A 47,351-nucleotide genomic window follows, 5' to 3' on the forward strand; every position below is an offset into this window, starting at 1 on the left:
ACAAGAACCCCCCCCCCCCCCCCCCTCCCACTCCTCGCACCGGGGCCCGCCCCCCCCCCCCCCCCCCCCCTCTCTCCCCCCCCCCCCCCCCCCCCCCCCCCCCCCCCCCCCCCCCCCCCCCCCCCCCCCCCCCCCCCCCCCCCCCCCCCCCTCTGCTGCGTACGAGCCTTACGCGGCGAGCTTCGCCAAGGTCGCGTCGATGCGGGTGAGGGTCTTCTCCTTGCCCAGGATCTCCAGGGACTCGAAGAGGGGCAGGCCGATCGTGCGGCCGGTGACGGCGACGCGGACCGGGGCCTGGGCCTTGCCGAGCTTGAGGCCGTGGGCCTCGCCGGCGGCCAGGACGGCGCTCTTGAGGGACTCCGGGTCGCTCCAGTCGGCCGCTTCGAGCTTCTCGCGGGCGGTGGTGAGCAGCGCCGCGGGCTCGCCCTTCATGGCCTTGTCCCACGAGGGCTGGTCGAAGACCGGCTCGGGCAGGAACAGGAAGTCCACGTTGGCCGTGATGTCCGAGAGGACGGTCAGGCGGGTCTGGGCGTGCGGGGCGATCCGCTCCCAGGCGGCGCGGTCGAAGTCCTCGGCGGCCCAGGGGGCGTGCGGGGCCCGCAGCCAGGGCTCGCAGGCCTCGGCGAAGGTCTTCACGTCCAGCATGCGGATGTGGTCGGCGTTGATCGACTCGGCCTTCTTGAGGTCGAAGCGCGCCGGGTTGGCGTTGACGTCGGCGATGTCGAACTTCGCCACCATCTCGGGGATGGTGAAGAGGTCCTGGTCGGCCGAGAAGGACCAGCCGAGGAGCGACAGGTAGTTCAGCAGGCCCTCGGGGAGGAAGCCGCGCTCCCGGTAGAGGTTGAGGGAGGCCTGCGGGTCGCGCTTGGAGAGCTTCTTGTTGCCCTCGCCCATCACGTACGGCAGGTGGCCGAAGGAGGGGATCTCCTTGGCGACGCCGAGCTCGATCAGCGCCTTGTAGAGCGCGATCTGGCGGGGGGTGGAGGAGAGCAGGTCCTCGCCGCGCAGGACGTGGGTGATCTCCATGAGGGCGTCGTCGACCGGGTTGACCAGGGTGTAGAGCGGGGCGCCGTTGGCCCGGAGGATGCCGTAGTCCGGCACGTTCTCCGGGGTGAAGGTGAGCTCGCCGCGGACCAGGTCGGTGAAGGTGATCGGCTCGTCGGGCATCCGGAAGCGGACGATCGACGCGCGGCCCTCGGCCTCGTACGCCGACTTCTGCTCCAGGGTGAGGTCGCGGCAGTGGCCGTCGTAGCCGGAGGGGCGGCCGGCGGCGCGGGCGGCCTCGCGGCGCTCGTCGAGCTCCTCGGTGGTGCAGTAGCAGGGGTACGCGTACCCGCCGGCGAGCAGCTTGTCGGCGACGTCCTTGTAGATGTCCATCCGCTGCGACTGGCGGTACGGGGCGTGGGGGCCGCCGATCTCCGGGCCCTCGTCCCAGTCGAGGCCGAGCCACTTGAGGGAGTCGAGCAGCTGGTTGTACGACTCCTCGGAGTCGCGTGCCGCGTCGGTGTCCTCGATGCGGAAGACCATGGTGGCCTCGTTGTGCCGGGCGAAGGCCCAGTTGAAGAGAGCCGTGCGGACCAGGCCCACGTGGGGGTTGCCGGTCGGGGAGGGACAGAAACGGACGCGGATGTTCGCGTTAGCCACGCTTGATCACCTTGTTGGTGAGAGTGCCGATGCCTTCGATGGTGACGGCGACCTCGTCGCCGACGTTGAGGGGGCCGACCCCGGCGGGGGTGCCGGTGAGGATGACGTCGCCCGGGAGCAGCGTCATGGCCTCGGTGATGTGGACGACCAGGTCCTCGATGGAGCGGATCATGTCGCTCGTCCGACCCAGCTGGCGCTGTTCGCCGTTGACCGTGGCCTGGATGGTCAGGTCGCTCGGGTCGAGGTCGGTCTCCACCCAGGGGCCCAGCGGGCAGGAGGTGTCGAAGCCCTTCGCGCGGGCCCACTGCTTCTCGCGCTGCTGCGCGTCGCGCGCGGTGACGTCGTTGGCGCACGTGTAGCCGAAGATGACGTCCTTCACGCGCTCGCGGGGCACCTCGCGGCACATGCGGCCGATGACCACGGCCAGTTCGGCCTCGTGGCGCAGCTCGTTGGAGAAGGAGGGGTACTCGATGGCGTCGCCGGGGCCGATCACCGAGGTGGTGGGCTTGAAGAAGGCGACGGGGACGTCGGGGACCTCGTTGCCGAGTTCGGCGGCGTGCTCGGCGTAGTTGCGGCCGATGGCCACGACCTTGTTGGGGAGCACGGGCGGCAGGAGCCGTACCTTGCTCAGCGGGACCTTGGTGCCGCTGAGCTCGAAGTCGGTGTACGGGATGCCCTTGATGATGTCGAGGACGAGGCCGCCGGACTCGACGGTTCCCTCGCCCTCGACCGCGCCGAAGGCCACATTGCCGTCGATGGAGAATCTGGCGATGCGCACGAGTGCTGTCGCCCCTCACTTGATGCTGGCTGGAGTCTGACGCTCCAGGCTAACGCGGCGAGGGGGCCCGTTCGGGAGGACTAGCGCGTCGCGGAGGCGTACGGCTGGGGCTCGTAGGGGGCCGGGGCCTGCATCAGGATCGTGCGGCGCGGGTTGGCCGTGTTGCCGGGCAGCTCCGCCGTGTACTCCGGCTGGGCGCCCCGGCCGAGCTCTGCGGCGTCCGAGAGGTGGACGAGGGTGGAGCGGCGGGGGTTGGCCGTGGTGCGGAGCGTCGTCGTCTTCATCGCGGTGATCGGACCTTGTTCCGGGAGGGGCGCCCGTACGGGCGCGAAGCGGTGTAAAGCGCCAGGCTAAGCACGCCCTTCCCTTCGAATGCATGGCTGAGACATCGATTCGCGTGTGAGTTTGCTCACCACTTGGGTCGCATTCCAGGCATTACGGACCACCCCCGGGCGTCACGGAAAGGGACATTCCGCCACTGAATGAGCTATTCCGCTCCTGATCATGGCGACTGGGACACACGGGGATGCCCAACCATTGGGACGGAAAAGTCCGAAACCTCCGTGATCATCTTCTACATGGGGTGACACGTCGTGCACGCTTTGTCATTCCCCTCCCGCCACGACACGCGGCCCTTGTTGGAGATCCGGCACTGTGCTGGAATTCCACGCACCGCCGCGGGTTTCAGGCCGGTGTGCAAGGGGCGCAACAGCGCCGGCCGAGTGGCGGGGAAGGGGGAACTGCGCCGGTCACCGACGACCACCTGGGGTGCTCCACGCACCCCGATCGACGCCGACACCGTCCTCTCCGTTCACCCGGAAGGACGCCTGGTCCAGAGGTTGCGACGCTAGTGCAGGGACGTTTCAAGAGGGATGGCTCGGGGTCTTCCCAGGCCCGTCAGGGCCGTGCGGATGCTCCGGCGGAGCAGGAACCGCGTGCCGGGACCGACCGCGGTCCCTCGGCCTCGCACACCCCGAACCAGGGTCAGGGACCGTCCGGCGAGGGCGGCGACAAGGGCGGCAGGCGCGGCAGCGCCGCGGCCTCGTCCGCCGAGCCCGCCGCCGCACCCCCCAAGGCCAAGGCCGAGAACGAGGTCGGGCCGCGAATAGCCCTGCGCAACTGGCGCATCTCCACGCGCCTCGTCGCGCTCCTCACCCTCCCCGTGGTCGCGGCGACCACCCTGGGCGGCATCCGCATCAGCGACTCGCTCCAGGACATGGAGCAGCTCGACCACATGCAGCTGCTCACCAAGCTGACCCGTGAGGCGACCGGCCTCGCGCAGGCCCTGCAGGCCGAGCGCGACCTGTCGGCCGGCCCGCTGGCCAACGGCCGCCCGGTCAGCGACTACCAGGTCGCCAACCCGCGCCGGAAGACGGACCGCGAGTACAAGGCCTTCCTCGACGCCACCGAGGACATCCCGGCCACCGAGGGCGACGAGGCGCTGCGCAGCATCCGCCAGAACGTCAGCCAGATCGCCTCGCAGGTCACCGAGCTCCACTCCATCCGGGGCGCCGCCTACGAGAAGGGCGTGTCCCACTCGGTGACGGTCGAGGCGTACAGCCGCCTCATCCGCTCGTTGCTCAGCCTGTCCCAGGACATGGCGCAGGCGACCAGCAACCCCGAGATGATCAAGCGGACCCGCGCGCTCGCCGCGTTCTCGTCCGCCAAGGAGTACGCCTCCATCCAGCAGGCGATCATCGCGGCCGCGCTTCCCCCGAGCGACCGGACCTCCGGCAGGATCCAGCAGGGTGACCGCCTCTACGGCGAGGCCGCCCTCAACAGTGAGGCCGTCGAGCTCAAGTCGTTCCAGGCGATCTACGAGTCGACCGGTGGCGACGCCGCCGAGAAGACCGAGTCGCTGAACAGCGGCGACCCGTCGATCAACGCCGCCAACAAGTACGCCGAACGCGTGCTGAACTCGGACGACGCGATGCCCTCCGGCGTCAAGCGCGGTCACCTGAACTTCACCGACGAGTACAGCACCAAGATCGCCGCCATGAACCGCATCGAGGCGGGTCTGCTCGGCGACATGGAGTCGATGGCCCGTGAGCTGAAGGCGGAGTCGCAGCGCGACGCCATCATCAACGGTGCGCTGATCCTCCTCGTCCTCGGCGTCTCGCTCATCGGCGCCTTCGTCGTGGCCCGGTCCATGATCCGGTCGCTGCGGCGACTCCAGGACACCGCGACCAAGGTCGCCCAGGACCGCCTGCCCGAGCTCGTCAAGCAGCTCTCCGAGTCCGACCCGCAGGACGTCGACACCTCCGTCGAGTCCGTCGGTGTGCACTCCCGGGACGAGATCGGCCAGGTGGCCGCGGCCTTCGACGACGTGCACCGCGAGGCCGTCCGCCTCGCCGCCGAGCAGGCCCTCCTCCGGGGCAACGTCAACGCGATGTTCACCAACCTCTCGCGCCGTTCCCAGGGCCTCATCCAGCGTCAGCTCTCGCTCATCTCCGAGCTGGAGTCCCGCGAGGCCGACCCGGACCAGCTCTCCTCGCTGTTCAAGCTCGACCACCTCGCGACCCGTATGCGCCGGAACGGCGAGAACCTCCTCGTCCTCGCCGGTGAGGAGCCGGGCCGCCGCTGGACCCGCCCGGTCCCGCTGGTCGACGTCCTCCGTGCCGCCGCCTCCGAGGTGGAGCAGTACGAGCGCATCGAACTGGCCGCGGTCCCGGCGACCGAGGTCGCCGGCCGGGTCGTCAACGACCTCGTGCACCTCCTCGCCGAGCTCCTCGAGAACGCCACCTCGTTCTCCTCCCCGCAGACGAAGGTCCGGGTCACCGGTCACGCCCTGCCCGACGGCCGCGTGCTCGTCGAGATCCACGACACCGGCATCGGCCTCTCCCCCGAGGACCTCGCCGCGATCAACGAGCGGCTCGCCTCGCCGCCCACCGTGGACGTCTCGGTCTCGCGCCGCATGGGTCTGTTCGTGGTCGGCCGCCTGTCCCTGCGACACGGCATCCGGATCCAGCTGCGCCCGTCCGACTCGGGCGGCACCACCGCGCTCGTCATGCTCCCCGTCGACGTCGCCCAGGGCGGCAAGAAGCCCATGCCCAAGCCGGGCGCGGGCGGTCAGGGCGCGATGCCGCAGGGTGCCTCCGCCCCCGGCGGGCGTCTGCCCGGCGCGGCCGGTGGCCCCGGTGCCGGACGTCCCGGCCAGGGCGGTGCCCCGTCCTCGACGGCCGGCCGTCTCGGCGCCGGTGCCGGTGCCGCGCGCGGCCAGGTCGGTGCGGGCGGTTCCCGGGCCGCGCTGCCCGCCCGTGACGGTGCGCCGCTCGCCGGCGGGCCGCAGGGCGCGCCGCAGTCCCGCACCCCGCAGCCGCAGAACGCAGCCCTGGAGCAGACCGGCCAGCTGCCGCAGATCCCCCAGGCTCCGCAGGCTCCCCAGTCGCCCGACGCGCTGCGTCCGGGCCCCGGCGGGGGCGGCCTCATCGGCGGTGCCGCGAGCGCCATCCCGTCCCGTACGGACGTGTGGGGCAACCAGCCGGGCCCGCAGGCGCCGCAGCAGCAGCCGCAGCAGGCCCAGGGCAACCAGCAGGCCGGGTACGACTTCCCGCGTGCCGAGCTGCCCGGCGGCGCCCCGCAGCAGCAGCGCCCGCAGGCCGCGAGCTGGGGCAACGACCCGCAGCAGCAGCCGGTCCGGCGCCCGCAGCAGGAGATGTCCCCGCTGGACGCCCCGCGCGGTCACGAGGAGCCGGAGTCGGCGGGCCTGTTCGGCGCGTCGGCGGCTCCGCAGGGCCCCGGTTCCACGGGCCAGTTCCCGCGCCCGGACTTCGGCGCCCCGCAGCACCAGGCCCCTCAGCAGCAGCAGGCGTACCAGCAGGACCCGGCGTCGACGGCGCAGTTCCCGCGCCCCGACTTCGGCGCCCCGCAGGGTCCCGGCTCCACGGGCCAGTTCCCGCGCCCGGACTTCGGCGCCCCGCAGCACCAGGCCCCTCAGCAGCCCCAGGCCCCGCAGCAGCAGGCGTACCAGGGCGGCCAGCAGCAGTTCGGCCAGGAGCAGCAGTTCGGCCGGCAGCCCTTCGTACCGCAGGCGCAGCAGCAGGCCCAGCCGCCGGCGCCGCGGCAGCGGGGCGGCAACGACTTCGGTGCCCCGCGTCCGGCCGAGCCGGCCGGGCGCCAGCAGCCGCAGCAGCCGCAGCTCCAGCAGCCGCGCCGTCCGGAGGCCCTGCCGCCGGCCGGTGGCGCGCGCGACGGCCGTACGCCGCAGTACGACCCGCTGGGGTCCGACTGGTCGCAGCAGGAGCAGCCGCAGCAGCAGGGCTACCAGGCGGACCTGACGCAGACGATGCAGACCCCGGTCGTGTCGCAGCCGTCCGCTCCGGCGCCCCGTGCGGCCGCCGACCCGGCCGCTGACGGCGGCCGGCAGAACGGGGCCGCCTGGCGGACCTCGCCCAACGACGAGCTGGTGCGCCAGGCGGAGCGGGTGCGCAAGCCCGCGGCCGGCGGCGTCACCACCTCCGGTCTTCCGCGCCGTGTGCCGAAGGCCAACCTCGTACCCGGGACCGCACAGGAGCAGGCCCACACGGCCGGCCCCCAGGTCTCGCGTGCACCCGACGACGTCCGCGGCCGGCTCACCAATCTGCGCCGCGGCATTCAGCAGGGCCGCCAGGCCGGCAACTCGACCACGGGTAGCCACCACCTCGGTCCGAACCATCAGCAGGAGCGTTAGTTGAACGCGATGAGCCAGGCGGCGCAGAATCTGAACTGGTTGATCACCAACTTCGTGGACAACACCCCCGGGGTGTCCCACACGGTGGTGGTGTCCGCCGACGGACTCCTGCTGGCCATGTCCGAAGGATTCCCCCGCGACCGCGCCGACCAGCTGGCGGCGGTCGCATCCGGACTGACCTCGCTGACCGCGGGCGCGTCCCGGATCTTCGAGGGCGGTCCCGTGGCACAGACCGTGGTGGAGATGGAGCGCGGCTTCCTCTTCCTCATGCAGGTCTCGGACGGCTCCTCGCTGGCCGTGCTCGCCCACCCCGAGTGCGACATCGGCCTCGTGGGCTACGAGATGGCGCTGCTGGTCGACCGGGCCGGCAGCGTCCTCACCCCGGATCTCCGTGCGGAGCTCCAGGGCAGCCTGCTCCACTAGGTCACGCACGGCGGACGGACCCCACTTCCGTCCGCACCGACCGACTCGCAGGGCGGTACGCCCCTCCGTACCGCTCTGGGCACTGTTCATCGTCCGGCCGCCCCACCCGGCCCCCCACCGGCCCCATCAGACGGCAGAAGTCTTGCTGTCACGCCCGGAGGATTCATGACCCCGCCCCCCGCCTCTCACGATCCGTACGGCGCATCAGTCGACGAGTACGGGCACGAGGGCGACCAGCCGCTGGTGCGTCCGTACGCGATGACCGGCGGCCGGACCCGGCCGCGCTACCAGCTCGCCATCGAGGCGCTGGTCAGCACCACGGCCGACCCGGCACACCTCGCCACGCTCCTTCCGGAGCACCAGCGGATCTGCCACCTCTGCCGCGAGGTCAAGTCGGTGGCCGAGGTGTCGGCCCTCCTGTCGATGCCGCTCGGTGTCGCCCGGATCCTCGTGGCCGACCTGGCGGAGGCCGGCATGGTGGCGATCCACCAGCCGGGCAACGGAGAGACCGGCGGCACGCCGGACGTGACACTGCTCGAAAGGGTGCTCAGTGGACTTCGCAAGCTCTAGCGGCGGCGCGGCCAGATCGACCACCAGCGCGAAGATCGTGGTGGCCGGCGGCTTCGGCGTGGGCAAGACCACGTTCGTCGGCGCCGTCTCGGAGATCAACCCGCTGCGTACCGAAGCCGTCATGACCTCCGCGTCGGCCGGCATCGACGATCTGACGCACACCGGCGGCAAGACGACGACGACCGTCGCCATGGACTTCGGCCGCATCACGCTCGACCAGGACCTGATCCTGTACCTCTTCGGTACGCCCGGTCAGGACCGCTTCTGGTTCATGTGGGACGACCTGGTCCGCGGCGCGATCGGCGCCGTCGTGCTCGTGGACACCCGCCGTCTGGCGGACTGCTTCCCGGCGGTCGACTACTTCGAGAACAGCGGCCTGCCGTTCGTCATCGCCCTCAACGGCTTCGACGGCAGCCAGCCCTACCAGCCCGAGGAAGTCCGCGAGGCCCTGCAGATCGGCCCCGCCACCCCCATCATCACCACGGACGCCCGCCACCGCGCGGACGCCAAGAGCGCGCTCATCACGCTCGTCGAGCACGCCCTCATGGCCCGGCTCAAGTAACGGGACGGCCCAGGGCAGTTGTCATATGCCTCTGCCAGGGGCGGTTCTGTGTCCTTCGACACGGCCGCCCCCGGGTTCATAACATTTCGACAGAGAATTGGGGCGCCTCGGACACCCGACGCATCCGACCGGTGTCACTGCGCTCACCTGAGCCCCGCCATTTGGCGGGGCTCGCTCTTTATGCCCGTTTTATGCGAGGCCTGGACCACTGAACGCGGCCGTTTCCCACTGTTTGGAACCGACCCCCTTCACGTGCTGCAATTCATGAACTCCCGAGTAGTACGGCCCTGAACGAAACACCGGCACAACGTAGGTGCCGACGCCGAGAGGTTGTTGGTCGAGTGAGGCGAAGCAAGGAAAGCTCCGCGGAGCAGGAGACGCGGGGCAACTTCACGCCGCCGTCGCGTACGGCGATGTCGCCCGCGGACGTGCCCGTGACGCCGCCCCCCGTCGAGCCGGTCAAGGGCAGCTCCAGCAAGCTCTCGCCCCGCAACTGGCGGGTGCCCACGCGCCTGAACGCGATCCTCTGTATACCCGTGCTCACCGGCCTCGTCATGGGCAGCTTCCAGGTGAAGTCGGCTATCGACACCTGGCAGGAGGCGCAGGACGCCGAGAAGACGGCGCTCATCGTGCGCGCCGCCTCGGAGTACAGCACCGCCCTCCTCAACGAGCGCGACCTGACCGCCGGCCCCCTGCTCGCCGCGAAGACCCCCGAGGACCGCAAGGCCGACGAGGTGACGCGGGCGTACGCCGCGACCGACTCCGCCAAGGCGAAGTTCGACGAGGCCGTCAAGAGCATGCCGTCGGGCCAGGGCATGGAGCGACGTCTGCGGCTGTTCCAGGACGAGGAGCCGAAGCTGGAGACGCTGCGCAAGGCGGCGTACACCCGCTCCCTCGACCCGGTGAACACGCAGCTCGGCTACACGGGCGTGCAGCACTACCTGATGGAGTTCTCGAACGAGCTCGGTCTGGGCACCGGCAACATCACCAGCTACGGCCGTACGGTCTACGCGATCCAGCTGTCGAAGGGCGCGGAGTCCCTCCAGCGCTCCATCGGCACGCAGCTCCTCGTCCGGCCCAGCCAGGACGAGGCGGTCTTCGCCCAGCAGTCCGTGGCGTTCAACTCGTACAACTACCTGGAGCAGATCGCCCTCGGCGAGTTCAGCTCCGGCGGTCTGCCCGAGGACGTCGACCTCCTCAAGAAGGTCATGGCCGGCAAGGCCGCCGACGGCGAGAAGCGGATGGCCGCGGCCGGCATCGAGCTGCCCAAGGGCAAGGACGGCTCCGTCTACTCCGGCGTCGCCTCCCAGATCGGCACCGCCAAGAGCCCCGCGGACATCAAGGAGCTGAAGGGCCAGGGCATCACGCCCGAGACCTGGATGGCCGTCGCCACCGCCAAGTTCGACGGCTACAGCGAGGTCGAGAAGACCCTCGTCGACAAGGCCGTGACCGAGGCCGCCGACATCTCCGACGAGGCCAAGACGGACGCCTGGGTCAACGGCGGCATCGTCGTCATCGCCCTGCTCGCCGCCTTCATCCTCGCCGGCATGATGGCCCGCCAGATGAGCCGCTCGATGCGCGAGCTGCGGACCGCCGCGTTCAGCATCGCCGAGCAGCGCCTGCCGATGCTGGTCGACCAGCTCTCCCGTACGGAGCCGGGCCGGGTCGACACCCGCGTGCAGCCCATCCCGATCGACTCCCAGGACGAGATCGGCGAGGTCGCCCGCGCCTTCGACCAGGTCCACCGCGAGGCCGTCCGGCTCGCCGCCGAGCAGGCCATGCTCCGCGGCAACGTCAACGCGATCTTCACGAACCTCTCGCGCCGCAACCAGTCGCTGATCGAGGGCCAGCTGACCCTCATCACCGACCTGGAGAACAACGAGGCCGACCCGGACCAGCTGGAGAACCTCTTCCGCCTGGACCACCTGGCCACCCGTATGCGCCGCAACGGCGAGAACCTCCTCGTCCTCGCCGGCGAGGAGCCGGGCCGCCGCTGGGACCAGCCGGTCCCGCTGGTCGACGTCATGCGCGCCGCCTCCTCCGAGGTGGAGCAGTACGAGCGCATCGAGCTGGCCGGCGTGCCGGAGGCCGAGATCCACGGCCAGGCCGTGACCGACCTCGTGCACCTGCTCGCCGAGCTCCTGGAGAACGCCACCACGTTCTCCTCCCCGCAGACCAAGGTGCGCGTCACCGCGACGCGTCTCCCCGACGGCCGCGTGATGGTCGAGATCCACGACAAGGGCATCGGCCTCACCGCCGAGGACTTCGCGGACATCAACCACAAGCTGGCCAACCCGCCGACCGTGGACGCCGCCGTCTCGCAGCGCATGGGCCTCTTCGTGGTCGGCCGCCTCGCCGACCGGCACGGCATCCGGGTCCAGCTCCGCCCCTCGGGCGAGCAGGCCGGGACGACCTCGCTGGTCATGCTGCCGGACGCGATCACACACGGCGGTGGCGGCGAGCAGCCGCTCCAGGACGACTTCACCGTCTCGCAGATCATCCCGCAGCAGCAGCAGCAGAGCGCCTTCGAGGCCGCCCCGCAGCAGCAGATGCTCACCGCGGCCGACCTCGGCTTCGACGACTCGCGCTACGAGCAGCCGGCCGAGGAGGAGCACCAGCTCGACCCGGTCAACCGCTCGCTGCAGCGCGAGGGGCGGCGCGCCGCCCTGGAGGCCCAGGCGCAGCAGGGCGGCGACCGTCCGCTCTTCCGCGACGAGGCGGAGCCGGCCGAGCAGTACGGGCAGCAGCAGGCCCAGGAGTACGCCGCCGAGCAGTACCCGGCGCAGGAGTACCCGGCGCAGGAGTACGGCCAGGAGTACGCGGACGGCTACGCCCAGCAGGACGGCTACCCGCAGCAGGACGGTTTCGCCCAGCAGGACGGCTACGCGCAGCCGCAGGAAGGTTTCGCGCAGCAGGACGGTTACGCCTACCCGGAGCAGGGCTACGAGGCGTACCCGCAGCAGGGCTATGCGGAAGCCTCGTACGAGGCTCCGGGAACCGAACACCAGCAGTACGGCAATGCGTTCGATCCCCAGCCCCACCAGGCAGAGTGGCCGGATCAGAACGCATACCAGGGTGGCTACGGTCAGGATTACGGAGCGGAAGCGGAATCTGCCCCGAGCGCTCCCGAACAGGCCCGCGACCGCGTAGGCTTCGACCGTCCGGGTCCGACTCCGAGTCCCGCCCCGGACGCCGGACACGCGCTGACCGACGCCGGTCTGCCGCGCCGCGGCAGCGTCGGATCGCAGGCGCAGCAGGCGCCGCAGCAGCCGAAGCCCGCGCAGCCGGTGCAGCAGCAGGACGAAGCCCAAGGCTCCGAAGAATGGCGCTCGACCAACGACGAGCGCTGGCAGCGGGCCGGAAAGCTCAAGGACCCCAAGGCGGGCGGGGTCACCTCGTCCGGTCTCCCCCGGCGGGTGCCGAAGGCCAACCTGGTCGAGGGCACGGCTGAGCAGACCCCGCAGGGCGGCCCCCAGGTCTCCCGCGCACCCGAGGACGTACGGGGCAGGTTGAGCAACCTGCGCCGGGGCGTCCAGCAGGGACGCAGCGCGGGAACGGACACGAACGGATCGGGCCTCGGCCCGGGCAGTACCTACAACCAGGAGCGTTAGTGTGAGCATGAGCCAGGCGGCGCAGAATCTGAACTGGTTGATCACCAACTTCGTGGACAACACCCCCGGGGTGTCCCACACGGTGGTGGTCTCCGCCGACGGACTCCTGCTGGCGATGTCCGAGGGTTTCCCCCGTGACCGCGCCGACCAGCTGGCGGCCGTCGCTTCCGGACTGACCTCGCTGACCGCGGGCGCGTCCCGGATCTTCGAGGGCGGTGCGGTCAACCAGACCGTCGTGGAGATGGAGCGCGGCTTCCTCTTCATCATGTCGATCTCGGACGGCTCCTCGCTGGCCGTCCTCGCCCACCCGGAGGCCGACATCGGTCTCGTGGGCTACGAGATGGCCCTCCTCGTGGACCGCGCGGGCACGGTTCTGACGCCTGACCTCCGGGCGGAACTTCAGGGAAGTCTGCTCAACTAACAGACGGACAGTGCGTTTCGTGCCACCGCACCGTAAGGTGCGGTGGCGCGGTTCAAGGGACATGGACCGCGAGGCAGTCGGAGGAGGAGACGTGGGTACACCCCCGGGCGCGAGCCCTTACAACGGTTATGACGCGCATCAGGCGCCGCTGGGCGACACCGCGCAGAACCGGTTCAACTTTCCCTCCGCCCCGAGCAGACAGGGCGTGTCTCAGCCCTACGCGCAGCCTCAGGTCCCGTCGGCCGCGGGTTCCCCGGCCGCCTCGCGCGGCGCGGGCGGTTCCGGCGGGCACAACCCGCTGGTGCGGCCGTACGCGATGACCGGCGGCCGGACCCGGCCGCGTTACCAGCTCGCCATCGAGGCGCTGGTCAGCACGACGGCCGACCCGGCCCGCCTGCAGGGGCAGTTGCCCGAGCACCAGCGGATCTGCCGGCTCTGCTTCGAGATCAAGTCGGTCGCGGAGATCTCGGCCCTTCTCTCCATCCCCCTCGGCGTCGCCCGAATCCTCGTCGCCGACCTGGCCGAGGCCGGACTCGTCGCCATCCACCAGCCCGGCGGCGACGAGGCCGCCGGCGGTCAGCCAGACGTGACACTGCTCGAAAGGGTGCTCAGTGGACTTCGCAAGCTCTAGCGGCGGCGCGGCCCGTTCAACCACCAGCGCGAAGATCGTGGTGGCGGGCGGCTTCGGCGTGGGTAAGACCACGTTCGTCGGCGCCGTCTCGGAGATCAACCCGCTGCGTACCGAAGCCGTCATGACCTCCGCCTCCGCGGGCATCGACGACCTCACCCACACCGGCGACAAGACGACGACGACCGTCGCCATGGACTTCGGCCGCATCACGCTCGACCAGGACCTGATCCTGTACCTCTTCGGTACGCCCGGTCAGGACCGCTTCTGGTTCATGTGGGACGACCTCGTCCGCGGCGCCATCGGCGCCGTCGTGCTGGTCGACACCCGCCGCCTCGCCGACTGCTTCCCCGCGGTCGACTACTTCGAGAACAGCGGCCTGCCGTTCGTCATCGCCCTCAACGGCTTCGACGGCAACCAGCCGTACCAGCCGGAGGAGGTGCGCGAGGCCCTGCAGATCGGCCCCGACACCCCCATCATCACCACCGACGCCCGCCACCGCGGGGACGCCAAGAGCGCGCTCATCACGCTCGTCGAGCACGCGCTCATGGCCCGCCTGCGGTAGTCCCGACGGGACGTACGTACGGGGAGGCCCCGCACCGGGAAACGGTGCGGGGCCTTCCCCGTTGCGGGCGCCTCCGTTCCCCGCGCCTACGCCGAAGGGCCCCGCACCATTTCGGTGCGGGGCCCTTCGGGTACGGCGATGGGCGTCAGCCCTGCCAGGAGTGCGACGGGCGGAAGCCCGACTGGCGCTCCAGGCGGCGCCAGCCGGCCTGGGTGCGGCCGCGATGGGCGTCCTCGGCGGGCTGGGAGGCGGCGCGGGCGAGCAGCACGGCCGTGATGGCCGCGAGCTCCTCGGGGTCGGCGGTGCCCTTCTCGACGCGGAGAAGGTTGGCAGGCGTACTCACGTGGACGACTCCTCTTGGTGAGTCTTACTGAGGCGGGTTGCCGTGCTTGCGGGACGGCAGGTCGGCGTGCTTGGTGCGCAGCATCGCGAGGGACCTGATGAGCACCTGGCGGGTGTCGGCGGGGTCGATGACGTCGTCGACCAGGCCGCGCTCCGCCGCGTAGTACGGGTGCATCAGCTCGGCCTTGTACTCCTTGACCATGCGGGCCCGCATGGCCTCGGGGTCCTCGGCCTCCGCGATCTGCTTGCGGAAGATGACGTTGGCGGCGCCTTCGGCGCCCATGACCGCGATTTCGTTGGTGGGCCAGGCGTACGTCAGGTCGGCGCCGATGGACTGGGAGTCCATCACGATGTAGGCGCCGCCGTAGGCCTTGCGCAGGATCAGGGAGATCCGGGGAACGGTCGCGTTGCAGTACGCGTACAGCAGCTTCGCGCCGTGCCTGATGATTCCACCGTGCTCCTGGTCTACACCAGGCAGGAAGCCGGGTACGTCCAGAAGAGTGATGATCGGGATGTTGAAGGCGTCGCACATCTGGACGAAGCGCGCGGACTTCTCGGAGGCCTCGATGTCGAGGACGCCGGCGAGCGACTGCGGCTGGTTGGCGACGATGCCGACGACCTGGCCGTCGAGCCGGGCCAGGGCGCAGATGATGTTGCGGGCCCAGCGCTCGTGGATCTCCAGGTAGTCGCCGTCGTCGACGAGCTCCTCGATGACCTTGTGCATGTCGTACGGGCGGTTGCCGTCGGCGGGCACGAGGTCGAGCAGGACGTCGGAGCGGCGGTCGGCCGGGTCCTCGGAGGCGACGGTCGGCGGGTTCTCGCGGTTGTTCTGCGGGAGCATCGACAGGAGGTAGCGGACCTCGGCGATGCAGGTCTCCTCGTCGTCGTACGCGAAGTGCGCCACGCCCGAGGTCTCGGCGTGCACGTCGGCGCCGCCGAGGCCGTTCTGGGTGATCTCCTCGCCGGTGACCGCCTTGACGACGTCCGGTCCGGTGATGAACATCTGCGAGGTCTCGCGGACCATGAACACGAAGTCCGTGAGGGCCGGGCTGTACGCGGCGCCGCCGGCGCACGGGCCGAGCATCACCGAGATCTGCGGGATGACGCCCGAGGCCTTGGTGTTGCGCTGGAAGATGCCGCCGTAACCGGCGAGGGCGGAGACGCCCTCCTGGATACGGGCGCCGGCGCCGTCGTTCAGGGAGACCAGCGGGGCACCGGCCGCGATGGCCATGTCCATGATCTTGTGGATCTTGGTGGCGTGGGCCTCGCCGAGGGCGCCGCCGAAGATCCGGAAGTCGTGCGCGTAGACGAAGACCGTGCGGCCCTCGACCGTGCCCCAGCCGGTGATGACACCGTCGGTGTACGGCTTCTTGGCCTCCAGGCCGAAGCCCTGCGCGCGGTGCCGGCGCAGCTGCTCGACCTCGTTGAAGGAACCAGGGTCGAGCAGCAGCTCGATGCGCTCGCGAGCGGTCAGCTTGCCCTTCGCGTGCTGCGCCTCGGTGGCGCGGTCACTCGGGCCACGGAGCGCCTGCTCGCGCAGGACGTGCAGCTCGGCCACTCGGCCACGGGCGTCAGCGGGCTCGCTCGGGATCTGGTCCACAACGGTCATGTACCGACCCTACGAAGTCACACAAGAAAACCCCGCCGTCGACTCCGTACAGTCTCGCGTGTCGAATCCTGGTGGGGCTGGACAGAACCCGACCCCGACCAGCCCGAGTCAACAGCCAGACACCCCCCGTGTTTGTGGGGTTCCGACATGGACCTAGAGCAGGACCTCGCAACCATGGGTCGCTCCCCCGGTACCGGGAGTGATCCGCAGCCGCAGCTCGGAGCCGGTGGCGAGGACCTCCACCGAGGGATCGTGGCGGACCACCCGGCGGACCGGGCGGTTCCACACGAGCTCGAGCGGCTGCCCGGTGCGGAGCGGCTCGGAGATCCTCAGCGCGAGGACGGAGCGCTTCCGCCGGACGAGGACGCTCGCGGGCGCGGTGACGGTGAGCGGTCCCACCGTACCGGCCTGCCAGAGGTTCGCCGCGGTCAGCCCGAGGGACGGGACGGTGATCGCCTGCCGCTCGGCGGTGTTGTCGAGAACGGTCAGCCAGCCGGGGTCGGCGGCGCGGGCCGCGACCGCACGGGGAGCGGCGCCCGGCATCAGGACGTACGCGTACGAGGCGGCGACCGGGTCGGTGCCGTGGTCGAGCCAGAGGGTCTGGTAGCGGCGGGTCCGGCGCTCGGTGGAGCTGGTGGTGTTGATGTCGCTCCAGGCGCCGGTGCGGTCCTCGCGCAGGGTGCGGAGGTTCCCGGCCCCCTGCGGGAAGACCCAGCCGCCGTGACCCTCCAGATGGGCCCAGCCGGCGCCGGTGGTGAACGCCTGGGTGCCTCCCCCTACGCCTTCGGCGTGGGAGGTACCCCCATCCCCCAGGAGGCGGTTGTCGACCACCGTCTCGACGGGGACGCCGTCGGTCGCGGTGATCCCGGCACCCAGGCAGACGACCGCGTCCGCCGCGCAGAACCATGACGTGCGGGCCTCCAGGGTGGAGCCGAGGCCCTTGAGGTGCTGGCCGACGGCCGCGTACGCGCCGTCGGTGGTCCCGCCGACCCAGCGGACGGCCGGCTTGGGCGCGCCCCACTCGCCGCCCGCCCGGTCGGCGAGGCGCTTGGTGGAGACGGTGGTGCCGGGCAGGCGGTACGGGTCGACGGTGGGCCAGAACCAGTCGGTGTACTGGTCGCCGAGGTCCGGGGTCCACCAGGAGAGCATCCCGGCGCCGGTGTGCCAGCCGCGCGGGTTCTCGCCGTTGCCGCACTCGTAGTACGTGATCCGGTTCGAGGCCATGGCGATGTTCGCGGCCCAGCCGGGGCGGCGGTGGACGGCCCGGTCCATGGCGGGGAACAGCCGGTGCCCGGTGGGTTCGGGGGCGGCGGGGACGGGAGAGGCGGCCACGGCGTGCAGCCGGGCGAGGTCGGCGACGCCGAACTGGCGGGCGGCGAGGACCGGGGAGACGGTGTCGCGCTCGATCCACCCCTTCACGCGCGCGTGCCACCGGTCCCGCTCGGCCGGGGACGCCCCGCCCGCGAGGAGGGCGATGGCCGCGATGACACCCTGGCCGTGGAAGTGGTCGGAGCGCATGATCCGCCGGTCGTCGTTCCTGAGGTAGCCGCGGCTGATCGCCCGCCCGTTGACGCTGTCCATCATCAGGCCGTCGTAGATGAAGGGGGCGTAGGCCTTCTCGACGCTGTCGAGGACGATCTGCCGGTTCGGGTCGGTGACCGCCCAGCTGGAGCCGGCGAGAAGGGAGAAGAGCCGGCCGAGGCCGTCGAGCATGACCTGTCCGTACGTGCCGGAGTAGGCGACCCAGGTGTGCTGGACGAAGGAGCCGTCGGCGTAGAGGCCGTCCCCCTGGGTGACGTACGGGAAGACGGGCGAGAGGGCGTCCCGGGCGAGGGCGATCTTGGCGGCGTTCGCGCCGAGGACCCCGCGCAGGGCGACGGAGCGGCAGAGGTCGACGCGGTTGGCGCCGGTGGAGGTGCCGGAGTAGGTGAGGAGGACCGCGTCGGGCACGAAGTGGTCGACGGCGGCGCAGGCGGCGGCGATGCGCTCGGGGCCGAGCCGGGGGTGGAGCGCGGCCACGATGTCCATGAGGAGGCGGGGGCTGCCGATCTGCCATTCCCACCAGTTGCCGTAGCGCGGGGCGCCCGCCCGGTAGACGGTGGCGGAGAGGTGGTCGAGGCCGCGCAGCACGTCGGCGAGGAGGCTCTCGTCGCCGGTGAGGCCGCTGCCGGGCTGTACGTACGCCTGGGTCATGGTCCACAGGCGGCCGTAGCTCTGGGAGATGCCGGCCGGCGGGTCGAAGGGGGCGTCGGGCCAGAGCGAGGTGGGGGTGGCGGCCATGCCGGCGCGGAAGGCACGCGCGAGCGTGCCCGTCTCGGCGAGCCGGCCGGCGTAGGGCTCGGCCCCGGCGTCGAAGCCGGAGCCGAGCTGGAGGTCGAGCCAGCGCAGCCGCAGCGCCTCGAACTCGTCGGCCGAGTCGGCCGAGTCGGCCGCGTGGGCCTGCGGGGCGAGGGCGAGCGTGAGGGCCCCCGCTGTCGTCGTGCTCAGGAAGGTGCGGCGGGACCAGAGGGGCAGGGACACGGGAGCCTCCCGGGGGAAGTGGTGGAGACCGGTCGGCGCCCGGTGTAACACCCTGTTTCCGACGCAATCAATGAGCACGGCAAGCGCTTGCTACCTCGGAAAGCGGTCAGCTCCCGCAGTGGAAGCGGGCGCTCCCCCAGTCCGCGTGGTCGTTGCCGTTCCCGTCGCCGCCGTCGCCGACGACCAGGTCGACGTAGGAAGCGCCGGTGACGTCGGCGGTGAGCTGCCAGGCCGGGTCGGCGGCCCTGAGGACCGGGGACTTCGCCTTCTCCGTGCCGTCCGCGAGGACGCTGAACTGGACGCTGCCGCGGGTGGTCTGGACGTCGTCCACCCCGACCTCGGCGGTGAGTGAGGTGCACCGGCCGCCGAGGTAGTAGCGGACCTTCGCCGGGGCGTGGGTGCCCAGGCCCTTGGCGTAGGCCACGCCGCCGATCCGCAGCGGGGCGCCGTCGCCGGTGCCGGTCTCGCCGTTGGAGAGGTCCCGCTCGACGGGTCCCCAGCCGTTGGCGGCCGAGGTCCAGTCGAGGTCGCTCGCCCAGCTGTCGGCGGTGGGCGGCGGGGGCAGGGTGCGGACGGTGGTCGCGGCGGTGAGCTTCCGCTGCCCTCCCCCGATGCCGTACGTGACGGAGGCGCCCAGCGCGTACGGCCGGTAGGCCGCGTCCACCGGCGGGGTCACCTGCCAGGTGGCGGTGGCCTGCGCGCCCGGGGCGACCGTGCCGAGGGCGACGGGCGCGGCGGGCTCGGCGGTCCAGCCCTCGGGGAGGTCGAGGACGGCCTGGGCGCCGGTGGCGTCGGCGGCCTCGTCGTTGGCGAAGGCGGCCGTGACGCGGTTCGGGCGGCCTGGCTCCAGGGTGTCGGGCGCGGTGACGGTGAGCGTGCCGCAGGCGGCGGGCTCGGCGGCCGGGCCGAGGTCGGTGACGGTGAAGCCGTCGAGGACGAAGTCGGCGCCGTCCGGGGCGTCCTCGCGCTTGCGCAGGCCGGTCCAGGTGTCGCCGCAGCCGGCGGTGACGGTCTCGGCGAAGTGCCCGGTGGTCCGCTGCTGCCCGAGGGGCGTGCGGCGGGTCTCCACAGGGGTGCCGTTCGTGCGGTCGTAGCCGGTGACCCACTCGTACGCGCCCGCGTGGCTCGACTGGTAGTCGTACGCGACGCGGTAGGCGTGGCCGTCCTTCATCGGGACGGTCCAGGGCGCGGTCCGGTAGACGAGTCCGCCGTTCTCGTCGTGGGACTTGAGGCTCTCGGCGCCGCCGATGACGTCGTCGACGAGTTTTCCGTTCCAGCCGGCCTGGGTGTACGGGGCGTGCAGCTGCGCGATGTGGGTGCGGGGGTCGGTGGTGCCGCCGGCGTCGCCCTTGAGGAAGGGGCCCCAGCCCTGGTCGACGGCCTCGAAGTCCTCGTACGCGACCGTCCCGGCCTTCGTCGCGGGGGCGTTGGCGACGATCCGTACGTCGTCGATACGGGCGGTCGCGGGGCCGCCGTTCTCCGGGCTGTCGCTCGCGGCCTGGATCCGCAGCGGGACGGAGCCGTCGGCGGGCGCGGTGAAGGTGACCTTGGCGCGCTGGAAGCGGGTGCCGTTCCAGTCGGATGCGGCGACCCGGTCCTCCAGGGCGGAGCGCTCGACGGTGACGGACGCGCCCCCGGCGGACAGCGTGGTGGGGCGGGTCTTCCCGGCCTCGACCTCGATGAGGGCGGAGGCGGTGTACCGCGCGCCGGGGGTGAGGCCGGTGATCTGCTGGCGGACCGAGGCGGTGGCGGTACCGCTGAGCCTCGCGCTGTTGCGACCCTGGTCGTCGGTGTCACGGGCGACGGTGCCGGCCGTGGTCCAGCCGCCGAGCCGGGCGTCGTTGAAGCCGGGGTCCTTCACCGGGGTGCCCTGGCCCCAGTGCGGGGCGGTCTGCGCGGGCGCGCTGTCCGGGTAGAGGACGTAGGGCTGTCCGGCGACGGCGTCGAGGGTGATCCGCCCGCCGGAGGGGCGCACGGTGGCGATCCTCACGCGCCCGTTGTCGGTGAGCTTGTACAGGGTGTACGCGCGCGTGGAGCCGGGCACGGCCCAGCTGGTGGTCCCACCGGCCTTGTTGTAGTGGTAGAGCTTGCGGCCGCCGTCCCAGGGGAGCAGGTAGCCGTCGCCGTCGAGGACCTTGCGGCCGTTCTCGTAGAAGGTGCGGCGGCCGTTCTCGACGGTGCCGCGGACGCCTCCGGTGAAGGTGATGTCGTTGCCGGCCCAGCGGGTGATCTTCTGCTGCTGGAGGTACTTGGCGGGCAGGTTCCGCTGCCAGATGTTGGCGGAGAAGGCGTTCCAGTCGGTCTCGCCGGTCCAGCCCTCGAAGTCGACCAGGGCGGTCTGGCCGAGGACCGGGTGGTTGTTCCAGACGTCCTTCTCGCCGTTGCGGACGAAGCGGATGATCTGCGAGTTGAGGCCCTTGTTGGTGGCGCCGCCGTAGTCGAGGTCGTTGGCCCAGTGGGACCAGAGAGAGGCCCGCTCGAACTTCTCGGACCACTCGGTGGCGACGTTCCAGCCCTGGGCCTGGACGGCCTGCATCGTCTTGTCGGCGATCCAGCCGTGCGTGTAGTAGACGTCGATGTAGAGCGTCGACAGGTTGGGATCGGTCTCGTCGCGGAGCTGCTGGAACCGGCGGGCGAGGTCGCCGCTGTTCACGTCCCGGCGCTGGTCGATGTAGTAGCTCTGGTTGAGCCAGTTCCAGCCGGGCTTCGTCTTGTCGACGAGGGTCTCGCTGAAGTTCTTCGCCTCGGGGTACGACTCGGTGGCGTTCACGTGGACGCCGAAGCCCGCGCCCCATTCCCTGCCCTCGCGCAGCAGGGTGTTGAGGTCGGCGAGGCCGCCGGCGCGCTTGTTGTAGTTGCCGCCGTAGTCGGGGTGGGCGGAGTCGTGGCCCTCGGAGCCGTACCCCTTGAGCAGGGCGAACTGGCCGAGTCCGTCGGTGGAGAGCGAGATCCGCTTGACGTCGTCGAGGGTGCGCAGGAAGGGGTGGGTGGCCTGGGAGGCGAAGTTGAAGGGGATGTGGGCGACGACCCGGTCCGGGGTCCGGTCGCTGCCGGGGGCCTTGATCCCGATCGTACGGAAGGCGATGGCGCCGTCCTGCCAGTCGACGGCTCCGTCGGCGTTGGCGTCGGGGGTGACGACGACCTTCGCCCAGGGCAGGTTGTCGCCGCTCTCGGGCTGCGGCGCGCCGGCGCCTCGGTAGGTCCACTGTCCGGACCAGACGCCGACGCGGGTCTCGGTGCCGCTGCTGCGGGCCTGGTGCCAGAAGCGGGCGCCGTCGCGGGCGGAGGCGCCGGAGGGCTTGTCGTACGAGGAGTTCGACTCGACGGCCGCGGCGAGTGCGCCGGTGTTGACGATCGCGTAGCTCGCGCCGACCGGGTTCGCCTCGGCCGCGGTGGCGTCGGTGACCCGGGCGAAGACGTCGGCGGTGCGGGTGGAGTCTGGATCGAGCCGGGTGAACGCGGTCGCGGCGCCGGTGTCCGAGGAGCCGACGGAGACCAGGTCGTGGCCGGGGATGTCGATCGTGCCGACGCGGAAGGCCTCGGTGTCGCGGACGGCGGTCACCTTGAAGGTGGTGGTGCGGCCGTCGACGCCGAGCCGGGCGTCGATCTCGACGCCGGGCAGGTCGGGGAAGACGAGGGTGTACGCGGCGGAGCCGGCGGTCAGGACGGGCGCGCCCTCGGCCCGGACGGCGTGGGCGGTGCCGTTGAGCACGACCTGCGTCACCGGGGCCGTACTCCCGAGGAGACGGGCACCGCTCGCGCGGTCGGTGTACGAGAGGACACGGGGGAAGTCCTCGGCGACGGCGACGGAGAGCTGGGCGGAGCCGATGACGGGGGCGGCGGGGGCTTCTCCGGCGAGGGCGGAACTGATGACGGGGTCCGCGGGGGCTTCTTCGGCGAGGGCGGGTCCGGAGAGGGCGAGCACGGTGGCCGACGCGGCGGCCAGCGCACAGGCCGTGCGCAGCCGCCGCGCCGCGGAGGGGGCTGAGGTAGGTGGGTGCGACATGCGCACCAGTTGGCCCGGGGGACGGATCACCGTCAACGAGATCGTCCACGGACGGCCCCGCCAGTCCAACAACCCCTTCCGGTTAGTCCAAGTCGCTCAGCAGCCGCCGCAGTTGTAGAAGGTCACGTCCCAGTGGCTGCCCTCGTCGGCGTAGACGTTGCCCGCGCCGGACTTCCACTGCGGGGCTCCGTCGCCGCGCAGCCCGATGTAGCTGAAGGTGGTCTTGATGTAGTTCCCGACGCAGGTGTACTTGCTGAGGTCCAGCTTGTAGCCGTTCCAGTGCGAGTACGTGCCGCTCGCGTGCCCGGTCTCGGTGCCGCCGGTGATGTTGAGGGCGCAGCCGCTGGCGCTCTTGAGGGTCTGGGCGCCCTGGGCGGTGGCGAGGTTGAGCTGCTCGAAGGACGTACAGGTGGGGTTGTTCCGGTCCGAGCAGTTGCCGGAGGAGGACCAGGTGATCCCGGAGGACCGGAACATCGAGGTCGCGGTGGCGTGGCTGATCTTGGTCACGGCGTGGGCGTCGGTGGTGGTGGTGAGGGCGCCGAAGCCGGGGGCGAAGAGGGCGCCCAGGACGAGGGCGACTGCGGTGAGGACGGAGCGGAGCTTCACGGGGGTTCCTCCTGCGGGTGACCGTGACGGCTGGGGACGGCTGTGCAGGTGGTGCTCGTGGTGCCGGTGGTGCTCGTGGTGCCGGTGGCGCGCGTGGAGCCGGTGCATCCGGTCGCGCAGGGAGATGGTGCCGTAGTTCTACGCGCGTCCGCCAGAGGGCGTCGGCGTCGCTGTGACGCCGTTCGGATGAACAGCTCCCGCCAGATGTTGAATATTGAACGGAATAGGGTTACGGTCGTTCTCGTTGAAGGTTCAACAAACACCGACAAGGAGCACGTCATGGGTCTCTTCAGCCGCAAGAACAACGAGTCCGCCGTCGCCACCGCCACCCTCCCCGTGGACCCGGCCCTCGCCGCCCTCACCGGCGACTACACCATCGACCCGGCGCACAGCAGCATCGGCTTCACCGTCCGTCACGCCATGGTCACCAACGTGCGCGGCACCTTCGCCGAGCACGAGGGCGCGCTGAACCTCGACGGCTCGAACCCGGGCGCCTCCACCGCCTCGATCGACGTCAAGATCGCCTCCATCGACACCGGCATCGGCGACCGCGACGGCCACCTGCGCAGCGGAGACTTCTTCGACGCCGAGCAGTTCCCGCTGATGAGCTTCCGCTCCACGAGCGCCGAGCAGCTGGGCGGCGACAAGTACCGGATCACCGGCGACCTCACCATCAAGGACGTCACCAAGCCGCTCGCCATCGACCTGGAGTTCAACGGCACGGCGACCGACGTCTACGGCAACGAGCGCGTCGGCTTCGAGGGCTCCGCCGAGATCCTGCGCTCCGCCTGGGGCCTGACCTGGAACGCGGCCCTGGAGACCGGCGGCGTCATGGTCAGCGACAAGGTCAAGCTGAACTTCGACATCTCCGCCATCAAGAACGCCGCCTGACCCCTCCCGGGAACCCCGGACAGACGCCTGACCCTTCCGGGAGCCTCAGGACACACGAGCGCGCCCGCCCTCCGCAGCAGCGGAAGGCGGGCGCTCGGCGTTTCCCGTGCCTACAGGGCGGCGGCCGCCTCGACGACGGCCGGGATCAGCCGGTCGTTCTCGGGGGCGCCGGGGCCCGCCAGGAAGCCGAAGCGGCGGCGGGCGTAGCTGTAGGCGAGGCCGGTGGCCGGGTCGGCGAAGGCCTGGGAGCCGGGGGCGCCGCTGTGGCCGATCGCGCCGGGGCCGAGGGCCGGGTGGCGGGTGGCGAGCGGGACGAAGACGAGGCCGAAGGCGTTCTCCCCGCCGGTGACGAGGTCGGTGCCCCGGGAGTGGATCCGGGCGAACTCGGCCAGGGTCTCCGTGGTGAGCAGCGGGGGCCGGCCGTCGAGCTCGCCCGCGGCCGCCGCGTACATCCGGGAGAGGCCGCGGGCGGTGCCGACGCCGCCGCCGGAGAGCGGCGCCTTGGTGCGGACGGCCCGGGAGTTGCCGTAGGTGACGAGGTCGAACGGCGGCTCGGCGTGGGTGTTGAAGGCGATGGCCATGAGGCTGTCCGGCTTGATCGGGTTCTCGGCGAGGAACGCCTGCTGGGCGGGGGTGGGCCGCATCGGCAGGGCCGTGCGGAAGCGGGGTTCGAGCTTCTCGGGGAGGCCCAGGTAGTAGTCGAGGGCGTACGGGGCGCGGATCCGCTCCTCGAACAGCTCCTGGACCGTGCGGCCGGTGGCTCGCAGCACCACCTCGCCGACCAGGGCGCCGATGACCATGGCGTGGTAGCCGTGGCCGGTGCCGGGCTCCCAGAAGGGGCGCTGGCCGGCGAGCCGCGCGGCGGTCAGGCGGTCGTCGGCGGCCTCCTCGAGCGAGAGGCCGCCGTCGGCGCCGATCAGTCCGGCGCGGTGGGAGAGCAGCTGCCGCAGGGTGATCTTCTCCTTGCCCTCGGCGGCGAACTCGGGCCACCAGGAGGCGACTTCGCGGTCGAGGTCGAGGACGCCGTCCTGGACGAGGAGGGCGGTGACCAGGGCGGCGGCCCCCTTGGAGGAGGAGTAGAGGGCGAGCAGGGAGTCGCCGTCGACGCCGTCACCGCCCCACAGGTCGACGACGAGCCGGCCGTGGTGGTGGACGGCGAGCTGGGCGCCGCCGTCCCGTGCCTCGTCCGCGGCGATCGTCGCGAACACCTCCCGTACGGACTCGAATCCGGGTTCCACCGTGCCGTGGACGTCAGCCATGATCTCTCTCCCCTGTGGATTCCTGTCGCGGTCAGACAGCAGAACGATCAAGGGAGCGGAACCCTTCCCGCCTGCGGGAGTCGGCCTCGATCGCGTTCTTTCCGCGCTTGGACGAGCTCGCGAAGAGGAGTCCGGCGGTGACGAGGAGCGCCACGCCGGTGGCGGCGTGGACGCCGAGCGCGGTGGCGTACGGGCCGCCGTAGGTGATGACGGTGGTCGCGTCGCCGAAGGGGGCGATCGCGAAGAGCATCAGGACCCAGGCCAGCGCGCGGCGCTCGCCGAGCGCGAGGAGGGCGAGGATGACCACGCCGTCGGCGAGGTCGCGGAAGGCCTTGAGCCAGAAGTATCCGGTGGCGTCGCCCTGGGGCCAGGCGGGGATGCCGTAGCCGGCGGCGGCGGTCTCGGGGTCGAAGAGGAACTGCGAGCCGAACGAGAGGCAGAAGAGGCCGATCAGGACGGAGAGGACGGTGGCGAGGCGGCGAATGTTCACGGGTTCCCCCAAGGCAATCGATCTAGCGCTGCTAGGACTGACAGCAACGCTAGACCTAGCGGCGCACTGTTGTCTAGCGATGCTAGAAATCTGATGTGCCCGCGTACCGGCGCCGTGCGCGCGAACGAGCCGAAGAGCGCCCGAACCCGCTGCTCAACGCCGTTGTCAGTGGCGGCCGCTAGCGTCGTCGACATGGAATTGCGTATCGACAGCGCCGTGTTGACCGACGCCGTGGCCTGGGCCGCGCGCGTCCTGCCCGCCCGCTCCCCCATGCCCGTCCTCGGCGGGCTGCTCCTGGAGGCCGCGGACGGCAGACTGCGCGTCTCGGGCCTCGACCACGAGGCCTCGGCCCGCGTCGAGGTCGAGGCCGACACCGCCGTCGAGGGCCGGGCCCTGGTCCTCGGCCGGCGCCTGCTCGACATCTGCAAGGTGCTGCCCCGGGGCGGCACCGAGCTCGCGGTGGAGGGCGCCCGGCTCTCGGTGACCTCGGGCGACGCCCGCTTCGGCCTCTCCCTGCTGCCGCTCGACGACTACCCCGCCGCGCCCGCGCTGCCCGAGGTACGCGGGCTCGTGGACGGGGACGCCTTCGCCGCGGCGGTCGGGCAGGTCGCCGTGGCCGCGGGCCGCGACGACTCGCTGCCCGTCCTGACCGGGATACGGCTCGCCCTGGACGGCGCCACCATGACGCTGGCCGCCACCGACCGCTACCGGTACGCGGTCCGCACCCTGGAGTGGAAGCCGGAGGCCGGCGCCCCCGAGGAGGGCGCGGACGTGGTCGTCCCGGCCCGCCGCCTCACCGAGATCGCCCGCTCCCTCGCGGGCACGGGCCCGGCGCGCCTCGCCCTCGACTCCGGCTCCCTCGGCTTCGAGAGCGCCGGCACCCGCACGACCACTCGTCTGCTCGACGGCCGGCTCCCCCGCCACGACAAGCTCTTCACCCTCGGCGAGCACGCCCTCGCCGTCACCGAGCGGGCCCCGCTGACCGAGGCCGTCAAGCGGGTCGCGGTCGTCGCCGAGGGCGACAGCCCGGTCCAGCTGACCTTCTCCCCCACCGCCCTGCACCTCCAGGCGGGGTACGAGGACGACGTGGCCTCCCAGCGCCTCCCCGCCACGCTCACGGGCCCGGACTCCCTGACGGTCGCCTTCAACCCGGGCTACCTCCTGGACGCGCTGGGCTCCCTGGACGCCCCCGAGGTCCGCTTCCACCTCCTGGGCCCGGGCCAGCGCGCCCTGCTGACCAACGGCCCGGAGGAGACCCACCGCCACCTGCTGATGTCGGTGAGGCCACTGGTGTGACCTCCGGCGGCCTAGGGGCCTGTCCGGCGGATCAGGGTCGGACAGGCCCTAGAAGCCGCCTCCCCCGTCGAACCCGCCGCCTCCGCCGAAGTCACCGCCGCCGCCCCCGAAGTCGCCGCCGCCGAAGTCGCTCGACCCGAAGTCGCCGGAGCTGAAGTCGGCGCCGGAGAAGTCGCCGCCGCCGAAGTCCCCGCCGCCGTACTCGGAGGCGTACGCCGGGGTGGCGAGCATGGAGCCGAGCATGGTGCCCACGAGGAGGCCGGGGAGCATGCCGCCGCCGAAGTAGCCGCCCGCCCAGGGGCCGTAGGCGGGGCCCGCCTCCCAGTAGGGGCGGCGGCCGGTGTCGGTGTCGACGGTCCGGGCCACCGGGTCGAGGCCGTCGTCGAGTCGGGCCGCGTCGGCGGCGCAGACGGGGACCTGGCGCGGGGCGCCGCCGGGCGGGGTCCAGGTCCGGTCGTCGGCGGCGGGGCCGTGCCGGGGGTCGAAGAAGCACGGGGGCCGGCGCTCGGGCAGCGGGCGGGACTCGCGGCGGGCGGCGAGGACGGCGAGGGAGAAGCGGCCGTCCTCCAGGGCCTGGGTGACGCCGCGGACCTCGTGCGGCCGGGCGACCGCGCCCATCAGGGACTTGGCCCGGTCGTACGAGTCGAGGGCGCGCTCGTAGTCGCCGCGCATGGCGTCGTCGGCGCCGCGCTCGGCGGGGTGGAAGTCGAGGCGTTCGAGTTCCTCGCCGAAGGCGGTGATGTCCTCGTCGACGACGACCCGGAGCCGGTCGAGGGCGGCGCGCTCCTCGGCCTCCTTGCGGAGCCGGTTGCGGCGGACGACGGCGTAGGCGGCCGCGCCGCCGGCGACGACGACACCGCCGAGGACGACGAGCCCGGCGACGGGGACCCCGGAGTCGTTCGTGCCGGCGGAGCCCCAGGACGCGGGGGCGGAGCCGCGCATCACCGGCAGGGCCTGGTCGACGAAGTTGTTCAGCTCGGTGGCCGCGTCGGCGCCCGGCTGGCGCACCGAGGTGACCAGGTTGTTCACGGCGTCCCGGGAGATCACCACGCGGTCGGCGCGGGCGTCGAAGCCGTTGCCGAGGCGGATCGCGTACAGGCCGGTGATGCCGGTCTGCGTGCGGAGGTTCTGGAAGAGGTTCTCCGGCGGGAACTGCGCGTTCGCGGGGAGCACGGCCACGAAGAGCGGCTTGTCCGCGTCCTTGATCTTCTGTGCGAGGGCCTTGGCGTCGGCCGTGGAGAGCTGGCCGGCGGCGCCCGGGTCGACGTAGACCGGGCCCTGTTTCAGGGCGGCGGCCGCGTCGGACACGCCGGTGGCCCTGGCGCTCGCGAGGGGCGCCAGGACCAGCAGCAGGAGCAGGAGCAGCCCGCCGAGGGCCGACCCTCTGGATATCGCCCTGGTCCTCATGGTTCGACGCTACCCGAACCGGACCGAACGAGACATAGCGGGACTATTCGGCGGGGTCGATCCCGGCGCGCAGCAGGCCGTACGTGAAGGCGTCCTCCAGGGCCTGCCAGGAGGCGGCGATGACGTTCTCGCCGACGCCGACCGTGGACCACTCGCCGTTGCCGTCGCTGGTGGTGACCAGGACCCGGGTCGTGGACTCGGTGCCGTGGCGGCCCTCCAGGATGCGGACCTTGTAGTCGATCAGCTCGAACTTGGCGAGCTGCGGGTAGATCCGCTCCAGGCCGACCCGGATCGCCCGGTCGAGGGCGTTGACCGGGCCGTTGCCCTCGGCGGTCGCGACGATCCGCTCGCCCTTGGCCCAGAGCTTCACGGTGGCCTCGTTGGCGTGGGTGCCGTCGGGCCGGTCCTCGACGATCGCGCGCCAGGACTCCGTGCGGAAGTAGCGGCGGGCCCGGCCCTCGGCCTCCTCGCGGAGCAGCAGCTCGAAGGAGGCGTCGGCGGCCTCGTACGTGTAGCCCTTGAGCTCGCGCTCCTTGACCCGCTCGACGACGCGGCCGACGAGCTCGCGGTCGCCGCCCAGGTCGACGCCGAGCTCCTTGCCCTTGAGCTCGATGGAGGCGCGGCCGGCCATGTCGGAGACGAGCATCCGCATGGTGTTGCCGACCAGCTCGGGGGCGATGTGCTGGTAGAGGTCGGGGTCCACCTTGATCGCCGAGGCGTGCAGTCCGGCCTTGTGGGCGAAGGCGGAGACGCCGACGTACGGCTGGTGGGTGGAGGGCGTGAGGTTGACGACCTCCGCGATGGCGTGCGAGATCCGCGTCATCTCCCCGAGGGCGCCCTCGGGGAGGACCCTCTTGCCGTACTTGAGCTCCAGGGCCGCGACCACGGGGAAGAGGTTGGCGTTGCCGACCCGCTCTCCGTAGCCGTTGGCGGTGCACTGGACGTGGGTGGCGCCCGCGTCGACGGCGGCGAGGGTGTTGGCGACGGCGCAGCCGGTGTCGTCCTGGGCGTGGATGCCGAGGCGGGCGCCGGTGTCGGCGATGACGGTGGCGACGACGGCCTGGACCTGGGCGGGGAGCATGCCGCCGTTGGTGTCGCAGAGGATGACGACGTCGGCGCCTGCCTCGTGCGCGGCGCGGACGACGGCCTTGGCGTAGTCCGGGTTCGCCTTGTAGCCGTCGAAGAAGTGCTCGCAGTCGACGAAGACCCTGCGCCCCTGGGAGACCAGGTGGGAGACGGTGTCGCGGACCATCTCCAGGTTCTCGTCGAGGGTGGTGCGCAGGGCGAGTTCGACGTGCCGGTCGTGCGACTTGGCGACCAGGGTGATCACCGGGGCGCCGGAGTCGAGGAGCGCCTTGACCTGCGGGTCCTCGGCGGCGCTCGCGCCGGCCCTGCGGGTGGCGCCGAAGGCGACGAGCTGCGCGTTCTTGAACGCGATCTCCTGCCGGGCGCGGGCGAAGAACTCCGTGTCGCGCGGGTTGGCGCCGGGCCAGCCGCCCTCGATGAAGCCCACGCCGAACTCGTCGAGGTGCCGGGCGATGGTCAGCTTGTCCGCGACGGTGAGGTTGATGCCTTCACGCTGCGCCCCGTCGCGCAGGGTCGTGTCGAAGACATGGAAACTGTCGTCGAGGCGCGAGCCCTCGGCGTTCTCCGTGGTCATGGCTGTGATGGCTCCTGTCGGATGTGGCTCCGGAAGGTATGGATCCACTTGCCCCCATTCTCACGCGCCGTCCGCTTCCGGCGTGGGTGGGGCCGGAAAACGAAAAAACCCCTCGCGGGTGCGAGAGGTCTGCGCGCGGGTCTGGGGCACGGTGGCCGCCCGCGTGGGGATGTTCCACGTCTCAGCGGCCACTGCGGACCGGCGCGCTGCTGCCGATAATCATCGTGGTAGCAAGCACGCCCGAAGTCTGACACAGGTTCGGGACCGGATGGACGGCGGTCTCACGATACGGGCAGTCGATCTCGCTCCGGCGGGGACCCTTCGGCGCCGACCCGTCCCAGGTCGATGTCCCGGGTCTCCCGCATCGCGAGGTAGACGACGAGGGAGACGGCCGCGCAGCCCGCCACGTACCAGGAGAAGCCCGACTCGATGCCGGCGTCCTTGAACCAGAGCGCCACGTACTCGGCGGTGCCGCCGAAGAGGGCGTTGGCGAGCGCGTACGGCAGGGCGACGCCGAGGGCGCGGACGCCGGTCGGGAAGAGCTCGGCCTTCACGCAGGCGTTGATGGAGGTGTAGCCGGTGACGACGACGAGCGCGAGGAGGGAGAGGCCCAGGGCCGGCCAGAAGGAGCCCGCGTGCTTGAGCATCGTCAGGATCGGGACGGTGAGGAGGGTGGAGCCGAGCGCGAAGGTGATGAGGAGCGGGCGGCGCCCGATCCGGTCGGACAGCCGGCCGGCGAGCGGCTGGAGGCAGGCGAAGACGATCAGGGCACAGAAGGAGACCAGGGTGGCGGTCTGCTTGGGCAGCCCGGCGGAGTTGGACAGGTACTTGGTGAGGTAGGTGGTGTACGTGTAGTACGCCACGGTCCCGCCCATGGTGAGCGCGATGACGAGGAAGGCCTCGCGCTTGTGCGCCCACAGGGCCTTGAGGGTGCCGCGGTCGCCACTGTCGGCGCCGGAGCCCTCCTCGTACACCTCGGTCTCCAGCATGGTCCGCCGCAGGTAGAAGACGACGGCCGCGCCGAGGGCTCCGACGACGAACGGGATGCGCCAGCCCCAGGCGTGCAGGGCGTCGGCGGACAGGGTGTGCTGGAGGACGAGCAGCAGGCCGAGGCCGAGGATCTGGCCGGCGGTCATCGACACGTACTGGAAGCTGGAGGCGAAGCCGCGGTGGCGCGGAGCGGAGGCCTCGGTGAGGTAGGTGGCGCTGGCCGCGTACTCGCCGCCGACGGACAGGCCCTGGAGGAGGCGGGCGAGGAGCAGGACGGCGGCGCCGCCGTACCCGGCGACGGCGTACGTGGGCGCGATCGCGATCAGGACGGCGGAGGCGGACATCAGGGTCACGGTGAGGGTGAGCGCCGCCTTGCGGCCCTTCCGGTCGCCGACCCGGCCGAGGAGCCAGCCGCCGACGGGGCGCATGAAGAAGCCGACGGCGAAGATGCCGGCGGTGTTCATGAGCTTGGCGGTGTCGTCGCCCTCGGGGAAGAACGCCCCCGCGAAGTAGGTGGCGAAGCTCGCGTACACGAACCAGTCGAACCACTCGACCATGTTGCCGGCGGACCCGACCCAGATCTTCTTCCAGTGCTCTCGTCCCATGGACCGGAACCGTGCCGGAAGCTCTCCGCGGGTCACAAGGCGGCAGCGGGCAACGATCGGGAGTACTTGCGTGCGTTACGGTCGCGAGATCAGCGTTTCGGCGATGAACTCCCTGACGTGCGCGAGGACTTGCTCCCTCCCCGTGCCCGGGATGCCGACGGCGACGTGCACGCTGAAGCCGTCGAGGAGGGCGCGCATCCGGGTGGCGAAGCGGTCGGGGTCGACCGGGCGGAACTCGCCCCGGGAGACCCCCTCGGCGAGGATCGCGACGAGGTCCCGGTGCCAGGCCCCCTCGATGGCGGCCTGCCGGGCGCGGGCGTCGTCGTCGGCGTTCTGCGACCGGTTCCAGACCTCCAGCCAGAGCGTCCAGTGCGGGTCGCGGGGCCCGTCGGGCACGTACACGTCGACGTACCCGTCGAGCCGGTCGCGCGCGGTCCCCGGCCGGGACAGCAGCGCGCTGCGCTCGGCCCCGAGCCGCCCCTCGCTCCACTCCAGGGTCTGCAGAAGCAGCTCGTCCTTGGTGCGGAAGTAGTACAGCAGGTGCCCACTGCTCATCCCCACCTCCCGCCCGAGCCCGGCCATGGTGAGCCCGTCGAGCCCCCGCTCGGCGATCGTGTCCATGGCCGCGGCGAGCACGTCCTCCCGGGGCGGGGCGGCCTGGTTGCGGCGGCGGGGGTGGGAGGGGGAAGGGGTGGGGTTGCTGCTCTGACTCACCCGTATGTTCTACCTCACCCGTTCCGCCTCCCCCTGCCGCGCTCAGACCTTCGGCTGCTGCTGCGTGATGCAGTGGATGCCGCCGCCGCCCGCGAAGATCGTGCGGGCGTCGACCAGGACGACCTCGCGGTCCGGGAAGAGGCGGCGGAAGATCTCGGCCGCGACCTCGTCGTGCGGGTCGTCGAAGGCGCACAGCACCACGCCGCCGTTGCACAGGTAGTGGTTGATGTACGAGTAGTCGACCCAGTCGCCCTCCTCGTCCTTCAGGACGGTGGGCGCCGGGACCTCGATGACCTCAAGCGGGCGGCCCTTCGCGTCGGTCTGGCCGCGCAGGATCTCCACGTACATCTTCGAGCGGACGTAGTCGGGGTGGGCCGGGTCCTGCTGGCTGTGGACGAGGACCGTGCCGGGGCGGGCGAAGGCGGCGACGATGTCGACGTGGCCCTGGGTGCCGTAGAGGCCGTAGTCGCCGGAGAGGCCGTGCGGCAGCCAGATCGCCTTCGTCGTGCCGAGCTTGGCGTGGATCTCCTGCTCGACCTGCTCGCGGGTCCACTCGGGGTTGCGGCCGGAGCCGAGCTGGACCGTGTCGGTGAGGAGGACGGTGCCCTCGCCGTCGACGTGGATCGCGCCGCCCTCGTTGACGAGGGGGGAGGAGAGTACGGGTACTTCCGCGACGTCCGCGACATGGCGGGCGATCTTGGAGTCGTGCTCCCAGCGGGCCCAGTCCTGGGCGCCCCAGCCGTTGAACACCCAGTCCACGGCGGCGAGTCCGGTGCCGTTCGTGACGAACGTCGGGCCGATGTCCCGCATCCAGGCGTCGTCGAGCTCGCGCTCGACCAGGTCGATCTCCGGGCCGAGGAGCGACGCGGCGGACTCGGCGTCGCCGGGCGCGACGACCATCGTCACCGGTTCGAAGCGGCGGACGGCACGGGCCACCGAGGCCCAGGCCTCGCGGGCCTCGCCGAGCTCCTCCTCGTTGGTGAAGGTGGGGTTGGGGCTGGGCCAGGCCATCCAGGTGCGCTCGTGCGGCATCCACTCGGCGGGCATTCGGTACGAGGTCATGAGTCGGGTCCTAGAGGAAGTAGAGGCGGTTGAGGGAGACGGACTCGGCCGCCTCGGAGCGGATCGGGGAGCCGTCGAGCGAGACGAGGCCCGTGCGTCCGTCGACCTGGACGTCGCCGACGCGGGAGTTGAACCGCAGGTCGGCGGGCCCGATGCCGCGGGTGCCGCGCACGGCGACGCGGCGGCGGCGGGTCGGCATGGTGTCGGAGCCGAGGTCGACGGCGGCCTGCGCGACGAACGCGACGGAGAGGTCGGCGGGCGCGGCGCCGTGCGCGCCGAACAGCGGTCCGAGGACGAGCGGTTCACAGGTGTCGGTGGCGGCGTTCGGATCGCCCACGACCCCCCACGCGGGGAAGCCGTTCTTGATGACCATCTGCGGCTTGGCGCCGAAGTACTCCGGTCGCCAGAGCACGATGTCGGCCATCTTCCCGACCTCGATCGAGCCGATCTCGTGGGCGAGGCCGTGGGCGATCGCCGGGTTGATGGTGAGCTTGGCCAGATAGCGCAGCACGCGCGCGTTGTCGTCGTGCGCGCCGTCGCCCTCCAGCGGGCCGAGCTCGGCCTTCATCTTCCCGGCCATGGCGAAGGTCCGGCGTACGGTCTCGCCGGCCCTTCCCATCCCCTGCGCGTCGGAGGAGGTGATCCCGATCGCGCCGAGGTCGTGCAGGACGTCCTCCGCGCCCATCGTCCCGGCCCTGATCCGGTCGCGCGCCATGGCGGCGTCGCCGGGCAGGTCGGTCTTCAGGTCGTGGACGGAGACGATCATCCCGTAGTGCTCGGCGACCGCGTCGCGGCCGAAGGGCAGCGTGGGGTTGGTGGAGGAGCCGATGACGTTCGGCACGCCCGCCATCTTCAGGACGTTGGGGACGTGCCCGCCGCCGCAGCCCTCGATGTGGAAGGCGTGGATCGTACGGCCGTCCAGGACCTTCAGCGTGTCCTCGACCGACAGGCACTCGTTCAGGCCGTCGGAGTGGAGGGCGACCTGGACGTCGTGCTCCTCGGCCACCCGCAGCGCGGTGTCCAGGGCCCGGGTGTGGGCGCCCATGTCCTCGTGGACCTTGAAGCCCGAGGCCCCGCCCTCGGCGAGGGCCTCCACCAGCGGCGCCGGGTCCGAGGACGAGCCCCGGGCCAGGAAGCCGATGTTCACCGGCCAGGCGTCGAACGCGCTGAACGCGTGCTTGAGGGCCCACGGCGAGTTGACGCCGACGCCCCAGACGGGGCCGAACTCCTGGCCGATGACCGTGGTGACGCCGCTGGCGAGCGAGGCCTCCATGATCCGGGGCGACAGGAGGTGGACGTGGGTGTCGACGGCTCCGGCGGTGGCGATGAGGCCCTCGCCGGAGACGATCGAGGTGCCGGTGCCGACGACGACGTCGACGCCGTCGAGGGTGTCGGGGTTGCCGGCCCGGCCGATGGCGTGGATACGGCCTTCGCGGATGCCGACGGACACCTTGCGGATGCCCTGGACGGCGTCGATGAGCAGGACGTTGCTGATGACGACGTCGCAGGTCTCGCGGACGGCCGCGGCCTTGAGGTGGAGGCCGTCGCGGGCGGTCTTGCCGAAGCCGGCGAGGAACTCGTCGCCGGGCTTCTGCGCGTCGGACTCGACGCGGACGACGAGTCCGGAGTCGCCCAGGACGACCCGGTCGCCGGCGCGGGGGCCGTGCACCGATGCGTACTCGTACGGGTCCATCAGTGGTCCTCCTCGTCGGCCTGGACTCCCAGGTAGCCGCAGGCCGCCGCGCGCCGCAGGGCCTCTTCCTTCGCGCCGGGCGCGTCCAGCGGGCCGTCGACCAGGCCCGCGAAGCCGATGGCGACGCGGGCGCCGCCGATCGGGACGAGCCCGACCTCGGCCTCGCCGCCCGGGTCGAAGCGGAAGGAGGCTCCGGCCGGGACGGCGAGGCGCATGCCGTAGGCGGCGGCGCGGTCGAAGTCGAGGCGCGGGTTGGCCTCGAAGAAGTGGAAGTGGGAGGTGACGCTCACGGGGACCGTCGCCGTGTTCCGTACGAGGAGCGTGCGCGCCGGCCCGGCCTCCTCGTATCCGGGGCCGGGCAGCAGCGCGCCCGGCGCCTCGACTCCCAGGCCGTCCCCGCCGATCGGGGCGGAGACGACCGCGAGCCGCGAGCCGTCGTCGAAGACGGCCTCGACGTGGACCTCGGTGACGATGTCGGCGACGCCGGGCAGGACGTCGTCGGGGCCGAGGACGGAGCGGGCCGCCTCGATCGCCTCGGCGAGTCGCTTGCCGTCACGGGCCGCCTCGCAGACGGTGTCCGCGATGAGCGCGGTCGCCTCGGGCACGTTGAGCCGCAGGCCCCGGGCCCGGCGGGCGCGGGCGAGCTCGGCGGCGCCGAAGAGCAGCAGCCGATCGCGTTCCGTGGGGGTCAGTCTCACGCCCCAAACACCTCCTGCAGTTCCGACACGTTTGAGCGACACTCTAAATGTTGAGACGCGAGTCTCCAAGCATTGACGTCGCCGACAGGCGTAGGTCACATTGAGCGCCGCTCTAAATCACTTTTGGAGCTGTCCCACCCGCCCCCGCAGGGAGTCCTCATGCCGATAGAAACGCGCGGAGTCGACACCATCCCCGAGGCCGAACGCACCAGCGGCCCCCGCGACCTCGTCTCGATCCTGCTCGGATCCAACCTCTGCCTGGGGGTGATCGTCTTCGGCTGGCTGCCGGTCTCCTTCGGCCTCGGCTTCTGGGCCTCGGTGACGTCCGTGATCACCGGCACCCTCGTCGGCGTCGCCGTCACCGCCCCGCTCGCGCTCGTGTCCCTGCGCACCGCGACCAACCTCTCCACGTCCTCCGGCGCCTTCTTCGGCGTCCGCGGCCGGCTCGTCGGCTCCGTCGTCGGCCTGCTGCTCTCGCTCGGCTACACCGCGCTGACCCTGTGGATCGGCGGCGACGTGATGGTGGGCGCACTCGCCCGCCTCGTCGGCCTGCCGACCGGCGGCGCCGCCCACGCCGCCGTCTACGCCTTCCTCGCCGCCTGTACGGTGGTCGGCGCGGTCTACGGCTACCGGCTGCTGCTCCGGCTGAGCAAGGCGCTCGCGGTCGGCATGACGGTGCTCCTCGCCATCGGCCTGGCCGCCTACGCCGGGGACTTCACCACGGCCGCGGTCCCGGACACCCCGTACCTGCTCGGCTCCTTCTGGCCGACCTGGCTGCTCTCCGCCGTCGCTGCGGGCCTCAGCGGCCCCGTGGCCTTCATCACGCTGCTCGGCGACTACACCCGGTACGTCTCCCCCGAGCGGTACAGCGCGAAGACCGTGTGGCGCGCCACCTGCCTGGGCCTGACCGTCGGCCTGCTCGTCCCGCAGCTCTTCGGCACCTTCACCGCCCTGGCGGCGCGCGGCGGCCTGGACTACGCGGGCCCGCTCGTCGCCGCGTCCCCCGTCTGGTACCTCGTACCGCTGCTGATCGCCGCCACCGCCGGCTCCGTCGGCAACGCCGGACTGATGCTGTACTCGATGGGCCTCGACCTCGACGCCATCCTGCCGAAGGCCACGCGCGCGCGTGCCACCCTCGTCGTCGCGGCCGTGGCGACGTCCTTCGTCTTCGTCGGCCACTTCGCCTCGGACGCGCAGACGGCGATGACCTCGTTCGTGCTGCTGCTCACCGCGATCGGCACCCCGTGGGCGGTGATCACCCTGATCGGGCACGCGCGCTGCGGCGGCGCGTACGACCCGGAGGCGCTCCAGGTCTTCAACAACCGCTCCCGCGGCGGGATCTACTGGTTCTCGGCGGGCTGGCACCCGCGCGCCACCGTCTCCTGGGCGGTCGGCGCGGCCGTCGGCCTGGCCGCGGTGTCGACACCCCTCTACGAGGGGCCGCTGCTCGCCCTGACGGGCGGGATCGACTGCAGCTTCGTGTTCTCGGGGATCGTCGGCGGCGCGCTGTACGCCGTCCTGACGCCGAACAGGGCCCCCGAGACCGTGACGACGGCCCCGGAAGCCCTGGTTCAGGCGGACTGACTACTTGCCGAGCTCGTGCATCCAGCCGTGCGTGTCCTCGGCCTTGCCGGTCTGGATGGCGAGCAGCGCCTCGCGCAGCTTGAGCGTGACCTCGCCGGGCTCGCCGCCCGACTGCTGCCACTCGCCCCGGGCGGACTTGACGGTGCCGACCGGGGTGATGACGGCGGCGGTGCCGCAGGCGAAGACCTCGGTGAGGGTGCCGTTCTCGGTGTCGGCCTGCCACTGGTCGATGGAGACGCGGGCCTCCTCGGACTCGTAGCCCAGGTCCTTGGCGACCTGGAGAAGCGAGTCGCGGGTGATGCCGGCGAGCAGCGAGCCCGTGAGGGTCGGCGTCACGATCTTGTTTCCGTACACGAAGTACAGGTTCATGCCGCCGAGCTCCTCGACCCACTTGTGCTCGACCGCGTCGAGGTAGCAGACCTGGTCGCAGCCCTTGGCCGCCGCCTCGGCCTGGGCGAGCAGGGAGGCCGCGTAGTTGCCGCCGGTCTTGGCGTCGCCGACGCCGCCGGGGACGGCGCGGACGCGGTCCTCCGAGGCCCAGATGGAGACGGGCTTGACGCCGCCGGGGAAGTAGGCGCCGGCCGGGGAGGCGATGACGACGAAGAGGTACTCGTTGGCCGGGCGGACGCCCAGGCCGACCTCGGTGGCGATCATGAACGGGCGCAGGTAGAGCGAGGACTCGCCGCCGTGCTCCGGAACCCAGGCCTCGTCGTGCCGGACGAGGACGTCACAGGCCTCGACGAAGGTCTCGACCGGCAGCTCGGGCATGCCGAGCCGGTGCGCGGAGCGCTGGAAGCGGCGGGCGTTGGCGTCGGGACGGAAGCTGGCGACCGAGCCGTCGGGGCGGCGGTAGGCCTTCAGGCCCTCGAAGATCTCCTGCGCGTAGTGCAGGACGTTCGTGGCCGGGTCCAGGGAGAGCGGGCCGTACGGCACGAGCTGGGCGTCGTGCCAGCCGCGGCCCTCGGTCCACCGGATGGTGACCATGTGGTCGGTGAAGTAGCGGCCGAATCCCGGGTTGGCCAGGATCGCCTCGCGCTCCGCGGCGGACAGCGGGCTGGAGGAGGGCTTGAGCTCGATCGTGGGCGTCGTCATGAGTGCGTGTCCTTCACCGGTTGTGATGGGGAGGACCGCGCGCGCACGCCGCCGACGGGGACTTTCGTCCCTGACGAGCCAGGCGTACGGGCGTGCCCGTATGCCGCGGCCCCACGTTCGATTATCGCCCGTGGGGACCTGTGCGGAAAACGGGTGGCGCGGTCCGGGGTTCGGGGGACGCCCGATGGCCGCGCAGAGGACAGCCGCCGGGCGCATGTGCGACCCGGCGGCTGCTGTCTGCTGTCAGTCGGCGCGGGTCAGCTCGCTACTCGCGCGGCGAGCGCGTCGCCGATCTCGTCCGTCGTACGGACGCTGTCACCGCGCTCGGTGAGGTCGGCCGCGACGGCCTCCTCGACCCGGGCGGCCTCGGCCTCGTAGCCGAGGTGGCGGAGCAGGAGGGCGACGGAGAGGACGGTGGCCGTGGGGTCGGCCTTGCCCTGGCCCGCGATGTCCGGCGCGGAGCCGTGGACCGGCTCGAACATGGACGGGAACTCGCCGCTCGGGTTGATGTTGCCCGAGGCGGCGACGCCGATGCCGCCGGAGACGGCCGCGGCGAGGTCGGTGATGATGTCGCCGAAGAGGTTGTCGGTGACGATGACGTCGAAGCGGGCCGGGTCGGTGACGAGGAAGATCGTCGCGGCGTCGACGTGCAGGTAGTCGGTGGTGACCTCGGGGAACTCGGCCGCGACCTTGTGGAAGATGTTCGTCCAGAGGTGGCCGGCGAAGGTCAGCACGTTGTTCTTGTGGACCAGCGTCAGCTTCTTGCGCGGACGGGCCTGGGCGCGGGCGAAGGCGTCGCGGACCACGCGCTCGACACCGAAGGCGGTGTTGACCGAGACCTCGGTGGCGACCTCGTGCTCGGTGCCCTTGCGGATGGTGCCGCCGTTGCCCGTGTACGGGCCCTCGGTGCCCTCGCGGACCACGACGAAGTCGATCTCGGGCTGCCCGGCGAGCGGGGTCGCGACGCCGGGGAGCAGCTTCGAGGGACGCAGGTTCACGTGGTGGTCGAAGGCGAAGCGGAGCTTGAGGAGGAAGCCGCGCTCCAGGACGCCGGACGGCACCGACGGGTCGCCGATGGCGCCGAGCAGGATGGCGTCGTGCTTCTTGAGGGAGTCGAGGTCGGCGTCGGTGAGGGTCTCACCGGTGGCGTGGTAGCGCTTGGCGCCGAAGTCGTACTCCTCGGTCTCCAGCTTCACGTCCTGGGGAAGGACGGCCGCGAGGATCTTGAGGCCCTGGGCCACGACCTCCTGGCCGATGCCGTCGCCGGGAATGACTGCGAGATTGATGCTGTGAGACATGTCGGCACCCTACTGGTCGTCCCATCGTCTGACACGTAACGTCCACCATGTGGACGAAGTGCCATGTCGCGGAACGGAGGCGGAACAGGAACGGGATCAGTGGCCGGTGGAGCCGCCGTTGTCACGGCGGTCGAGCGCGCGCTGGAGGGCGGCGGCGGCGTTCTGGCGGGCCTCGTCGCTGGGACGGTGGGCGGAGTGGCGGACGCGGCGGGCGGTCTGAGTGGCCATGAGGGATCGACTCCTTGAGATCAGTGGTGATCCGGATGTGCGGAGATCAGTGGTGATCGAAGGCGCCGGAAGGGGCGGGGAGCGCCGCCGCAGGGGTTGCCTGCACAGGGCATCGCGCTCTCGACCGCCTTTCGCTTGATGAAGCGAGACGTTCGGCTTCTACAAAGCTAGGGCAGGGTTCCGCATCTGTCTCCACAGTTACTCGGACTTCCTACTATCTGAGACGGCGATCAACCCTCCGTGGCCCGCAGTTCGCGGATCAGCGACCGCACGACGAGGGATTTCACCAGCTCAGGCGTGGTGACATAGCCGACGGACCGGGTGGGGCGGGCCGCCCCGAGATCGGTGATCCGCACCGAGGGCGGTGCTCCGATCAGGGACAGTTCCGGCATCACGGCCATCCCGAAACCGCTGCTCACCAGGGAGAGCACCGCTCCGTCGTCCTCCGCCTCCACCGTCGCGGCCGGCAAGAGCATCCGGCTCGAAGGGTTCCTGGTCCGCGACCACATGGACGCCCTGGAGGAGCTGTACGACCTCGCCGTCCCGCACCTGCGCAGCGGGGCGCTGCCGCTCGACGTGACGGAGGTCAAGGGCTTCGAGCACATCGTGGACGCGTTCCTGGGGATGCTGCGCGGCGAGAACCTCGGAAAGATGCTCGTGACTATCTAGATTGCATTCCTACCTAGGTGGTGATCCAATAGCCGCATGGCCGCAGACCGCAGACCCAGCTGGCTCAAGGGAGTCCTCGACCTGCTCGTCCTCTCCTGCCTGACCGACGGCGAGAGCTACGGGTACGAGATCGCCAAGGCGCTCGACGGGGCCGGCCTGGGCGAGATCAAGGGCGGGACGCTCTATCCCGTACTGAACCGCCTGGAGCAGGCCGGTCTGGTGGAGGCCGAGTTCCGCGCCGCCGAGCGCGGGCCCGGGCGCCGCTACTACCGGCTCACCGGCCAGGGCCGGACACATCTCGCGGCCGAGAGCGAGGCCTGGTCGGAGTTCCACCGGGCCGTACGGACGCAACTGCACGCAGGGGGAACCGCACCATGACCACCGACGCCCATGTCGCCTACTTCGCCGAACTGGCCGACGCGCTGCGCACCGCGGGCGTGCCCGAGGAGCAGATCGCACGGACGGCCGAGGAACTGCGCGGCCACCTCGCGGAGACGGGGACCGCGCCGGAGGAGGAGTTCGGGCCGGCCGGGGCCTTCGCGGCCCGGCTCGGCGGGCTCGCCCCGGCCCCCGGGGAGCCGGCCGAGGCGGCGGAGCACTGGACCTGGACCGCCGACCTCTTCAACGACCGCCGCATGCTGGCCGTCCACGGCGCACAGGGCTGGGAGGTGGAGGGCCTGGACAGCATCGGCCGCTTCGTCTGCCGCCGGGCGCCCGGGGTCGCGCTCACCTGGGAGTACCGCCGCGAGGTGATCACGGGACGCAGGCGGAGCCGCGTACTCGACGAGCTCACGCCGGAGGGCTGGGAGCTGTGCGGCGAGTGGCTGGTGTACGGCTACTTCAAGCGGCCGCGCGCGGCGACGGCGGGACCGGAGGGCGCCGTCGCCACGCCTCCGGCCGCCCCGCACCGATGGCTGTTCCTGAGCCGCCGGGGCAAGGCGGTGCTCGCCGTCTGGAGCCTCCTGGTCGGCGGCGCGCTGACGGCGTTCTTCGTCGGGGCGCTCGGGCCGGCCGGGCTCGCGGTCGGGATCGCCCTCGTGTCGGCGCTCTCCGCCGCGTACACCTCGCACCTGGAGACCGCCACGGGCCGCGCCCGGAAGCAGAACTGACGCACCCTCACATCACGTCGCCGTCCCGCCAGTCGAAGACCAGCGGGGCGGCGGGGTCCGGCAGGGCCCGGCCGCCGGCGGGGCGCAGGAAGACGAAGCCCTCCTCCTCGGCGAGGTGGACGATCCCCCCGGGCCCGAGCGCTTCGAGGCGCCCCGCCCAGACGCTCCAGCCGCGCGCCCGGTAGAGCGCGGCACCCTCGTCGGAGGCGCCGAGCGCCCCGAAGGCGTACGCGCCGTCGATCACCCGCTCCAGCCCGGCCATCACGGCCCCGCCGAGCCCCCGACGCCTGAGGTCGTCCCGGACGGCGACCCCTTCGACGTATCCGACGCGGTGCGAGCGCCCCCGGTGGAGCGCCCGGCGCTGCACGACGGCGCCGTGGGCGGCGATGCCCCGCTCGTCCTCGATCCAGGCGTGGACGCCGCCGAGGGTGTGGTCCCAGTCGTCGTCGGAGAAGTCGCCCTCGAAGGCGGCGTCGAGCATCTCGCGTACGGAGCGGAGCCGGGCGGCACCGAGTTCATGGGTGGGCGCGATCCTCACGGTCATGCCTCACTCTCCCACGGCCAACTAACCACTAAAAAGTCATTGACAGGTTAGCCCGCCCCTGCTTGAGTCATCTCATAACCAGTCAGCGACGAATAAGGGGTTAGAGAATGTCCGTGCTGCCGACCCACCACCGCACCGTCACCGTCCGGGGCCACGAGATCGCCTACCGCGAGGCCGGTCCCGCCGACGCCCCCGTCCTGCTCCTGCTGCACGGCTTCCCCACCAGCTCGCACATGTTCCGCGACCTGATCCCCCTGCTCGCCGACCGGTACCGGCTCATCGCCCCCGACCACCTGGGCTTCGGCCGCAGCGCCACTCCGCGGGACTTCGACTACACCTTCGCCGCCCTGGCCGAGCTCACCGCCGAGTTCACCGAGGCCCTCGGCCTCGACCGGTTCGCCCTCTACATCCAGGACTACGGCGCCCCCATCGGCCTCCGCCTCGCGCTCGCCCATCCCGAGCGGATCACCGCGATCGTCACCCAGAACGGCAACGCCTACGAGGAGGGCCTCGGCGCCGAGGCCTGGGCCCCCGTCCTCGCCCTCATCGAGAAGCGCACCCCCGAGACCGAGGAGCCGGTCCGCGCCATCCGCTCCCTGGACGGCATCCGCTGGCAGTACGAGACGGGCGTCCCCGCCGAGTACCGGGACCTGCTCAGCCCCGACGCCTGGCACCACGACGCCGCCCTGATGGCCCGCGAGGGCCAGGACGACATCCAGCTGGGCCTGATCGCCGACTACGGCTCCAACTTCGCCCTCTACCCGGCCTTCCAGGAGTACTTCCGCACCTCCCGGGTCCCCCTCCTCGCCGTCTGGGGCGAGGGCGACCAGGTCTTCGTCCCCGCCGGCGCCGAAGCCTTCCGCCACGACCTCCCGAACGCCGAGATCCACCTCCTCCCCACGGGCCACTTCGCCCTGGAGACCCACGCGCCGGCGGTCGCGGAGCTGATCGGCGACTTCCTGAAGCGCCGCGTGGGGGAATGAGAGGGCGGAATGAGAACCGCCCCCGTCCTCGGTTGGGGGACCTAGGAGGGGGGCGGTGATCAGGGGCCTCTGCGAGGCGGGGGCGTCAGCCCATGTGCGGGTAGCCGTACTCGGTCGGCGGGACCAGCGTCTCCTTGATGGCGCGGGTCAGCGTCCACCGCATCAGGTTCTGCGGGGCGCCGGCCTTGTCGTTGGTGCCGGAGGCGCGGCCGCCGCCGAAGGGCTGCTGGCCGACGACGGCGCCGGTCGACTTGTCGTTGATGTAGAAGTTGCCCGCGGCGAAGCGGAGCTTCTCCATCGTGTACGCGGCGGCGGCGCGGTCGCCGGAGATGACCGAGCCGGTGAGGGCGTAGTCCGAGACCGACTCCATCTGGGTCAGCATCTCGTCGTACTTGTCGTCCTCGTAGACGTGGATGGCGAGGATCGGGCCGAAGTACTCGGCCTTGAAGACCTCGTTCTCCGGGTCGTCGCAGACGATGACGGTCGGGCGGACGAAGTAGCCCACCGAGTCGTCGTAGGTGCCGCCGGCGATGATCGTGCAGCTCGGGTCGGCCGCGGCACGGTCGATCGCCGCCTTGTTCTTGGCGAAGGAACGCTCGTCGATGACGGCGCCGACGTAGTTCGACAGGTCGGTGACGTCACCCATGGCGATGCCGTCGATCTCGGCCGCGAACTCCTCCTTGAAGCCGTCGTTCCAGATGGACGCCGGGACGTACGCGCGGGAGGACGCGGAGCACTTCTGGCCCTGGAACTCGAAGGAGCCGCGGTTCAGCGCGGTCTTCAGGACGGCGCGGTCGGCGCTGGGGTGGGCGACGACGAAGTCCTTGCCGCCGGTCTCGCCGACGATCCGCGGGTACGAGCGGTACTTCTCGATGTTGTTGCCGACCGTCTTCCACAGGTGCTGGAAGGTCTTGGTCGAGCCGGTGAAGTGGATGCCGGCCAGGTCGCGGTGGTTCAGGGCCACCTCGGAGACGGCGATGCCGTCGCCGGTCACCAGGTTGATGACGCCCTTCGGCAGGCCGGCCTCCTCCAGGAGCTCCATGAGGAGCACGGCGGAGTGGGTCTGCGTCGGGGACGGCTTCCAGACCACCACGTTGCCCATGAGGGCGGGGGCGGTGGGCAGGTTGCCCGCGATGGCCGTGAAGTTGAACGGCGTGATCGCGTAGACGAAGCCCTCGAGCGGGCGGTGGTCCAGACGGTTCCACACACCCGGGGAGTTCGCCGGCGGCTGCTCGGCGAGGATCTGGCGGGCGTACGCCACGTTGAAGCGCCAGAAGTCGACGAGCTCGCACGGGGTGTCGATCTCGGCCTGCTGGGCGGTCTTCGACTGGCCGAGCATCGTGGACGCGGCCAGCGTCTCGCGCCACGGGCCGGCGAGCAGCTCGGCGGCGCGCAGGATGATCGCGGCGCGGTCGTCGAAGGACATCGCGCGCCAGGCCGGGGCGGCGGCCAGGGCGGCGTCGATGGCGTCCTGGGCGTCCTGCTGGGTGGCGCCGCGGAAGGTGCCGATGACGGCCCTGTGGTTGTGCGGCTGGACGACCTTGAACTCCTCGCCGCCGCCGAGGCGCTTCACGCCGCCGATGGTCATCGGCAGCTCGCGCGGGTTCTCGGCCAGCTCCTTGAGCTTGGTCTCCAGACGGGCCCGCTCGGGGGAACCGGGGGCGTAGCTGTGCACCGGCTCGTTGACCGGAGCGGGGACCTGGGTGACAGCGTCCATGAGGCTCGTGACTCCTTGTGAGAGGTGGGCTCAGCCCTTGGTGAGGATGGAGCGGACGAAGAAGAGGAGGTTGGCCGGCTTCTCCGCGAGGCGGCGCATGAAGTAGCCGTACCAGTCGGTGCCGTACGCGGTGTAGACGCGCATGCGGTGGCCCTCGGCGGCGAGACGGTTCTGCTCCTCGCTGCGGATGCCGTACAGCATCTGGAACTCGTACTCGTCCAGCTTGCGCCCGGCGCGGCGGGCGAGCTCCTGGCCGATCGAGATCAGGCGCGGGTCGTGCGAGCCGATCATCGGGTAGCCCTCGCCGTCCATGAGGATCTTCATGATCCGGACGTACGCCTTGTCGATCTCGGCCTTGTCCTGGATGGCGACGGACTCGGGCTCCTTGTAGGCGCCCTTCACGATCCGGACGCGGGAGCCGTTCGCGGCGAGGCGGCGGGCGTCGTCCTCGGTGCGGAAGAGGTAGGCCTGGATGACGCAGCCGGTCTGCGGGAAGTCCTTCCGCAGCTCCTCGTGGATGGCGAACATCGAGTCGAGGGTGGTGTGGTCCTCGGCGTCCAGGGTGACGGTGGTGCCGATCTCGGCGGCGGCCGCGACGACCGGGCGGACGTTGGAGAGGGCCAGCTCGTGGCCGTTCTCCAGCGACTGGCCGAACATCGACAGCTTCACGGACATCTCGGCGCGGGCGCCGAGGCCCAGCTCCTTGAGGCGGCCGATGAGCTCCAGGTAGGCGTCCCGGGCGGCGTACGACTGCTCGACGGTGGTGATGTCCTCACCGACGACGTCGAGGGTGACCTCCAGGCCGCGGCCGCTCAGCTCGGAGACGATCGGGACGACGTCGTCGACCGTCTCGCCGGCGATGAAGCGGGCGACGACCTGCTTGGTCCCGGGGGCGGCCGAAACGATACGGCGCATCTTGTCGCTGCGCGACGCGGCGAGGATCACGGGACCCAGCACGGGGCACCTCCAGAGGGCAAAGGTAGGACGGGGCCGTACCCGGATCAAAGGAACGAACCGGGAACAGCACGGAGAACCACCGTGAAACCTATGGATCGCTCCGATCGTCCGCCATCTACAGCTGTCACGCATCCGTGGCCCGCGCCTCATACATCTGTCTGACGGGCGCGGCGGCGGGTGCGAGAATGTGGCCGTGAAGGGCGATTACCAGGAGCTGGTGGACGAGATCTCGGCGCTGCTCGGCGAGCCGGCGACGCTGGAGAACCGCGACTTCGGGCTGATCGCCTTCGGGGCCCACGACAGCGACGACGACAGCGCGATGGACCCGGTCAGGACCCGCTCGATCCTGACCCGGAAGTCCTCCCCCGCGGTCCGCGCCTGGTTCGAGGGCTTCGGCATCACCCGGGCGACCGGCCCGGTCCGCATCCCGGCCGCCCCCGACGCGGGCGTCTTCCGGGACCGCATCTGCCTGCCCGTACGCCATCGGGGTGTCGTCCTCGGATACGTATGGCTGCTCGACGCCGAGCCGGGCCCCACGCCCGCCCAGCTGGCGGCCGCGATGGAGGTCGCCACCCGGATCGGCGGCCTCCTCGCCGACGAGGAGCGCGCGGACGCCGACCTCTCGCGCGAGTTCGCCGCGGTCCTGACCGCCGGGCGCGGCTGGCAGAGCGACATGGCCGTCGCGGCGCTCCGGGTGGCCCTCGGCCCCAGCGCGGACGGCCTGCACACCGTCGTCTGCGTGACGCCCTGGCGGGGCGAGGCCCCGTCGATCCGGGCGGTCCCGGGCGCGGCGGCGGTCACCGTGCTCCCCGAGGGCGAGTCCCTCGCCGTCCTCGTACGGCTGCGCACGGCCGAGGACCTCTCCCCCGCCCACACGGCCGCCGACCGGCTGCGCGCCGCCGCCCCGGCCGGCATCGCGAACCCCCGCCGGGGCATCGCGGAGCTCCCGGCGACCTGGCGCGAGGCCAACACGGCGGCCCGCGCCGCCACGGCCCAGCCGAAGCTCGGCCCGGTCGCGGAGTGGGCCGGGATCGGCCCGTACCGGCTGCTCGCGGCCCTCTACCACCCCGAGATCGACCCCGTCGTCGCCCCGCTGCTCGCCCCCGCCCACACCGAACTGGCCCGCACCGCCGAAGCCTTCCTCGACAACGCCGGCCAGGCGGGCCGCACGGCGGCGGCCCTGGGCATCCACCGCCAGACCCTCTACTACCGGCTCTCCCGGGTCGAGCAGCTCACCGGCCTGGACCTGGACGACGGCGAGGACCGCCTCCTGCTCCACATGTCCCTGAAGTCGGCCCGGCTCTGAGCGCCCCTTCCTAGGGCCTGTCCGGCGGATCATGGCCGGGGCCGCGACGCCTGGCACGGCACCTCGCCGCGTTGCCGAAACGCCCCAATAGCTCCTTCCCCAAGCTCTCGGCTTCGCTCGAGCAGGGGAGACCCCATTCGAGGCG

Annotated in this window: 38 protein-coding genes and 2 pseudogenes; 16 read left to right on the forward strand and 24 right to left on the reverse strand. The window is 71.6% G+C overall.

Annotated elements, in window-relative coordinates; all coding sequences use genetic code 11:
* Positions 1-168 precede the first annotated feature (168 nt).
* The 3 genes from gltX to ACZ7HT_RS02720 form a co-directional block, all read right to left on the reverse strand.
* Positions 169-1,644 (reverse strand): glutamate--tRNA ligase, encoded by a 1,476-nt coding sequence (gene gltX / locus ACZ7HT_RS02710; RefSeq protein ID WP_471158941.1) that lies wholly within the window; start codon positions 1,642-1,644, stop codon positions 169-171.
* Entirely contained in the window at positions 1,637-2,422 is a 786-nt protein-coding gene (locus ACZ7HT_RS02715; RefSeq protein ID WP_471158943.1) for a fumarylacetoacetate hydrolase family protein, read from the reverse strand. The genes gltX and ACZ7HT_RS02715 overlap by 8 nt, the downstream gene beginning before the upstream one ends.
* Positions 2,423-2,502: 80 nt before the next feature.
* A complete protein-coding gene (locus tag ACZ7HT_RS02720; protein ID WP_471158945.1) occupies positions 2,503-2,706 on the reverse strand; it encodes a hypothetical protein in 204 nt (67 codons plus the stop codon).
* Positions 2,707-3,272: 566 nt separating this feature from the next.
* Between ACZ7HT_RS02720 and ACZ7HT_RS02725 the strand changes: the two genes are divergently transcribed.
* The 8 genes from ACZ7HT_RS02725 to ACZ7HT_RS02760 all read left to right on the forward strand — a co-directional run bounded on the left by ACZ7HT_RS02725 (position 3,273) and on the right by ACZ7HT_RS02760 (position 13,871).
* Positions 3,273-7,091 (forward strand): sensor histidine kinase, encoded by a 3,819-nt coding sequence (locus ACZ7HT_RS02725; protein WP_471158947.1) that lies wholly within the window; start codon positions 3,273-3,275, stop codon positions 7,089-7,091.
* A 9-nt stretch (positions 7,092-7,100) separates the two neighbouring features.
* Positions 7,101-7,514, forward strand: a complete 414-nt coding sequence (locus ACZ7HT_RS02730; protein ID WP_015036421.1) for a roadblock/LC7 domain-containing protein — start codon at positions 7,101-7,103, stop codon at positions 7,512-7,514.
* A gap of 165 nt (positions 7,515-7,679) precedes the next feature.
* Positions 7,680-8,084, forward strand: coding sequence for a DUF742 domain-containing protein (locus ACZ7HT_RS02735; protein WP_017235980.1), 405 nt, complete (start codon positions 7,680-7,682; stop codon positions 8,082-8,084).
* Positions 8,065-8,646, forward strand: a complete 582-nt coding sequence (locus tag ACZ7HT_RS02740; protein ID WP_471158949.1) for a GTP-binding protein — start codon at positions 8,065-8,067, stop codon at positions 8,644-8,646. Before ACZ7HT_RS02735 ends, ACZ7HT_RS02740 begins: the two co-directional genes overlap by 20 nt.
* 341 nt (positions 8,647-8,987) lie before the next feature.
* Positions 8,988-12,257, forward strand: coding sequence for a sensor histidine kinase (locus ACZ7HT_RS02745; RefSeq protein ID WP_471158951.1), 3,270 nt, complete (start codon positions 8,988-8,990; stop codon positions 12,255-12,257).
* Between the two features lie 7 nt (positions 12,258-12,264).
* A complete protein-coding gene (locus tag ACZ7HT_RS02750; protein WP_026057603.1) occupies positions 12,265-12,678 on the forward strand; it encodes a roadblock/LC7 domain-containing protein in 414 nt (137 codons plus the stop codon).
* Between the two features lie 91 nt (positions 12,679-12,769).
* Positions 12,770-13,309 carry a DUF742 domain-containing protein gene (locus ACZ7HT_RS02755; RefSeq protein WP_471158953.1) on the forward strand — a complete coding sequence of 180 codons (540 nt, stop codon included), beginning with the start codon at positions 12,770-12,772 and terminating at the stop codon, positions 13,307-13,309.
* Positions 13,290-13,871, forward strand: a complete 582-nt coding sequence (locus ACZ7HT_RS02760) for a GTP-binding protein (RefSeq protein WP_402283524.1) — start codon at positions 13,290-13,292, stop codon at positions 13,869-13,871. The genes ACZ7HT_RS02755 and ACZ7HT_RS02760 overlap by 20 nt, the downstream gene beginning before the upstream one ends.
* Before the next feature lie 145 nt (positions 13,872-14,016).
* Here ACZ7HT_RS02760 and ACZ7HT_RS02765 read toward each other — a convergent pair whose 3' ends face one another.
* The 5 genes from ACZ7HT_RS02765 to ACZ7HT_RS02785 form a co-directional block, all read right to left on the reverse strand.
* Positions 14,017-14,214: an acyl-CoA carboxylase subunit epsilon gene (locus ACZ7HT_RS02765; RefSeq protein ID WP_471158955.1), complete on the reverse strand. Its 198-nt coding sequence runs from the start codon at positions 14,212-14,214 to the stop codon at positions 14,017-14,019.
* Positions 14,215-14,238: 24 nt separating this feature from the next.
* Positions 14,239-15,822 carry an acyl-CoA carboxylase subunit beta gene (locus ACZ7HT_RS02770; protein ID WP_359517171.1) on the reverse strand — a complete coding sequence of 528 codons (1,584 nt, stop codon included), beginning with the start codon at positions 15,820-15,822 and terminating at the stop codon, positions 14,239-14,241.
* Between the two features lie 153 nt (positions 15,823-15,975).
* Positions 15,976-18,336 (reverse strand): polysaccharide lyase 8 family protein, encoded by a 2,361-nt coding sequence (locus tag ACZ7HT_RS02775; RefSeq protein WP_471159055.1) that lies wholly within the window; start codon positions 18,334-18,336, stop codon positions 15,976-15,978.
* Positions 18,337-18,448: 112 nt separating this feature from the next.
* Positions 18,449-22,348, reverse strand: a complete 3,900-nt coding sequence (locus tag ACZ7HT_RS02780) for an endo-alpha-N-acetylgalactosaminidase family protein (protein WP_471158957.1) — start codon at positions 22,346-22,348, stop codon at positions 18,449-18,451.
* A gap of 96 nt (positions 22,349-22,444) precedes the next feature.
* Positions 22,445-22,954, reverse strand: coding sequence for a hypothetical protein (locus ACZ7HT_RS02785; protein ID WP_471158959.1), 510 nt, complete (start codon positions 22,952-22,954; stop codon positions 22,445-22,447).
* 279 nt (positions 22,955-23,233) lie between these two features.
* Between ACZ7HT_RS02785 and ACZ7HT_RS02790 the strand changes: the two genes are divergently transcribed.
* Complete coding sequence (locus ACZ7HT_RS02790; protein ID WP_471158961.1) at positions 23,234-23,845, forward strand: YceI family protein; 612 nt, start codon at positions 23,234-23,236, stop codon at positions 23,843-23,845.
* Between the two features lie 110 nt (positions 23,846-23,955).
* Here ACZ7HT_RS02790 and ACZ7HT_RS02795 read toward each other — a convergent pair whose 3' ends face one another.
* Both ACZ7HT_RS02795 and ACZ7HT_RS02800 read right to left on the reverse strand, forming a co-directional pair.
* Positions 23,956-25,104: a serine hydrolase domain-containing protein gene (locus ACZ7HT_RS02795; RefSeq protein WP_471158963.1), complete on the reverse strand. Its 1,149-nt coding sequence runs from the start codon at positions 25,102-25,104 to the stop codon at positions 23,956-23,958.
* Positions 25,105-25,135: 31 nt separating this feature from the next.
* The gene (locus ACZ7HT_RS02800) at positions 25,136-25,594 is read right to left on the reverse strand and encodes a DUF4267 domain-containing protein (RefSeq protein WP_471158965.1); all 459 of its coding nucleotides are present in this window, start codon (positions 25,592-25,594) and stop codon (positions 25,136-25,138) included.
* Between the two features lie 192 nt (positions 25,595-25,786).
* Between ACZ7HT_RS02800 and dnaN the strand changes: the two genes are divergently transcribed.
* Entirely contained in the window at positions 25,787-26,890 is a 1,104-nt protein-coding gene (gene dnaN / locus ACZ7HT_RS02805; RefSeq protein WP_471158967.1) for a DNA polymerase III subunit beta, read from the forward strand.
* A 48-nt stretch (positions 26,891-26,938) separates the two neighbouring features.
* Here dnaN and ACZ7HT_RS02810 read toward each other — a convergent pair whose 3' ends face one another.
* The 7 genes from ACZ7HT_RS02810 to ureA form a co-directional block, all read right to left on the reverse strand.
* Positions 26,939-28,297: a hypothetical protein gene (locus ACZ7HT_RS02810; protein ID WP_471158969.1), complete on the reverse strand. Its 1,359-nt coding sequence runs from the start codon at positions 28,295-28,297 to the stop codon at positions 26,939-26,941.
* A 43-nt stretch (positions 28,298-28,340) separates the two neighbouring features.
* Positions 28,341-29,957, reverse strand: coding sequence for a citramalate synthase (gene cimA, locus ACZ7HT_RS02815; protein ID WP_471158971.1), 1,617 nt, complete (start codon positions 29,955-29,957; stop codon positions 28,341-28,343).
* Between the two features lie 281 nt (positions 29,958-30,238).
* Positions 30,239-31,552: an MFS transporter gene (locus tag ACZ7HT_RS02820; protein ID WP_471158973.1), complete on the reverse strand. Its 1,314-nt coding sequence runs from the start codon at positions 31,550-31,552 to the stop codon at positions 30,239-30,241.
* A 75-nt stretch (positions 31,553-31,627) separates the two neighbouring features.
* Positions 31,628-32,173 carry a TetR/AcrR family transcriptional regulator gene (locus tag ACZ7HT_RS02825; RefSeq protein WP_471159057.1) on the reverse strand — a complete coding sequence of 182 codons (546 nt, stop codon included), beginning with the start codon at positions 32,171-32,173 and terminating at the stop codon, positions 31,628-31,630.
* 135 nt (positions 32,174-32,308) lie between these two features.
* Positions 32,309-33,328, reverse strand: a complete 1,020-nt coding sequence (locus tag ACZ7HT_RS02830; protein ID WP_471158975.1) for an agmatine deiminase family protein — start codon at positions 33,326-33,328, stop codon at positions 32,309-32,311.
* A 10-nt stretch (positions 33,329-33,338) separates the two neighbouring features.
* Positions 33,339-35,021, reverse strand: a complete 1,683-nt coding sequence (locus ACZ7HT_RS02835; protein WP_471158977.1) for an urease subunit alpha — start codon at positions 35,019-35,021, stop codon at positions 33,339-33,341.
* A complete protein-coding gene (gene ureA / locus ACZ7HT_RS02840; RefSeq protein ID WP_471158979.1) occupies positions 35,021-35,719 on the reverse strand; it encodes an urease subunit gamma in 699 nt (232 codons plus the stop codon). The genes ACZ7HT_RS02835 and ureA overlap by 1 nt, the downstream gene beginning before the upstream one ends.
* Before the next feature lie 159 nt (positions 35,720-35,878).
* Between ureA and ACZ7HT_RS02845 the strand changes: the two genes are divergently transcribed.
* On the forward strand, positions 35,879-37,303 hold the full coding sequence (locus tag ACZ7HT_RS02845) for a cytosine permease (protein WP_471158981.1): 1,425 nt from the start codon (positions 35,879-35,881) through the stop codon (positions 37,301-37,303).
* Here ACZ7HT_RS02845 and ACZ7HT_RS02850 read toward each other — a convergent pair whose 3' ends face one another.
* The 4 genes and pseudogenes from ACZ7HT_RS02850 to ACZ7HT_RS02865 all read right to left on the reverse strand — a co-directional run.
* The gene (locus tag ACZ7HT_RS02850; protein ID WP_471158983.1) at positions 37,304-38,395 is read right to left on the reverse strand and encodes a branched-chain amino acid aminotransferase; all 1,092 of its coding nucleotides are present in this window, start codon (positions 38,393-38,395) and stop codon (positions 37,304-37,306) included.
* Positions 38,396-38,652: 257 nt separating this feature from the next.
* A complete protein-coding gene (locus ACZ7HT_RS02855; RefSeq protein ID WP_471158985.1) occupies positions 38,653-39,693 on the reverse strand; it encodes a 3-isopropylmalate dehydrogenase in 1,041 nt (346 codons plus the stop codon).
* A 96-nt stretch (positions 39,694-39,789) separates the two neighbouring features.
* Complete coding sequence (locus tag ACZ7HT_RS02860) at positions 39,790-39,921, reverse strand: hypothetical protein (protein ID WP_471158987.1); 132 nt, start codon at positions 39,919-39,921, stop codon at positions 39,790-39,792.
* A gap of 230 nt (positions 39,922-40,151) precedes the next feature.
* Positions 40,152-40,391, reverse strand: a pseudogene (locus ACZ7HT_RS02865) (type 2 periplasmic-binding domain-containing protein); the annotation flags it as partial.
* Here ACZ7HT_RS02865 and ACZ7HT_RS02870 point away from each other — a divergent pair.
* The 3 genes and pseudogenes from ACZ7HT_RS02870 to ACZ7HT_RS02880 form a co-directional block, all read left to right on the forward strand.
* Positions 40,387-40,590: pseudogene (locus ACZ7HT_RS02870) on the forward strand (NADP-dependent oxidoreductase); the annotation flags it as partial. The pseudogenes ACZ7HT_RS02865 and ACZ7HT_RS02870 sit on opposite strands and share 5 nt — an antisense overlap.
* Before the next feature lie 36 nt (positions 40,591-40,626).
* Positions 40,627-40,968 (forward strand): PadR family transcriptional regulator, encoded by a 342-nt coding sequence (locus ACZ7HT_RS02875; RefSeq protein ID WP_471158989.1) that lies wholly within the window; start codon positions 40,627-40,629, stop codon positions 40,966-40,968.
* Positions 40,965-41,699 carry a hypothetical protein gene (locus ACZ7HT_RS02880; protein ID WP_471158991.1) on the forward strand — a complete coding sequence of 245 codons (735 nt, stop codon included), beginning with the start codon at positions 40,965-40,967 and terminating at the stop codon, positions 41,697-41,699. Before ACZ7HT_RS02875 ends, ACZ7HT_RS02880 begins: the two co-directional genes overlap by 4 nt.
* A 7-nt stretch (positions 41,700-41,706) precedes the next feature.
* Here the strand turns inward: ACZ7HT_RS02880 and ACZ7HT_RS02885 are convergent, their stop codons facing one another.
* Positions 41,707-42,243: a GNAT family N-acetyltransferase gene (locus ACZ7HT_RS02885; protein WP_471158993.1), complete on the reverse strand. Its 537-nt coding sequence runs from the start codon at positions 42,241-42,243 to the stop codon at positions 41,707-41,709.
* A gap of 107 nt (positions 42,244-42,350) precedes the next feature.
* On the opposite strand from ACZ7HT_RS02885, the gene ACZ7HT_RS02890 reads away from it, so the two are divergent.
* On the forward strand, positions 42,351-43,226 hold the full coding sequence (locus ACZ7HT_RS02890) for an alpha/beta fold hydrolase (protein WP_471158996.1): 876 nt from the start codon (positions 42,351-42,353) through the stop codon (positions 43,224-43,226).
* A gap of 85 nt (positions 43,227-43,311) precedes the next feature.
* Here the strand turns inward: ACZ7HT_RS02890 and pruA are convergent, their stop codons facing one another.
* Both pruA and ACZ7HT_RS02900 read right to left on the reverse strand, forming a co-directional pair.
* Positions 43,312-44,943: an L-glutamate gamma-semialdehyde dehydrogenase gene (gene pruA / locus ACZ7HT_RS02895; protein ID WP_471158998.1), complete on the reverse strand. Its 1,632-nt coding sequence runs from the start codon at positions 44,941-44,943 to the stop codon at positions 43,312-43,314.
* Positions 44,944-44,973: 30 nt separating this feature from the next.
* Entirely contained in the window at positions 44,974-45,900 is a 927-nt protein-coding gene (locus ACZ7HT_RS02900; RefSeq protein ID WP_471159000.1) for a proline dehydrogenase family protein, read from the reverse strand.
* 193 nt (positions 45,901-46,093) lie between these two features.
* Here ACZ7HT_RS02900 and ACZ7HT_RS02905 point away from each other — a divergent pair, with 193 nt between their 5' ends.
* Positions 46,094-47,206 (forward strand): PucR family transcriptional regulator, encoded by a 1,113-nt coding sequence (locus ACZ7HT_RS02905; protein WP_471159002.1) that lies wholly within the window; start codon positions 46,094-46,096, stop codon positions 47,204-47,206.
* The last annotated feature ends 145 nt before the right edge of the window (positions 47,207-47,351 follow it).

It is taken from the genome of Streptomyces sp. NPDC037410, from assembly GCF_055602235.1.

Bases quoted from the DNA above. Each gene is read 5' to 3' on its own strand.
- ACZ7HT_RS02720 (WP_471158945.1), bottom strand. From the start codon at position 2,706: ATGAAGACGACGACGCTCCGCACCACGGCCAACCCCCGCCGCTCCACC.
- ACZ7HT_RS02730 (WP_015036421.1), top strand. From the start codon at position 7,101: ATGAGCCAGGCGGCGCAGAATCTGAACTGGTTGATCACCAACTTCGTG.
- ACZ7HT_RS02735 (WP_017235980.1), top strand. From the start codon at position 7,680: ATGACCCCGCCCCCCGCCTCTCACGATCCGTACGGCGCATCAGTCGAC.
- ACZ7HT_RS02750 (WP_026057603.1), top strand. From the start codon at position 12,265: ATGAGCCAGGCGGCGCAGAATCTGAACTGGTTGATCACCAACTTCGTG.
- ACZ7HT_RS02770 (WP_359517171.1), bottom strand. From the start codon at position 15,822: ATGACCGTTGTGGACCAGATCCCGAGCGAGCCCGCTGACGCCCGTGGC.
- ACZ7HT_RS02780 (WP_471158957.1), bottom strand. From the start codon at position 22,348: ATGTCGCACCCACCTACCTCAGCCCCCTCCGCGGCGCGGCGGCTGCGC.
- ACZ7HT_RS02790 (WP_471158961.1), top strand. From the start codon at position 23,234: ATGGGTCTCTTCAGCCGCAAGAACAACGAGTCCGCCGTCGCCACCGCC.
- ACZ7HT_RS02795 (WP_471158963.1), bottom strand. From the start codon at position 25,104: ATGGCTGACGTCCACGGCACGGTGGAACCCGGATTCGAGTCCGTACGG.
- dnaN (WP_471158967.1), top strand. From the start codon at position 25,787: ATGGAATTGCGTATCGACAGCGCCGTGTTGACCGACGCCGTGGCCTGG.
- ACZ7HT_RS02810 (WP_471158969.1), bottom strand. From the start codon at position 28,297: ATGAGGACCAGGGCGATATCCAGAGGGTCGGCCCTCGGCGGGCTGCTC.
- cimA (WP_471158971.1), bottom strand. From the start codon at position 29,957: ATGACCACGGAGAACGCCGAGGGCTCGCGCCTCGACGACAGTTTCCAT.
- ACZ7HT_RS02820 (WP_471158973.1), bottom strand. From the start codon at position 31,552: ATGGGACGAGAGCACTGGAAGAAGATCTGGGTCGGGTCCGCCGGCAAC.
- ACZ7HT_RS02825 (WP_471159057.1), bottom strand. From the start codon at position 32,173: ATGGACACGATCGCCGAGCGGGGGCTCGACGGGCTCACCATGGCCGGG.
- ACZ7HT_RS02830 (WP_471158975.1), bottom strand. From the start codon at position 33,328: ATGACCTCGTACCGAATGCCCGCCGAGTGGATGCCGCACGAGCGCACC.
- ACZ7HT_RS02835 (WP_471158977.1), bottom strand. From the start codon at position 35,021: ATGGACCCGTACGAGTACGCATCGGTGCACGGCCCCCGCGCCGGCGAC.
- ACZ7HT_RS02845 (WP_471158981.1), top strand. From the start codon at position 35,879: ATGCCGATAGAAACGCGCGGAGTCGACACCATCCCCGAGGCCGAACGC.
- ACZ7HT_RS02850 (WP_471158983.1), bottom strand. From the start codon at position 38,395: ATGACGACGCCCACGATCGAGCTCAAGCCCTCCTCCAGCCCGCTGTCC.
- ACZ7HT_RS02855 (WP_471158985.1), bottom strand. From the start codon at position 39,693: ATGTCTCACAGCATCAATCTCGCAGTCATTCCCGGCGACGGCATCGGC.
- ACZ7HT_RS02860 (WP_471158987.1), bottom strand. From the start codon at position 39,921: ATGGCCACTCAGACCGCCCGCCGCGTCCGCCACTCCGCCCACCGTCCC.
- ACZ7HT_RS02875 (WP_471158989.1), top strand. From the start codon at position 40,627: ATGGCCGCAGACCGCAGACCCAGCTGGCTCAAGGGAGTCCTCGACCTG.
- ACZ7HT_RS02880 (WP_471158991.1), top strand. From the start codon at position 40,965: ATGACCACCGACGCCCATGTCGCCTACTTCGCCGAACTGGCCGACGCG.
- ACZ7HT_RS02885 (WP_471158993.1), bottom strand. From the start codon at position 42,243: ATGACCGTGAGGATCGCGCCCACCCATGAACTCGGTGCCGCCCGGCTC.
- ACZ7HT_RS02890 (WP_471158996.1), top strand. From the start codon at position 42,351: ATGTCCGTGCTGCCGACCCACCACCGCACCGTCACCGTCCGGGGCCAC.
- pruA (WP_471158998.1), bottom strand. From the start codon at position 44,943: ATGGACGCTGTCACCCAGGTCCCCGCTCCGGTCAACGAGCCGGTGCAC.